Consider the following 57,671-nt stretch of genomic DNA (forward strand, 5'->3'; position numbering starts at 1 on the left):
GACGCTGCCACGCTTGATTTCACGAATGATCGTCGCGTGATGACAACCTAGAAGGCGAGCAATCTCAGCGGTTTTCTTCCCCATCTTGAGATAGGCAATAATTTCTCCTCGTTCAGAGGCTGATAAGTGAGAATAACGAGATTTTTTGGTAGAATAGTTAGTGGACATGTTCATCTGCTTTCTATACTGAGTTGGGGAATTCTAGTATATCAGAAGAACATGTCTTTTCTGTTGCACTTCATTTTACAACGCGGGGGGAATTTCTCATCTGAAAAAAGTAGAGAAATACCTTGCGCTGAGTGATGAAGTGTGATAGAATATTTAAGTATGTGGTGCTAGCACATCCGAACATATTCTACCTAGGAGGAAAAACGAAATGGCTAAAGTATGTTACTTCACAGGACGTAAAACTGTTTCTGGTAACAATCGTTCACACGCAATGAACCAAACAAAACGTGCAGTTAAACCAAATCTTCAAAAAGTTACAGTTCTTATCGACGGTAAACCTAAAAAAGTTTGGGCTTCAGCTCGTGCCCTTAAATCTGGTAAAGTTGAACGCGTTTAAACAAAAAATCGACCAATATGGTCGTTTTTTTGTGCTTTAAAAACAGAAAAACTTCTATTTTTTTACAAGTTTTAGCAAATATGGTAAAATAAAGCGATAAAAACTTTTGAGATAGAAAGGACCTAAACCGTTCAAAAGGTATTGGGGTGAGACGACCGTTGTGTCGTTTTAGTAAAATAACTTAGTGTCATTAAAACGATGAAGATGCTAAAGGTATAGAACTCCTGAATTTCTTTGTCCTTTTGGGTGGACGTGGTATCTTATTATGACTGTAAAAATTAATACAAAAGATGGTCAAATTGAACTCGCTGATGATGTTATTGCTACTGTTGTTGGCGGTGCGACAACAGAGATTTTCGGTGTAGTTGGTATGGCAAGCAAGAGTGCGATCAAAGATAATTTTCAAGCACTTCTCCGTAAAGAAAATTATGCCAAAGGTGTTGTTGTGAAATCAACAGAAGAAGGCATTGCTGTTGATGTTTACACTGTGATGAGCTATGGTGTTAAAATTAGCGAAGTGTCAAAAAATATTCAAGAACGTGTCAAATTCAATTTGGAGAGTCAGTTGGGTATTACTGCGAATGCTGTTAATGTCTACATCCAAAGTGTGAAGGTTGAGGGAGAATAATTGTGTCTATAATTACAACAAGTTTATTACAAGAAATGGTACAGGCGGCAGCGAGTCGTCTTGGTAGCCAAGCAGAGTATGTTAACTCATTGAATGTTTTCCCTGTACCAGATGGCGATACTGGGACGAACATGAGTATGACTATGGATAATGGTGCAAAGGAAGTTGCTGATAAGCCTGCTAATACTGTTGGTGAAGTTGGTCAAATCCTTTCAAAAGGGCTTTTGATGGGTGCTCGTGGTAACTCTGGTGTTATCACATCTCAACTTTTCCGTGGTTTTGGAAATGCTATTAAAGGCAAAGAGGAGCTTACAGGCAAAGATTTAGCAGTTGCTTTTCAATCTGGCGTTGAAGTAGCCTATAAGGCTGTTATGAAGCCAGTTGAGGGGACTATTCTTACGGTTTCACGTGGTGGGGCGACAGGAGCGCTAAAAAAAGCTGAAGAAACAGATGATGCTATTGAAGTAATGCGCGCAGCTCTTGAAGGAGCAAAACGTGCCTTGGCTAAGACACCTGAAATGCTCCCAGTTCTTAAAGAGGTTGGTGTTGTTGACTCTGGTGGTCAAGGTCTTGTCTACATCTACGAAGGCTTCTTATCAGCTTTGACAGGTGAGTACATTGCATCAGAAAATTTTAAAGCAACTCCAGCCGTTATGTCTGAAATGATCAATGCTGAGCATCACAAATCAGTAGCTGGACATGTGGCAACAGAAGATATTACCTTTGGTTACTGTACAGAAATTATGGTGGCTCTTGGACAAGGACCAACCTATGTCAAAGAATTTAATTATGAAGAATTCCAAGGTTACCTATCAGGACTAGGAGACTCACTTCTCGTTGTCAATGACGATGAAATCGTTAAGGTACACGTCCACACTGAAGATCCAGGTCTTGTTATGCAAGAAGGTCTCAAATACGGTGCGCTGGTTAAGGTTAAAGTAGATAACATGCGTGGTCAGCACGAAGCACAACTTGAAAAAGCAGCTGCGCCTGCTAAACAAGAGGCAAAAGAGTATGGTTTGATTGCTGTTGTAGCCGGTGACGGTTTGGCGGACATCTTCACGTCACAAGGCGTTGACTATATCATCTCTGGTGGTCAAACAATGAACCCGTCAACAGAAGATATTGTTACAGCTATTGAAGCAGTTAATGCTAAGAATGTTATTATCTTGCCAAACAATAAAAACATCTTTATGGCTGCACAGTCAGCGGCAGAAGTGGCAGAAGTTAACGCTGCTGTTGTTGAGACTCGAACAGTATCGCAAGGTTTCACCAGTCTTTTGGCTTTTGATGAAAGCAGAGCCTTGGATGAAAACGTAGCAGCTATGACGGCAAGTCTTTCAGAGGTTGTGAGTGGTAGCGTGACTCTTGCAGTGCGTGACACAACAATTGACGGCCTTGAAATCCATGAAAATGATATCCTTGGTATGGTTGATGGCAAGATTCTTGTCTCAACACCAAATATGGTTGAAGCCTTGAAAGAAACCTTTGCTAAGATGATTGACGAAGATAGTGAAATTGTTACAATCTACGTTGGTGAAGAAGGTTCTCAAGAAGTTGCTAGTGAAATTGCAGAATACCTTGAAGACACTTACGAAGATGTCGAAGTAGAAATTCACCAAGGAGATCAACCGGTATATCCGTACTTGATGAGTGTGGAATAAAGACAAGTCGTTGCGGGATTTCCTGTAACGTGACTTATAGCTAAGTGCGAGAGGAGACGAGATTCGTCTTCTCTTTTTTGATGTTCAAAGCGATTAAGATACGTTTCTTGAAATTATCAAAGTTTTTGTAACCAAAGGCATTGCGTTTGATATCTTTGATGAGTTTGTTAGTGGCCTCAAGTTTAGCGTTAGAATAAGGCAATTCAATGGCGTTAGTGATGTAGTTTTTATAGCGAATAAATGTTCTCAAAGCGGTTTTAAAGGTGCGATTAAGATGAGGTAACGTGTCTTGAATTAATCCCCAAAACTGGTCAGTATTCTTCTCTTGTAGATGCAATAGGAGCAGTTGGTACAGGTCGTAGTAATCTTTAAGTTCAGGTACTAGAGTAAAGATTTTATTCAGACATTCCCTAGGAGTTAAGGTTTCTCTAAATGTTCGATCATAGAACGCCTTAAGAGAGAGTTTCCGACTATAAATTTCCAGTAGTATTTAAGAGCTCTGTATTCCAGAGATTTATCATCAAATTGCTTCATGATTTTGATTCTAGTCTGATTAAGAGCCCGGCTCATGTGCTAGAGTAAAATAGTCCAGTGGACTATTTTAGCCTCGAGCTAAGAAATTCGGAAGCGAGGGGGGGAAACGATCAAGAACAATTTTAGCTTGAGGAAATAGAACTTTGATGAGAGGAATATAACTTCCAGACATATTGACAATGACCACTTTAACCTTGTTTCGAGCTTCTTTCGAGTACTTAAAGAAATGATTTCGGATGGTAGTTTGTCTTCTGTCATCAAGGATGATCATGATTTTCTTGGTGTTGAAATCCTGAGCAATGAAAGCCAATTTCCCCTTCTGGTAGGAGAACTCATCCCAGGAGAGGATATTAGGCAAAGTGGTGTCATCCTCTTGGAAATGAAATGGCTTGAGCTTACGATAGACGGTAGAGGTAGAGATGGCTAACTTAGAAGCGATATGTGTAAGAGCCTCTCTGTTGAGTAGGAGTTGGGCAATTTTCTGTCTAACCATTTCCGAGATTTGGCAATTTTTCTTAACGAGAGATGTTTCAGAAACAGTGACTTTCCGACAGGACATGCATTGAAATCGTCTCTTTTTCAAGCGAATGAGGCTAGGAAAACCAGCAATCTCAATAAAAGGAATTTTAGAAGGGTTTGGGAAGTCGTATTTGATTTGTTTTCTCACGACAAACTCTAAGCAGGATTGAGATTTTTGTATAGTTCAACTAATATGAATAAAAAACATTGACAAAACCGGTTTACTAGACTAAAATAATTTTGTAAACGTTTTACAAGTTTAATGACAAAGGAGTTGAAAGGTATGAATCAAACATTTTCAATGGATCAGTTTTCGCTAAAAGGGAAGATTGCCCTGATAACCGGAGGATCTTATGGTATTGGTTTTGCCATTGCTTTGGCCTATGCTAAGGCAGGAGCGACCATTGTTTTTAATGATATTACTCAGGAGCTGGTAGACAAAGGTTTGTCAGCCTATCGTTCTGAGGGGATTGAAGCACATGGTTATGTTTGCGATGTAACGGATGAAGAAGGCATCCAAGCTATGGTGGCTCAAATCGAAGAAGAAGTTGGAGTCGTTGATATTTTAGTCAATAATGCAGGAATTATTCGCCGTGTGCCGATGATTGAGATGACGGCAGCTCAGTTCCGTCAGGTCATTGATATTGATTTGAATGCTCCTTTCATTGTTTCCAAGGCTGTGATTCCATCAATGATTAAAAAGGGACATGGTAAGATTATCAATATCTGTTCCATGATGAGTGAATTAGGGCGTGAAACAGTTTCTGCCTATGCAGCAGCTAAGGGCGGTTTGAAGATGTTGACGAAAAATATCGCATCAGAATACGGAGAATCCAATATCCAATGTAATGGAATTGGTCCTGGCTATATTGCGACTCCTCAGACGGCTCCTTTACGAGAATTACAGGAAGATGGAACGCGCCATCCGTTTGATCAATTTATCATTGCCAAAACACCTGCAGCTCGTTGGGGAGAACCAGAGGATTTGATGGGACCGGCAGTGTTTTTGGCTAGTGATGCTAGTAATTTTGTCAATGGTCACATTCTTTATGTGGATGGAGGAATCTTGGCCTACATCGGAAAGCAACCGGTGGAATAAATAACAAGTAGTACGAAAAACGAAAGGATTATATATGAAAATTGCACTTATCAATGAAAATAGTCAGGCAGCTAAAAACAGTCTTATCTTTGAAACCTTGAAGGAAGTTACAGACGCAAAAGGTTATCAAGTTTTTAACTATGGTATGTATGGAAAAGAGGGAGAAAGCCAGTTAACCTATGTCCAAAATGGTTTATTAGCTTCTATCCTACTTGTCAGCAAGGCAGCGGATTTTGTCATTACAGGATGTGGGACAGGTGTTGGTGCTATGCTTGCAGCCAATAGTTTTCCAGGTGTGACATGTGGTTTTGCGGTAGATCCGACAGATGCTTATCTGTTTTCACAAATCAATGGGGGGAATGCCCTATCGTTACCGTTTGCAAAAGGATTTGGCTGGGGAGCTGAGTTAAATCTTAAACTCTTGTTTGAACGGCTTTTCGCTGAGGAAATGGGAGGAGGATATCCGAAGGAACGAGTTGTTCCAGAGCAACGCAATGCCCGCATTTTAAATGAGATGAAGGCAATTACTTACAAGGATTTGCTGACAGTTCTCAAGGAAATAGACCAAGAATTTCTCAAAGAAACGATTTCAGGAGAGAAGTTTCAAGAGTACTTCTTTGCAAATTGTCAAGATGAAGCGATTGCGGCTTATTTGAAAACAGTACTTGAATAATAAAGGGAAGGTATGGCTATGAAGAAGGTGCTGCTGATTGGTGAACCCTTAATTCGCATAATGCCAACAAACTATCAGGAAATAGAAGATGGTGTGGAGAGCCGAATGTTTTTCGGTGGCTCGGAAATGAATATTGCTTGCAATCTTCAAGGGTTTGGTTATCCGACCAAAGTTTTGACAGCACTGCCGGAGGGACCGTTAGGTGATCGCTTTATGGCTTTCTTAGTTGGGCATGGAATTGATGTGAGTGCGATTCAACGAGTCGGTGAGCGGATTGGGCTTTATTATATGGAGTCTGGTTTTGGTTGTCGACCAAGTCAAGTCTACTATGATCGCAGTCACTCTAGCCTAGCAGCCATGCGTATAGAACAGTTGGATATGGAGCAGCTATTTGAGGATGTTGCTCTGATCCACTTTAGTGGTATTACTCTGGCTATAGATCCGACTGTTACCCTTTGGATGAAAACGATACTGGAGGAAGCTAAAAAAAGGAATCTTCCAATTTCCATTGATCTTAACTGGCGATCCAAGATGATTGGAAAAAGGGAAGCAAAAAAACTCTTCTCAGAATTTGCAGTTTATGCGGATTATTGTTTCGGTATTGAGCCCATTATGAAGGAAGCAGGTGATTGGGATTTGTTTGATAGGGATCAGGCTGGTCTCTATGACATTGAAGAACGAATGTTGGCACTAAAGGAAGCTTATGATTTCCAAACCATTTTTCATACAGTGCGTCAGATGGATGATATGGGGAGAAATCACTATAGAGCTTACGGTCTGGCAGAGGAGTTTATCTGTTCTGTAGAGCTGAAAACTCAGGTTTTACAACGGGTTGGAAGTGGGGATGCTTTTGTTTCAGGAGCTATTTATCAGCTATTGAAAGAGGCTTCACTTGAAGAAACCGTTAATTTTGCTGTTGCTAGTGGGACCTATAAATGTAGTCTGGAAGGGGATCAAATGGTGCAGTCTGTTGAGCGCATCAAGTCCCTACTAGACGGAAAAAATGAAATAATAAGGTAAAGGAGTTAAGATGAGTCGAACACAAACTCTTTCTCAGTTAAGAAAGCAAGTCCTAGTTGTTGTCATTCGAGGCGATGCACGCAAAGAGGGCCTTCAGGCTTCAAAAGCTTGTATTTCAGGTGGAATTTCGGCAGTTGAGGTAGCCTACACTAATCCAGATGCAGGTTTGATTATTTCTGATTTATGCACTGAATACAAGGAAAATCCTGAGGTATTGATCGGTGCTGGAACGGTACTGGATTCTGTAACTGCTCGTCAGGCGATTATGGCTGGGGCGACCTACATTGTCTCACCATCCTTTAACGACGAAGTGGCAAAAATTTGTAACCTCTATGCAGTACCTTATATTCCAGGTTGTATGACTTTGACAGAGATTACCAGAGCCTTAGAAGCAGGCTGTGAGATGATAAAGCTCTTTCCTGGTAGTGTATTTGGACCAAAATATATATCAGCTATTAAAGCTCCCTTGCCTCAAGTTTCTATTATGGTGACTGGTGGAGTGAATGCGAAGACCATTTCTGATTGGTTGGTAGCAGGCGCCGATGCAGTTGGTATAGGTGGTGAGTTTAATCAACTGGCTGCTCAGGGACATTTTGATCGTATTCAGGATATGGCTAAAATTTATGTGTCCTTAGCTGGCTCTTGTAAAAAATAAGTTTAATTACAGGATGTGAAAAAACGCTTACATTTTTTAAAAAAAACTATTGACAAGTTCAAATCAATAGTATAAAATACGAGGTGTAGGTAAACCGGTAAAGTTAAAAGGAGGGGTTTTGTGATTCAATTAGTCATCGTGGCTCATGGAAAGTTTGCGAGCGGTATTCTCACTTCTCTGGAATTGATTGCAGGGAAAGTGGAAAAAATTCAGGCGGTTGACTTCACCGATGGCATGTCTGATCAGGAAGTCAAAGAGCGTATAAAATCTGTTATATCAAGCGAAGAGAAGGTGTTGGTTCTAACGGATTTACTAGGTGGAACTCCTTTTAAAGTCAGTGTAGAGTTGGTAACAGAACATTCAGAAAAAAGTATTGCGGTCTTGTCAGGTCTCAACTTGTCTATGTTGCTAGAAGCTAATTTTTCTCGTTTGACAGACGATCTTGAGCTATTGGTAAGTAAACTGGTTAATGTTGCCAGAGAGGGAGTGGCAGATTCTATTACCCTTCTGAAACAGGATAATGGGACAGAAGAGGAGTTATTTGAGGATGGTATCTAAAGAAAATAAGATGATAAAAGAAGTATTGATTGAGCCGATTCGGTTGGGAGAGGAGTTCAGAACAACTCCACTGTTAACCAAAGAGGAGGTGGAAGCGGCACTTAATCTCGCCCTTCAGCAGTTAGAGTTGAATCTGGATTACTTTGGGGAAGATTTTCCAACTCCAGCAACTTTCGATAATATTTATCCAAAGATGGATAATACGGAATGGACCAATGGCTTTTGGACGGGTGCTCTCTGGTTAGGATATGAGTATTCTGCGAGCGCAAAAATGAAAGCGCTAGCAACTTCTAATACCGCTTCTTTTTTTAAGCGTGTTACTGAGCGAGTTGAGCTAGATCATCACGACTTAGGCTTTCTCTATTCTCCTTCCTGCGTAGCAGATTATAAGCTGACAGGAAACCCTATGGCACTTGAAGCTTCCATAAAGGCTGCTGATAAATTGATTGAACGTTATCAAGAAAAAGGCGGATTTATTCAAGCTTGGGGGGAACTTGGGAAGGCAGAGGATTATCGCTTAATCATTGATTGCTTGTTGAATTTGCAGTTGCTTTTCTTTGCTTATGAACAAACAGGCGATCGGAAATATTATGATATAGCCGGCAACCATTTCTACGCTTCCGTCAATACGGTCATTCGTGATGATGCTTCAACTTTCCATACTTTCTACTTTGATCCTGCGACTGGAGAGCCAGTCAAAGGGGTAACGCGTCAGGGCTACAATGATGCTTCTTCGTGGGCAAGGGGGCAGGCATGGGGTGTATATGGTATTCCATTGACCTACCGTATGATAAAAGATTCAGCTTGTTTGGATTTATTTAAAGGTGTGACGAATCACTTCCTTAATCGTTTGCCGGAGGATAAGGTTTCCTACTGGGATTTGATTTTTAACGATGGCAGTGGTCAGTCCCGAGATTCTTCTGCGACAGCGGTAGCGGTTTGCGGTATCCATGAAATGTTGAAATACTTGCCGGAAGTAGATTCGGATAAGGAAACTTACAAATATGCAATGCATGCCATGTTGCGCTCATTGATGGACAATTATGCAAATCGAACCTTACAGCCAGGTCGTCCTCTGCTTTTACACGGTGTCTATTCTTGGCATTCTGGTAAAGGAGTGGATGAAGGAAATATCTGGGGAGATTATTATTACTTAGAAGCCTTGCTTCGTTTCTATAAAGATTGGCAATTATATTGGTAGGAGGAACTGATGGCTACACCAAATATTGTAATGACTCGCGTCGATGAACGATTGGTTCATGGGCAAGGGCAACTATGGATTAAATCTTTGGGTTGCAATACAGTTATTGTTGCAAATGATAAAGTTAGTGAGGATAAGATTCAGCAAACCTTGATGAAAACGGTTGTTCCAGATTCCGTTGCTATGCGCTTCTTTTCCTTGCAAAAGGTTATTGATGTGATTTATAAGGCAAATCCAGCTCAGACGATTTTTTTAATCGTTAAGGATTTATCTGATGCTTTGATTCTGGTGAAGGGTGGTGTTCCGATTACAGAACTAAACATCGGAAATATCCACAATGCTCCTGGCAAAATGCAGGTCACTCGCTCGATTTTCTTCGGTTCTGAGGATAAGGCTGCGGTGAAAGAGCTGAGCGATGTTTACAAAGTTCGTTTCAATACTAAGACTACACCTTCTGGCAATGATGGTGCGATTGAAGTGAATGTATTGGATTATATTTAGGATAAATTTTGGATTAAATTTTAAAAAATAAAAGAGGAGAATTATCATGACGATCAGTCTCATTCAAGCTGCTCTCATTGGTTTATGGACAGCATTCTGTTTTAGTGGACTTTTGTTAGGTCTCTATACAAATAGATGTATCGTTCTATCATTTGGTGTCGGAATTATCTTAGGAGATCTTCCAACTGCTCTAGCTATGGGGGCCATTAGTGAATTGGCCTATATGGGCTTTGGTGTTGGTGCTGGCGGTACGGTACCACCAAATCCAATTGGTCCCGGTATCTTTGGAACATTGATGGCGATTACAAGTGCTGGTAAAGTTACACCAGAAGCTGCACTTGCGCTATCAACTCCGATTGCAGTAGGGATCCAGTTCCTACAAACATCTGCTTATACTTTGCATGCAGGAGCACCTGCATCTGCGGTTAAACACCTTCGTGCAGGCGATCTTTCTAAATTTAAACGCGCTGCTAATGGTACGATCATTACTTTTGCTATTCTCGGCTTTGCCCTTGGTTTCCTCGGCGCTTATTCAATGGATACCTTGTTGAAATTGGTTGAAATGATTCCACCAGTATTGTTGAATGGTTTGAGTGTTGCAGGTAAAATGCTTCCAGCTATCGGTTTTGCGATGATTTTATCTGTGATGGCTAAGAAAGAACTCATTCCGTTTGTATTACTTGGTTATGTTTGTGCAGCCTATCTTAAACTCCCAATTATCGGTATTGCGATTGTCGGAAGTATCTTTGCGCTGAGAGAATTATTTAACAAACCAGAACAAGTGGCAGTAAAACAGGAGGAAGCACACGATGACTGGATCTAAATTAACTAAAAAGGACTATATCAATACTTCTTTACGGGCCTTTTTCCTACAGAATGGTTTTAACTATAGTAACTATCAGGGAATTGGTTATGCCAATGTCATGTATCCGGCTTTTAAAAAGCACTTCGGAGATGACAAGGAAGGCTTAGCCAAGGCTTTAGAAGAAAACTGTGAATTTTATAATACCAATCCGCATTTCCTGCCTTTTATTACCAGTCTTCATTTGGTAATGCTGGAAAATAATTTGCCTGAGGAAGATACGCGTGGGATTAAGATGGCTCTCATGGGACCATTAGCGGGTATCGGTGACTCACTTTCACAATTCGTTTTGGCTCCTCTCCTATCTACCATTGCAGCTTCTTTGGCAGGTCAAGGACTTGTTGTAGGACCAATCCTATTCTTCCTTGGTATGAATATTATCTTGACTTCTATCAAACTTTTGACTGGTTTGTATGGTTATAAATTCGGTACCAGTGTGATTGATAAGCTGAGTGAACAGATGGCAACTATCTCTAAAGTGGCAAATATCATTGGGGTAACAGTTATTTCTGGTCTAGCGGTGACCTTCGTGAAAATCTCTGTACCGATTACATTTGCAGCGGGTGAGGTGAAAGAAGGGGCAGATCAAAAGATTGTGACCATTCAAGGAATGTTGGACAAGATTGCGCCAGCCTTGCTTCCAGCTTTGTTTACTATTTTGGTGTACTACCTCATCAAGAATAAGAAATGGACAACCTACAAGTTGGTTATCTTGACAGTTATTATCGGTATCTTGGGTAGCTGGTTGGGAATACTTGCGTAGGTATCTATGGAACAACAAACGCTTTATTATATCATCATTATTTTAGTAGCTCTATCAACTATACTTCCCATAGAGACTTCCTATGTCAATCGTAAGCGGCAACAAAAAGAGTTTGAAGAACAGATGGATAAGCGCCAACAGTATTTATCAACTCTGAAGGTTGGGGATGAGATTATCCTCTTATCTGGACTGCATGGCAAAATTATCAAACTAACAGGTAGTTTGGTAGAATTGCAGATTGCAGAAAATGTTCACGTTTACGTTGAGAAAGAGTCAATTATGGGAAAATCTAAAGGACTACTTTTTACCAAGTAGTTCTTCTTTCTTGTGTTGCAAAGAAAGCGTTTGCAATAAGGTGGTTGTAATGAGTATGTGCGTATGGTATATTCGTGTTTAAATAAAGTATTTATGTAAAATGTTAGGGAGGTATCATTTGATCCTCCTACAGAAGGGAAAGGAAGGACCAATGAAATTTTTTAAAGGTCAAACCGAACAATATTATAGTATTCGTAAATATAGAGTGGGTGTTTGCTCAGCTCTGATTGCATTGTCCATGATAGGTACACGGGTTGCAGCTAATCAGTTGCCAGAAACAAAACCAACAAGTTCTCAACCGAATCAAGTAGTAGAAGCAAGTCTAAAGACAACGGAAACAACAGATACAAGTCTTAAAACGACAGAAGTAGGCGATGAAGTCAAAAATACAGCAAGTCCTGAAGGGAATCCAATGGCTGCGACCAAAGATTCTTCCAGCTCAGCTTCAAAAGTTGATGATAGTCCAAAGGCGGTCAAAGAGGCAGTTGAAGAGACTACGACCAATTTGGTAAAACATGGGGATTTTACAACCACAACAAAGACTTCAGAGGTCTGGTCAGGACAGGCAGCTAAAGACTGGGAAACTTGGGTGCCGGGTAATGTGAAAAAGGAAAATGGAAAGGTAACCGTTGATAACGGGCGGCTCCATATCTCTTCAACCGATACATACCGAGTAGCGGTTCACCAAACTGTGGATGTTGATCCTAGTAAAAAATATCTCTTAGGCTATGATGTGGAAACTAAGGATCTGGAAGGTAGCGGAGTGCGCGTTCGGTTACACGGTTTGACAGCAGAAGGGAAGGATTTGGATCCTAAAGAATTTATCCATACCCCTTTTAAAAATGGCAGCAAGAAAGAGCGTGTAGAGCAAGTCTTAACCATCTCGCCACAAACTCGCAAACTGAAGGTCGAACTATTTTTTGAAAATAGTATCGGTCATGCTTGGCTTGACAACGTTTCGTTGGTTGAACATATTGAAAAAGTGCCAGAAACACCGGAACAAAAAACAGGACCTGATCAGCCAGAATTGGGACAGATTACCCTTGCTAGCAATAAGGTTTACCTGCCTACTCGTCCAGATTTGACTTATAAGATTGCAAATTCAGCGATTGCTACATTAGAAAAAGGCATACTCCGTCCTCTTACAGAAGGTAAGACACAGGTAGAAGTTTATGATAAGGATACGAAAGTATCTAGTTTTGAGTTGATTGTTAAAAAACATCAGGCAACTGTTTTTGATCAGTTGCGGGACAATTGGGAAGATATTTCCCTAGCTAATAAGCGTTATCAGCCTAGCGATGCGCAAATGAAAGCCTTTCTGGGACGTCTAGATGCAGGTATCGATTCCTCTCTTAAAAATTGGGTGGAGCCAACTGAGCAGGCAAAGACAATTTTTAAGGATATTGACTTTAGTAAGTCCAGCCATCTCACAACAGTTTACCGTCGTTTAGAACAGATGGCTCAGGTGATTGAAAACTCTGATTCTAAATACTATCATGACCGTTCTCTCATTGATGTAGTTAAAGCGGGGATGAAGTGGCTATATGGTAATGTATATAATGAACAAAAAGAAATCACTGATAACTGGTGGGACTATGAAATCGGTACTCCTCGTGCAGTTGTCAATACCTTGATTTACATGTTCCCTTACTTTAGTCAAGAAGAGATTTTGACCTATACCAAGCCGATTTCAAAATTTGTTCCAGATCCGACCATTATTCGTAAGACAATCAATAAAGCGACCCCAGCAGTCGGTGGTAACCAGACTGACCTTAGTAAGGTAGCTATTTTGGAAGGAGCGCTACGCGAAGATGCTGATCGTGTAAGGGCAGGTGCGCAAGGTTTGACAACTATTATGAAATTTGTGGATAAAGGTGAAGGTTTTTATAAGGATGGCTCCTTTATCGACCATACAAATGTTGCCTATACAGGTGCTTATGGTAATGTTTTGATTGAAGGTTTCTCACAATTGCTGCCAGTTATCCAGTCAACAGACTTTGCCCTCAAAGACGAACAAACGAACATTCTTTACGAATGGATTGAAAAAGCCTTTATGCCTATTTTAGTTCGTGGTGAATTGATGGATATGACTCGTGGTCGCTCCATCAGTCGTGCAACTGGTGAATCACATGTTCAGGCTATGGAGATTTTGCGGTCTCTTGTGCGTATTGCAGAGTCTGCTCAGCCGGTACAAAAGGCTAAGTTATTATCTTTTGTCAAAGCGCAGCTAACATCTGATACTTTCTATGATAACTATAAAGGACTTAAATCCTATAAGGATATTGATCTGGTGAATAAACTTTTGGCAGATAATCAGATTGCTGCTGAAGTGGCTAAGGACTCTATCGCAGCTTTCAATAATATGGACAAATTTGTCTATCGAAATGCTCAAGAAGGCTTCACCTTTGCCTTATCCATGCATTCTTCTAGGACACAGAACTATGAAGATATGAACAATGAAAACCGTAAGGGTTGGTACACCGCAGATGGGATGTCCTATCTTTACAACGGTGATTTGAGTCACTATAGTAATAACTATTGGCCAACTGTTGATCCTTACCGTTTATCAGGTACAACAACGACCAAGGACAAACGAGAAGATGGTAGTGGCGAGGTCACTTTGGCAAGTGATTTTGTTGGGGCAAGCCAGTTGGGGAATCGTTTAGCAACCATTGCTATGGATTTTAACAACTGGAATAAGAGCCTAACAGCTCGTAAAGCTTGGATTGTCTTGGGCAATAAGATTGTTTTTCTGGGGACAGATATTAAACACCAATCAGCTCAAGGGGCAGTGACAACGATTGAAAATCGTAAGTTATTGACTGGGGAAAATTATAAATATTATATAAACGGTCAGCAGGTTGATCTATCTAAGGAAGTAGCAACGGATCAGACCAAATCCTTCTATATGACGAATGGGAAGGATAATCAGTCTATTGGTTATGTCTTCTTGAACCAATTATCAACTCGTGCCAAACTAGATCATCGCACTGGTAAATGGAGTGATATCAACTATAATCAGTCCAAGGAAACGGTGAAAAATTCCTTTGTTACCCTATGGCATGAGCAGCCTCAGACAACCAGCAATTATGCCTATGTACTTGTTCCAAACCAATCTATGGAAAAAGTAAACCAAGCTGCGGCTAGTGTAAAATTACTACACCAAGACAGAGACCTCCAAGTGGTCTATGATCAAGAGCAAGAGGTATGGGGTGTTGTAAAATATACAGATGCTGCTTATAAATTGACGGACGGTATCACTTTGACAGACGCTGGTTTGTATACAATCCAGAAAGTGGATGGCAGCTACCGCATTGCTTTTTATAATCCATCTACCCGTACAGTGAAGAATGGCATCCAGTTGACAGGAGAAGGTGCTCGTATAACTGTGGAGTCAGAAGCAACTCCAGCTAATCCTTCTATTGTTTGGAAAGTTTCGCCTTCAGAAACTTCTGGAAAAGGGGAGGCGAGAAGAGTAGTCCCAGATAAAGCAGAAAATCATCTACCTAAGACCAATCAAATGAGCCAAAACACCCAGCCACTAAGTGTACGAACAACCATGAAACCACCAATGGTATCAAAGGAAAAGCAAGAAAAAACACAGTTGCCTGATACAGGAGATACAACAAGTCTTAACTTTGGTATTTTTGGTTTGGCAACTGTAGGAGTAGCAACTTTCAAACGTTCTAAATCACATTCCTGATTGATGGTAAGTATCGTAGGGGTGAAGAAAGAACTCGACAAATAGAAAAAGTTTCGTCAACAAGTCTATATTTTAGTGGTTGAGCTAAAACGGTCTCTTCCCAGACCATAACTTATGTAAACTGACTCCTGTCAGTCCTAATCTCCTGTTTAAAAAGGTCTAGAAGGCTTTTTAACCTCTCCACCACTTTGAGATGGAGATGGGCCGAACAAAGTCCGCAACATTCGTAGGGGTCAGATTTGAAGTAGAAGGCATAACGTGCTAGTATTTGCTTCGCACAATCTTTTCATAGTCCTCTGGACTGTAAAAAACGATTAACCACTGGACTTAGATGTTGAAACGAACTCTGAAAGTGAGGTTGGACTTTTTTCCAACCTCATTTTTTAGAGAGTAAACAAAGAAAGGAGCAACCATGCAAATGGAATCTGAAAAATCAACAGATGACAAATCCGTAGAAGTACTGAGAAATTATGTCTTTCATCAGCAGGCTCAAGCCTATAAACAATTACATCGTTCTTGTCAGAATTTACTAGACGATATTTTTTTCTTTGAGGATAATTGGGATATGGAGCACTGTGCTATTGGCTACCATCTTTCTCCCCTGGACTGGAGAGCCGATTGCCACGGGGATGAGGAATGGACCTTTATGCTCAATCGTCAGGAATATCTGTGGAAGCTGGTCTTTGCCTATCTGGTTGAAAAAGACCCTCGCTACATGAAGCAGGTCAAACGCTTGGTATTCAGTTGGATAGAACAGGTAACAGATTGGCATCCAAAAAAAACCAGTAGCCGAACTCTGGATACTGCTATTCGCTGCCTTAGTTGGTTGAGAATCCTTCCATTTTTAACAAGCTGGCTAGCAGAAGAAGAATACAAACGACTATTGGAATCAATCCAGCAACAGCTAGCCTATCTGCGTTGCCATTATCGCCCAAAAGATAGACTGAGCAACTGGGGAATTTTTCAAACAGGAGCCATGCTCTTGGCACATGCCTATATTGGAGATAAGGTCAATTTGGAGGAAGAGTACCGCTTCGCCTGTCAGGAAATCGAGGTACAGATTCAAACACAGGTATTAGAAGATGGAACTCAATTTGAACAATCCTTTCTGTATCATGTCGAAGTGTATAAACTACTTCTGGAAATTGCCCTTCACCTACCAGCTTATCGTAAAAGTTGGACTACTGTCTTAAAAAAGATGGCAAACTATGTAGTACAATTAACAGGACCAGATGGAAAGAGTTTGCCTATAGGAGATAGTGATGTGCACAGGACTACTGACATCTTACAATTGACAGCCATTTTCTTTGGAGACAACTCTTATCTGATAGATGATTCTAAATTAGACCTAAGTATTCTGTTTCTGGTTGGAGAAGCTGGCTTGCGACAGTTTGAAAACTTGACAGTACCATTAAGGACAACAGGAGCTTGCCATTTTCCTGAGTCCGGACACAGTATCATCAAAGAAAAGGATAGTTATCTATTTTTTAAAGCAGGTCCCATGGGAAGTGCTCACAGTCATTCCGATCAAAATAGCTTCTGTTTTTACCACAGGGGACAACCTATTCTGATTGATAGCGGTCGCTTTAGCTACCGAGAATGCGAAGAGCGTTACCTACTCAAAAGTGCTTGGGCTCACAACAGTTGCATTCTTGATGGTAACCCACCAGAGCAGGTGAGTGGCTCTTGGGAATACAAATCCTATCCCCAGTTTATCAGCCATACTAGCAAGAGCGTTGAACACTATCACTGGCTGCAAGGAATATATCAGGCGCAGACTAGAAAAGGAATTCCTTATTGGCACAAGAGACAACTTCTTATGGTTGGACAAGACTTACTACTGATAGTAGATAGTGTAGATTGCTCAGGACAACACCAATTAACCACCCAGTTTATCTTAGATGAAGCCGTGAAGATTAGCCATCAGCAAGTCAATGACATCCGCTTATACAGTGCAAATGATTTTGAAATACAAGAAACTGTGCGTTCTCACCGCTACAATCAGCTAACAGCTACTAAGAAATTGGTAAAACAAGAATGTTTTAAGGACCGACTAGTTACCTTCACCTTGCTGGCAGAGCAGAATATTCAAATTGAACGAGTGCCGGTTCATCAAACCGATGGTCGCTTGGTAGAAGCTGGTCTAGCTTTTACCTGCAAGGGAGAAGCTCTAGACATTCTTATATCGCTTATCGATCAGGATATTTACAAGGGAGAAAAATTACTCCAAGTTGATGGAATTCCTCTGAGGGGTAAGTGCCTTGTTGTAGATAAGAATACGCAAAAGGTTATTCGACTCAGAAATTAAAAAAGATGCCTAAATTGCGATTGATTTTAGTCGAAATCCCTGCTAAACTACGGATAGTATGATACAATAAACATAGCATAAGGAGGTATTGGTAAGATGTCAGGGAAGCTTACTATCAAGGATATTGCAGAGTTGGCTCAGACTTCAAAGACAACCATTTCCTTTTATTTGAATGGTAAATATGAGAAAATGTCTAAAGAGACAAGAAAGAAGATAGAAAAAGTGATTCGTGAGACGGATTACCGACCTAGCATTGTTGCGCGAAGTCTCAATTCAAAAAGCACGAAATTGATAGGTGTGCTAATCGGTGATATTACGAATACTTTTTCCAATCAGATTGTCAAGGGGATTGAAGAAGAAGCCCACAAGAGCGGTTACCAAGTGATGATTGGAAATAGCAATTATGATCAAGCCAGCGAGGATAAGTACATTGAGAGTATGCTAATGCTTGGTGTAGATGGTTTTATCATCCAACCCACCTCGCATTTTAGAAAGTACTCACGCATTATTGAAGAAAAGAAGAAACAGATGATTTTCTTTGACAGTCAACTCTATGAACACCGCACGAGTTGGATTAAGACTAATAATTACGATGCTGTCTACGACACAATTCAAGTCTGTGTTGAAAAGGGGTATCAAAAATTCATCCTTATCACAGCAGATACCAGTCGCCTCAGTACGCGCATTGAGCGTGCGACTGGCTTTATGGATGCCCTATCAGATTGCAAGCGGGATTATGTAACTCTGACAATTGCAGATGAACATGTTGATGTAGAAGAAATGAAAAACTTTCTTGCCAAAGAGGTTTCCATCCAGGAAAAAACATTGGTATTTGTTCCCAACTGCTGGGCGCTACCTTTGGTATTCAATATTATGAAAGAACTAAATTTCACCTTCCCACAGATTGGTCTCCTAGGTTTTGATAATACTGAGTGGACAAACTTTTCGTCCCCTACTATCTCTACCATTGTTCAGCCTGCTTTTGAAGAAGGACGCCAAGCGACCAAGATGTTGATTGATCAGATTGAAGGGACCAATCAAGTTGAACGCCAACAGGTCTTGGATTGTACGGTTCATTGGAAAGAATCGACATTTTAATCAAACCAATAACCTTAGTTTATTTTCTGAAAGATAAAAATGTTGTTATAAATGAAATAAAGACAAGTCGTTACGGGATTTCCTGTAACGTTTTTTTTTGCTAGAAAAGGAGATAAAATGACAGAGCATATTTTAAATTGGGTTAACATCTGTGTAAAAGATGGAGACCGTATTTTATTACTAGACAGGCAACATGACCACTTCAAGGGATGGATATAGCCTGGGGATAGACTGTTGAAAGTGAGAAATAGGGAAGTGGGGCTTTTTCCTTAGTATAGAATTTTCTGAACCATTTTTTGAAGCAGCCAAACGTGAATTACAAGAAAAAACTGGGCTGATTGCACTTAATTTACAACCAAAAGGTATTTCTGGTTTTTCCAATCCTGATAAGGTTGAGCGATATGTTTACTATGACTTCTTATGCACAGAATTTGAGGGCGAATTGCTTTCCGATTCTCGTGAAGGGTAATTGAAATGGTGGCCGATTGAAGAATTGGAAAATTTACCGATGTAAGATGATATCCGAGGACATTGGCCATTGTATTGGCGGGAGGACTCTTTTGAGCGAATTCATTATTGGGATGAAGGACACTATTGCATAAGAGAGACAAGGACAATTTTGTACAATTAATGAAAGTATTTAAAAATTTTATCTTGCAATCTTTACCAAAAATGGTATCATAGTATAAAAGTTTTGAATTTTTAGACAATTCAAAAACAAATCTAACAGGTTAGGGATGATTAGACTACTGTCATTGATAAATGCTTTTTTAGAGATTGTCGTTAGAGTGGTTCGAATAGTTGATATTGTATTTATCCAATCTGTGGAGTAATTAAAGAAGGGAGATCTTGTGGAAAAAGTAAATTTGAATGAGCCCAAATCGGGTTCAGAGTTGGTTTTAGATACCCTTTTAAGTCTAGGCATTAATAGGATATTTGGCTATCCAGGTGGTGCAGTTTTACCACTTTATGACACCCTTTATCAGTATCAAGATAAAATATTCCATGTTCTGGCTCGCCACGAGCAAGGAGCTATTCACGAAGCAGAAGGTTTTGCAAAATCAACTGGACAGATTGGTGTGGCTCTAGTAACTTCTGGTCCGGGAGCGACAAATGCCATTACAGGTATCGCAGATGCCATGGGAGATAGTGTTCCTTTACTTGTTTTTACTGGGCAGGTGGCGACAGCAGGCATCGGCAAGGATGCCTTCCAAGAAGCTGATGTGATTGGAATGACGATGCCAATTACCAAGTATAATTATCAGGTCCGTCACACAGAGGATATTCCTCGTATTATTGCAGAGGCCATTCATATCGCAACAACAGGTCGTCCAGGTCCAGTAGTCATTGATTTACCAAAAGATATATCAGCAAATGAAGTGGATTTCTACTATGAAACAGTTGTGGATTTACCATCTTATCAACCTACGATAGTTCCTAACGGTCTTCAGATGAAAAAAGTGCTGGCGCAACTTAGTAAGTCTCGTCGCCCAGTGATATTGACAGGTGGGGGTGTAGCTTATGCAGAAGCTAGTGCGGAACTCATTCAGTTTGCAGAACGTTATCAAATTCCTGTAGTATCCACGCTATTAGGACTTGGAACAATGCCGATTTCTCACGATTTGTCGCTTGGTATGGGAGGCATGCACGGATCCTACGCATCAAATATGGCGTTGACTGATGCTGATTTTATTATCAATATTGGTGCACGTTTTGATGACCGTTTGACTGGTAATGTAGCAGAATTTGCTAAAAATGCTGTTGTAGCTCATATTGACGTGGATCCGGCAGAGATTGGTAAAGTCGTTAAAACGGATATTCCTGTTGTTGGAGATGCTAAGAAGGCTCTTGAAATGCTATTAAGTTTTGATAGTGTGGCAACAGACCATGCTGACTGGACAGCGCAAGCTTTGTCCAATAAAAAACGAGCACCATTTAGTTATGATAAATCGGATGATTTTATTAAACCACAACAGGTTATTGAGTTGGTTGGGAAATTAACGGATGGTGAAGCGATTATCGTGACTGATGTTGGGCAACACCAAATGTGGGCGGCACAGTTTTACCCTTATCGTCACGGACGGCAGTTGGTAACTTCTGGTGGTATGGGAACCATGGGATTTGGTATTCCAGCGGCTATTGGGGCTAAATTAGCTAATCCAGATAAAGAAGTCATTTTATTTGTTGGTGATGGTGGTTTCCAAATGACTAACCAAGAGTTAGCTATTTTGAATGGCTACGGGGTACCGATAAAGGTAGTGCTCATCAATAACCATTCCTTGGGGATGGTTCGCCAGTGGCAAGAATCCTTCTACGAAGAACGTCGTAGCCAATCTACCTTTGACGATGAACCGAATTTTCAACTATTGGCTCAAGCCTATGGAATCGCAAGTTATCGTCTGACAGATCCATCTCGTCTGGAAGAAGAGTTGACAGTTATTACTGAAAATAAACCAATGCTAATTGAGGTGTGTATTTCTGATAAAGAGCATGTTCTTCCGATGGTACCAGCAGGTAAGGCAAATCATGAGATGTTGGGGGTGACCTTCAATGCGTAGAATGTTAACAGCAAAACTTCAAAATTCAACGGGCGTTCTTAACCGTTTCACAGGTGTTCTTTCTCGTCGTCAGGTCAATATTGAATCTATTTCAGTTGGTCCAACAGATGATCCTAAAATCTCTCGTATTACCATTATCATTGACGTGGAAAGCTTGGACGAGGCAGAGCAAATTATTAAGCAACTTAATCGTCTCATTGATGTGGTGCGTGTTCGAGACATTACTGATCTTCCTCATTTGGAGCGAGAGGTTCTTTTGGTCAAAATCGCTGCGCCGGCAGCCAAGCGTGCAGAGATTCTATCCATTATTCAACCCTTTAGAGCGAGTGTTGTGGATGTGGCAACAAAATCCATTACTATTCAGATGACAGGTGACGCAGATAAAATTGAAGCCCTTCTTCGCGTGATTACACCCTATGGCATTAAAAATATTGCTCGTACAGGTGCAACGGGCTTCACTAGAGATTTATCCTAGTTTAGGAAATAAAATATAGAAAAGAGAAAATTTATGGCAGTAACAATGGAATATGAAAATGATGTAAAAGTACCAGCACTTGATAGTAAAAAAATTGCTGTAATTGGTTATGGCTCACAAGGTCATGCTCATGCGCAAAACTTACGTGATTCAGGTCACGATGTGATTATCGGTGTTCGTCCAGGGAAATCATTTGATAAGGCTGTTGAAGATGGCTTTGGAACATTTGAAGTAGCAGAAGCGGCCAAACAAGCTGATGTCATTATGATTTTGGCTCCAGATGAAATCCAAGCTGACCTGTACAATGACGAGATTGCACCGCATTTGACAGCAGGTAAGGCCCTTGGATTTGCTCATGGATTTAATATCCATTTCGGATTTATCAAAGTGCCAGCAGACGTGGATGTCTTTATGTGTGCTCCTAAAGGGCCAGGACACCTTGTTCGTCGCACTTACACAGAAGGCTTTGGTGTACCAGCGCTTTATGCCGTTTACCAAGATGCGACTGGAAACGCTAAAGACATTGCCATGTCATGGTCTAAAGGTGTAGGGGCTGCTCGTGTAGGTCTGCTTGAGACAACCTTTAAAGAAGAAACCGAAGAAGATCTTTTTGGTGAACAAGCGGTGCTTTGTGGTGGTTTGACAGCACTGATTGAAGCAGGTTTTGAAGTTCTAACTGAAGCAGGTTATGCTCCAGAATTGGCTTATTTTGAAACTCTACATGAAATGAAATTGATTGTTGACCTTATTTACGAAGGTGGCTTCAAAAAAATGCGTCAATCTATTTCAAACACTGCTGAGTTTGGTGACTATGTATCAGGGACACGTGTCATTACAAACCAAGTGAAAGAAAATATGAAAGCAGTTCTAGCAGATATTCAATCAGGTAAATTTGCTAACGACTTCGTTAATGATTACAAGGCTGGACGTCCAAAAATGGAAGCCTATCGCCAAGAAGCTGCAAACCTTGAAATTGAAAAAGTCGGGGCAGAACTTCGTAAAGCAATGCCATTCGTTGGTCAAAACGATGACGATGCCTTTAAAATTTATAATTAATGGATGATAGGGGAGTTTAGGCTCTCCTTTTATTCCATTATGGAAGAATTGCAATGCAAAAAATTGATATTTTTGACCAAGTTGTTTTGATTGTTCAAAATGATTCATCGGCGAAGAAAGATAAAATAGGTGCAAGTCCATTATCTTTTAGAAAGCAAATTTTGGAAGCAATGCCAGATGATAATTTTGTTTTTCTAGTTAACAATTATCTGGCTTCGTCTGGGGGACTCAGTCATCTCACTTTTTATAAGTCTTCTGATAATCGACCGGTAGGTTTTTGCTTGCGCTATCAGAATAAAAAAACTCTATGTGATTGCAGCAAGAGAGGAGACAGGTCTTGAAAAGGGAGATATTATCATTGCTTTAGATAAGGTGGAGACCAGTCAGTTTTACCAAGATAATGTCTCTAAAACGCCGGAATGTCAGTACATGGATTGGGCGAAATTTTTGGTAAGAACACGGTCTGTTACTGTTTTTCGGGCTGGTAAGTAGTAAAGACAGAATCATTTGTTTGGAAAATGCTTGATAATGAGACGGTTTATCTCAAAATGGAGAATTTTTCAGATGAAGGAGCCATTAGCGCGCTTTATCAGGAAAGTAAACAAGCTATTGAGAACAGTATCAATCTTATTATTGATGTTAGAACTAATCATGGTGGCTCAGATAGTCTTTATTGGCCTCTTTTTAACTACACTCTAGGATTAGGGGAAAAGGTGAGTGATTTACCAGAAGATGATGTTCAGCAAGGGCTCCTTTATACTGAACGAAATGTTGCTTTACGCTTAGAACAGTTTGAGAAGAATCTCGATTCACCAGATATTACTGAGGAAACAAAAAGATTAATTGACGAGTTTGCCTCTCTTTTAAGAGCTAATCGTGGTAAGGAATATGTGACTTATGACTCTAATGAAGATAACGACGCTGATTTTTACGATTCGTATATCGGTCAAGAATTTCCTAAGAGAGTAGTAGTTTTGGCAGATGTGTACTGTGGCTCATCAGGTGATAGTTTTGTTGCTATGATGAAACGGATGCCTAAGGTCACGGCCATGGGGCGACCGAAAATGGGAATCAATGATTATTCTAATTGTTGTGTCTTACCTTTGGATGATTATCGCTTCATTTTTCCGACGTCTAGGTTGCTGACGATTGATAAGGGACAAACAGATAAAGGTATTGAGCCAGATATTTTGATATCTTGGACAGAAGAACATCTTTCTAGGGATGTTGATTTGGAAAAAGCTCTGCTATTTCTGAAAGAGCATTAAAAACTTATCTTGATAAAATTTGAAAAGGGGAATGAGAGATGCTTACAGCTAAGGATGTGACGGCAGCTTATGCCGTTTTGAATGGTGTTGTGGAACGAACACCGTTAGAATTTGACCGCTATTTGTCTGAAAAATATGGGGCAACGATTTATCTCAAACGTGAGAATATGCAAAAGGTTCGCTCTTTTAAAATTCGTGGTGCCTACTATGCTATTCATCAATTATCAGATGAGAAAAAAGCGCGTGGAGTGGTTTGTGCTTCAGCGGGAAATCATGCCCAAGGTGTTGCCTATACCTGTAATGAAATGAAGATTCCTGCAACGATTTTTATGCCGGTGACAACGCCACAGCAGAAAATTGGGCAAGTGCGTTTTTTTGGTGGCCGGTATGTAACGATTAAGTTGGTCGGAGACACCTTTGATGCGTCAGCAAAAGCAGCGCAGGACTTTACCAAGTCAGAAGGGATGACATTTATTGACCCCTTTGATGATGCTAATGTTCAAGCGGGGCAAGGAACAGTTGCGTATGAAATTTATGAGCAAGCTCAAGAGGAGGGGATTCATTTTGACCAAATTCTTGTCCCAGTTGGAGGCGGGGGATTGATTTCAGGAGTGGCGACTTACTTGAAAAATGTGTCACCGGAAATTAAGGTTGTCGGTATTGAGGCTTCTGGTGCACGCTCCATGAGAGCTGCTTTTGATAAGGGGCAGCCAGTAGTCTTGCCGGAGATTGATAAATTCGCAGACGGTATTGCCGTTGCAAAAGTTGGAAACAGTACCTATGAAGTGGCTAGAAAATATGTTGACCACCTTGTTGGTGTTGATGAAGGTCTGATTTCAGAAACTTTGATTGATATGTACTCGAAGCAGGGAATTATTGCGGAGCCAGCAGGTGCTGCGACAATTGCTGCGCTTGAAGTCATGAAAGAGGAGATTGCTGGTAAAACTCTTGTGTGTATCATTTCAGGTGGTAATAATGACATTAACCGCATGCAAGAGATGGAAGAACGTGCGCTTATTTACGCCGGTTTGAAACACTATTTTGTGGTGAATTTCCCACAACGTCCAGGTGCGCTGCGTGAATTTGTAAATAATATCTTGGGGCCAAATGATGATATTACCCGATTTGAATACATCAAGCGAGCTAATAAAGGTAAAGGTCCTGTTTTGATTGGGATTACCCTTGCAGAGAAAGAAGGTTATCAAGCCTTTCTTGAACGTTTATCTGGATTTGACCCTTCTTTTATCAATCTTCACGGAAACGAAAGTCTTTACAATATGCTTGTCTGATTTGGTCAAACATGGTCAAGAAATCAGAAAATACTCTATAATTTCTCTTGACTGCTCATGGAAAATGAGTATAATGGTTTTATAAATATTGATTTAGAGGAGTTTGTCGCTGTAGGCGCAGACTCTTTTGTCATATTTAGAGTTTTTGACGTCGAAAATTAACTTTTTTATTGGATTTTATCAATTTTATTCGTAAAATTATATTAAATCAACTACGCAAAGAGGTGGAATTATGAAGACAATTTGGTTAGTCTTGTTGTGTGCAGGGGTCGCTATTTTTGGTGCCCTGTGGGGAAATAAAAAGAAATAATTTTAAGGAGGTCTCCTATGAACCCAGTTGTTATTTTATTGTTAGTTTTGCTACTTGTAGCTATTCTTGTCTTTATTAGCACCCTCTATGTGGTGCGTCAGCAATCTGTTGCAATCATCGAGCGCTTTGGTAAATATCAAAAAACGGCTAGCTCAGGTATCCATGTACGTTTGCCATTTGGAATTGACCGTATTGCTGCGCGAGTGCAACTGCGTTTGCTCCAAAGTGAGATTGTCGTTGAGACAAAAACGAAAGATAATGTATTTGTAACCTTGAATGTTGCCACTCAATACCGTGTTAACGAGCAAAATGTTACCGATGCTTACTACAAATTAATGAAGCCTGAATCTCAAATAAAGTCTTACATCGAAGACGCTTTGCGTTCATCAGTGCCCAAATTGACCTTGGATGAATTGTTTGAGAAAAAAGATGAAATCGCGCTTGAAGTGCAACACCAAGTGGCGGAAGAAATGTCAACCTATGGTTACATCATCGTGAAAACCTTGATTACCAAAGTTGAGCCAGATGCCGAAGTGAAGCAATCTATGAATGAAATCAATGCTGCGCAACGTAAACGCGTGGCAGCCCAGGAATTAGCTAACGCTGATAAAATCAAAATCGTTACAGCAGCAGAAGCCGAAGCTGAAAAAGATCGTCTACACGGTGTCGGTATTGCCCAGCAACGTAAGGCTATTGTAGATGGATTGGCAGATTCCATCGCTGAATTGAAAGAAGCCAATGTCGGTATGACTGAAGAACAAATCATGTCAATCCTTTTGACCAACCAATACCTTGATACCCTCAATACCTTTGCTTCTAAAGGAAATCAAACGATTTTCTTGCCAAATACACCAAATGGTATTGACGATATTCGTACACAAGTCCTGTCCGCGTTGAAAGCGAAATAAATAATCAGTTCTAGTGTTACTAAACTGCTATGAGTGATGGTGTCGCCTTTTTCTATATGGCTGTGTGATTATTTCCATTGAAAAAGGGAGTTAATGATGAATATGAAAAACTTAGTTTGTACCTACTGTGGTGGAACAGAGATGGTTCGTGGTGTTCAAACGGGTTATGCCAGTATTACCAAGATTAAAGGCTGGCGAGGGCAATCACTCTACTATGATATCTGTGCTAATTGTGGAACGGTTGTGAGAAGTTTTGTGGAAAATCCTGAGAAGTTGAGGTAAGAGAGGATGGAACGATCATTTACTTTTTCAAGGGTATTAAGTTTAATGTGTCTTGTAGCTTATTTCGTTAGTGGTTATGCTATAAAAGGAGACCACTGGCTGGATTTAGTTTTCTTAGTCATGGTAGTACTTTCTAGTATTTTTCACCAAAAACTGGATGAGCTTTGGGAAGAGTGGAGAAGTAAACACTAGATGTTAATAATGCAAAAACCGGCAGGTCCAAAAACTTGCTGGTTTTGTCGTTAGTTTAAGAATTTCCTGAATATAGTTTTGAATGAGGTAGAACATTTGAAATGTTTCTCTGATAAGTGATGATCCTTGTATTTTTAAATGATTCATTAAGATATAGATGGTATATTTGTTGTTTAAAAAGTATATGTGTATTTTAAAAATATATAGAATATTTAGAATTTTTGATTTTTAGGGATATATACGATATGATAGAAGAGAAGTTATTATTTTATTAGGAGGAAAAATGTTTAAAAAAATATCAAAACCAACTGTCTATGGTTTGGCAATTGGACTCAGCTTTCTGTTAGTGATGTTAGGGCTTATCGTTCCTCAAGGATTTCAGGAATTTACAGAAATAATAAAAAATAGTATTACGACAAATTTTGGTTGGTTTTATTTATTGATGGTAACCACAATATTGTCACTTTGTCTATTCTTCATTATTAGTCCTATAGGTCAGATTAAATTAGGCGATCCTGGTTCTGAACCTGAACATTCTACAATTTCTTGGATTGCGATGATGTTTTCAGCTGGTATGGGGATTGGGTTGGTATTCTATGGTGCGGCGGAACCTCTAAGTCATTATGCTATTTCAGCCCCATACGGAGATCAGGGTACCCAAACAGCCTTGTCAAATGCCTTTAGGTATACTTTTTTCCATTGGGGTCTACATGCTTGGGCGGTTTATGCAATTGTTGCTTTAGCTTTAGCTTATTTTGGTTTTCGTAAGAAAGAGAAATATCTATTATCTGTTACTTTGAAGCCACTTTTTGGGAGTAAAACAGATGGGATTATTGGAAAAATTGTAGATACTATCACTGTTATTGCAACTGTCATAGGGGTAGCGACAACTTTAGGTTTTGGAGCAGCACAAATTAATGGAGGTCTTTCTTATGTGTTTGGAATTCCTAATAATGCACTTATTCAAATTGTAATTATTATTATTGCGACGGTTCTCTTTTTATTATCGGCCTTGTCTGGTCTAGGTAAAGGTGTTAAAATTTTATCGAATACCAATCTTATTTTGGCGGTAGGGTTATTGTTTATGGCAATTATCCTAGGACCAACGGTGAAAATATTTGATACCATGACCAATTCTCTTGGAAATTATTTGCAAAACTTACCACAAATGAGTTTATCAACATCAGCTTTTAATGATATGAAGCGTCTTTGGACGAATAATTGGACAATTTTTTACTGGGCTTGGTGGATTGCTTGGTCACCTTTTGTTGGAGTGTTCATTGCTCGTATTTCTAAAGGACGTAGTATTCGAGAATTTCTGACAGTGGTTTTAGTTGTACCAACCTTACTTAGTGTAATTTGGTTTTCAGCTTTTGGGACATTATCAACTTCTGTACAAGCAACTGGAGCAGACTTAACGAAGTTTGCCACAGAAGAAATTTTATTTGCAACATTTAATCATATTCCTATAGGGATGATATTATCCATTGTCGCTATTATTTTAGTTTTGACTTTCTTTGTGACATCTGCGGATTCTGCAACATATGTGTTGGCAATGTTAACGGAAGATGGCAATTTGGCACCTTCTAATAAACGTAAAGTTGTTTGGGGAGTAGTATTAGCAGTGATTGCAATTGTTTTACTATTATCAGGTGGTTTAACTGCTCTACAGAATATTTTGATTATTGTTGCTTTGCCATTTTCAGTAATCTTATTGCTGATATTAATTGCTCTGTTTAAAGAACTTTATCATGAGAAAAATGAAATGGGATTACAGTTGACACCGGAACGCTACCCTACTAAGGATGAACCTTTTAAATCTTATGAAGATTAGGTGGCGTATAAAAAATAAACCAGCAGGTATTAACTTGCTGGTTTTGTCGTTATTTCAAGAAACGTTTTAAGAATTCTTTAGTACGGTCTTGAGTAGGTTTCTCAAAGATTTGTTCAGGTGTGCCTTGGTCGGCAATGAGACCCTTATCCATGAAGATGACGCGGTCTGACACCTCTTTGGCAAACTCCATCTCGTGAGTCACGATAATCATGGTAAGACCTGATTTGGCAAGGTCTTGTATGGTCTTTAGCACTTCACCGACCATCTCAGGGTCAAGGGCAGATGTTGGTTCATCAAAGAGAATGGCTTCTGGGTCAACAGAAAGGGCGCGTGCGATGGCTACACGTTGTTTTTGGCCACCTGAGAGTTGTTTTGGTTTGGCCGCCCAATACTGCTCGCCAAGGCCTACTTTTTCAAGATTAGCTTTAGCGATTTTTTCAGCTTCTGAGCGGTCACGCTTAAGGACAGTTGTCTGAGCAACGATGGCATTTTCCAAAACATTGAGGTTTTCAAAAAGGTTGAAAGACTGGAAAACCATTCCTAGTTTTTCACGATAAGTGGTTAAATCATAGCCCTTTTCAAGGACGTTTTGCCCGTGGTAAAGGATTTCACCACCAGTTGGTTCTTCCAGTAAATTGATAGAACGTAAAAAGGTTGATTTTCCTGATCCTGACGAACCGATGATGGAGATAACTTCTCCTTTATCAACGGTTAGAGAGATATCTTTGAGGACTTCGTTTTGCCCATAAGATTTTTTGAGGTGTTTGATTTCTAAAATCGTGTTAGACATAGGGAACCTCCTCGATTTGCATTTGGTTAGCACCAGTAGTATAGGTATCTGTATCCATACGTTTCTCAATATAACGGAGGATGCGAGTAATAGTGAAGGTTAAGATGAAATAAATCACTGCAATGATGGTAAAGGTTTGGAAATATTGATATGTTTGTGTTGCTACGGTTTTCCCTGAGAAGTAAAGTTCAACAACTGAGATAACGTTTAGGACGGAAGTATCTTTAATGTTGATGACAAACTCATTACCAGTTGCAGGGAGAATGTTACGGACAACCTGTGGTAAGATAATCTTGCGCATGGTTTGTCCGTGAGTAAAACCAAGGGCTGTTGCGGCTTCAAATTGTCCTTTATCAACGGCAAAAATACCACCTCGGACGATTTCACTCATGTAGGCACCGGTATTGATTGAGACAATAATCATAGCTGCCCATAGACGTGGGATATCAACACCAAAGGCTTGAGCTGTTCCATAGTAGATAACCATTGACTGTACAATCATTGGTGTGCCACGGAAAATTTCAATATAGACATTAAGGAACCAGCCAAAGAGTTTTTGAAGGATGGCTAGGCTTTTGTGTGTCGCTTTCGGTGCTGTGCGGAAAATACCGATTAACAAACCGATAATCAATCCAAAGCAAGTACCAGTAATGGAAATGAGAAGGGTTGTTCCTGTACCGATAAGAAATTCTTTCCAGTTATTTTTGAGGATAGTAGCTACTTGTTGGAAGAAGCTGGATTCAGCAGAGGCATCAGTTGGTTCTTCAACGGGTTGTTTCGCAATCATATCGTCCATGAGAGCGATACGGCCATCCGATGATAAGGTTGAAAGAATTTGATTGACTTGAGCTATTCGTGTGTCGTCTTTACGCATTCCAACAGCGATAGCGGCATCGGATTCAGCAACTTCAAAGCCTTTTTCCAATGTGACCATTTTGAAGTGGTTGTTAGCGTTCTCAGCTGTTGTTCCTTCAGGTCTTTCAGAAATATAAGCGTCAATGACGCTTGCTTCAAGGGCTTGACGCATTTGGGCAAAGTCTCCCATTGGAGTTTGAGCATCGATGCCAGTCATCTGGTTAAGTAAGTTGACGTGCCAAACACCTTGCTGAGCAGTGATTTTCGCACCAGCAAAATCTTCAATTGAAGTAGCTTTGGCATACTGGCTATCAGAACGGACGACCAAGACAGGTTCACTAGTGTAGTAGCTGTCTGAAAAAGCGATTTCTTTTTTACGCTCTTCAGTAGGGCTCATACCAGCGACAATCATATCAATTTTTCCTGAAGTGAGCGCAGGAACCAGACCATCCCATTCAGTTTTGACAATGAGAAGTTCTTTCCCAAGTTTTTCAGCAATTTTTTTAGCAACCTGAACGTCATAGCCGTTGGCAAATTGTCCAGTGCCTTCTATCTTGGCAGCGCCATTACTGTCATCGTTTTGAGTCCAGTTAAAAGGGGCATAGGCTGCCTCCATTCCGACACGGAGATAGTTATCATCTTCGGTAGCTTGAGTTGTAGATGTCCCTAGTAAAAGCATTCCGAAGAAGGCTAAAAGGGTTAAAAAGATTTTTTTCATGTCAATATGTTCAATATGTCGAGACAGTTTGAATTTTCAAAAAATTATAAAAACGAAAAAAATAAAAGCTTGTGAATAATTAAAAATGTCTCGTTATCAGTTAAATATAATTAACCGACGACTCCTCTCTTTAAAAGTTTGGTAAAAATGTATTTATAAAATAAAAACTATACTGGTCTATTTTACAAGAAAAAATGATGTATTTCAATAGAAATGTCTAAAGAATCATTCCGTTGTTCTTTCTCCCAGTCCTATCAAGCGATTGGAAGACTATAAAAATAAAAATCACCACATGATATTAACGTTTTAGCTTATCAACTTATAGAAGAACATCCATTTTTCAACATTATCGCCACAAAGTTTTGACGTTTTCAGATATAAAGGTAATTGAAATTGTTGGTGTAAGGACAGTTGGATCGTGCATAATATGGGTTATTTGATTGTTTTGTCAAAAAATTGACTTTTCTATCCTGAAACCACTCATTGAAATTAGCAACTACGGGAATGATTCCTAAACTTTCAAAAGATATGTTAAAATAGTAGAAATGGAGGTAGTTATGGTGAAAAATCATTTAAAATGGTCGATAATTGTGATAGTTCTGCTATTTTCCCAAAGCGCCAAGGCAGATGATGAAATTGACTATAGCATTATATCGTATGAGGGAGCATTGCAAATTCATGAGGACAACACAGCTACTTTTGAGCAAGTGGTTACTTATGACTATGATTCGAGTTTTAATGGCCAGTATGTGAGTTTGGGATTAGCAGGAAACGTTCCAGAACATTTTGACATCGCTAGTAAACCTCTTGTCCATGTTGAGAAAAATAATCAGGTGATAGCTGATGCAGAGACGATTTTGGAACCCTTATCAGATGGCTATCGACTGAAAATCTATAACGCTGGTATCAGTGGTGATTTGGTTGAGATTTCTGTGACTTGGAAGCTGGTCAACATAATCTTTCCTTACCAAGATGTTGCAGAGTTAAATTGGAAGCCTATTAGTGATTGGGATGAAACTATTGATCGTGTAACCTTTACTGTTACGACAGATAAGCCAACTAAGATCAGTAACATTTGGGGGCATCGTGGATATTTTAAAACCCCTCCTAAAAAGTATTGGGATGGTAATGGTCGTTATACTTTGGAAGCTCACGATGTTGATGATGTATTAGAACTCCACGGCTATTGGGATAGCAATATTTTGAATTTATCGGTTCCTCGTCTTTCGGAGAAAGCCCTGCCTCGTATTGAAAAAACGGAACAAAAGATAGAAAAGAAATCGCAACTGTTGTTAGTTATCTTTGGTAGAGTGGTTCCAATTGCGATAGCGTGTCTCACCGGAATATCGTTGTGGCGCTTCGCCAAAGTCAAAAAAGGACTGGATCGTTACCGATCAAAAATAGGAAAAACAAGACTATACGAGGTACCAGAAGACTTATCCCCCCTACTTTTAGCCAATGATGTTTATCAGGTAACGTTCAAGGATATCGTAAAAAGTCCTGAAGAGGGTGAATTTCATTTTGAACACGTCGTTCAAGCCATGATTTTAGATTTAATTGATAGAGGAATTGTGAGCGTTGATAAGGAAACTTCTGTACCGACTTTGAGCATCGTAAACCTTGATCATTGTACTTCTTCTGATGTTGCCTTTTTAGACATGGCCTTTGGGAATCGTCTGTCTGTAACGTTAGACAAATTATTTGATGATTTTCAATATGATTCTACTATCATGAAGCGACTGAAAAAGCAATATTCAGGAAGTCAACTTGAGACAGAGGTCCGTAAAAGTTCCCAAAAAATGGCACATCGAATCAGAGCGATGTCTTCTGCTATTGATAAAGCCGTGACCAAGGAATTGGCGACACTACACCTCCCTAAAATTTACAGACCGATGACTTCACAAGAAAGCAAAAAACTTCATGAAGCGAGTGGTTTGGGATGTTTTTTTAGCCTAATTACTTTTGGGTTGACTATTTATTTTGTGATGAAAGTCCACATGCTAGCTTTGCTTTATTTACTGATAACCGTCGTTAGTTTTGGACTAATCTTTTTATTGGGACGCTTAACAAAGCCCTATACGACCTTAGGCGTCATTACTGAAGAAGGTATGGTTCGCTTGGAAAAATGGCAGAGCTTTGAACGTATGATTAAAGAGTTTAATACTTTTAATGCAGTGGAACTTGAAGGGTTAGTGCTTTGGAATCGCCTATTAGTTTATGCCACGCTGTTTGGTTATGCCAGTAAGATTGAACATTACCTAAACGTCAATCATATCGCTTTGCCTGAACAATTTGGAAATATAGACATCGGTCTTATACGTCATCAGATGATATTATCTACCAATCATTTTGTTTCAACCTCGAATCATGTGACAACTGCTTCAAACTTTTCCGTATCGTCTGGGGGAAGAAGTGGAGGCGGAGGCGGTTCCTTCTAAAATTTAGAAAATCTGTTATAATAGGATAAAGCAAGTAAGGAGTATCTATGTTTTTTGAAATATTAAAGGCAATCTTTTTTGGTATTGTCGAAGGGATTACAGAATGGTTGCCAATTTCTAGTACCGGTCATTTGATTTTAGTGCAGGAATTTATCAACTTTAGCAATCAAAATAAAGACTTTATGGACATGTTTAACATTGTTATTCAGTTAGGGGCGATTTTAGCAGTCATTGTCATTTATTTTAATCGCTTGAATCCTTTTCAGCCTGGAAAAACTGCTAAAGAGGTTCAAAAGACTTGGCAGCTGTGGCTTAAAGTTGCGATTGCCTGTATTCCTTCTATTTTAATTGCTTTGCCTTTTGATGATTGGTTTGAAAGACATTTTCAAAATATGTCAACAGTAGCGCTGATGTTGATTGTTTACGGGGTTGCTTTTATCCTCTTAGAAGACCGCCAACGAATGGAGCCCAAAGTTAAGACCTTATCAAGAATGTCTTATCGCAACGCTTTTTATATTGGAATGTTCCAAGTCCTTAGTATTGTTCCAGGGACTAGTCGCTCAGGAGCAACGATACTTGGAGGTATTCTTTTAGGGACAAGTAGGAGTGTCGCAGCTGATTTCACCTTTTTCCTTGCCATACCGACTATGTTTGGGTATAGTGGGCTTAAGGCAGTAAAATTCTTTGTTGATGGCAATGCGTTAGCCTTTTCTCAAATCGTCCTTCTACTGTTGGCAAGTATCACAGCTTTCGTGGTTAGTTATTACGCGATTCGCTTCCTGACAGACTACGTGAAGAGTCATACCTTTAAAATATTTGGTAAATACCGTATTATACTAGGAATAATTCTTCTTACCTATGCAGGTCTGAGTTATATTTTTTAAAAAATGATGGGAGAGTGGGACAGAAGTCATGACTTCTGTCCCACTCTCCTAGAAACTTCGGTGTTGCTATTGACAGTAGTTGAAGTTACACAAACACTTCTAGGCTTTGCTAGCTTAACATTCCTTTGTGATAGGTTTGCGATAAAATCTTCAAAAAGAAAGAGCCGTCAAACTTTGGAGTGTTACGGTTATTTCTAACTAACGAAAACAGACTACTATCTTAAATGGTTCTATAGCGATTTGAATTAAGAGTAGGACATAGATGAATCATTTTTATAGACGCTAATAATATTAGTTATTCTATGCTTTGTCCTAATCTATTTTGAGTTCGCTGTACATAGAGTAGTTGCAAATGGTAAGATGGTCTGAGTAAACACTAGTGCAAACATTTTTGATTGATTTGATTAAAAATGTGCCGGAAGGTTGGAAATGAGGCAGTTATATTGTTTGTCTCAACAGAATGCTGCTATATTTAAGGGTTTCATGTGTGGTTTATAGCTCTTAATAGGTTAGAAAATTGCTATTTTAACCTCATTCTAGTATAATGAAATGACTAGTTTCGTGCGAGGTAATTAAATGGAAATGAAACAAATCAACGAAACAACGTTGAAAATTACGATCAGTATGGAGGATTTGGAAGAGCGTGGCATGGAATTGCATGACTTCTTAATTCCTCAAGAAAAAACGGAAGAATTTTTCTATTCTGTCATGGATGAGTTGGAATTGCCTGATAATTTCAAACAAAGTGGCATGCTTAGTTTTCGTGTGACGCCTCGAAAAGATCGCCTAGATGTTTTTGTGACAAAATCAGAAATCAATCAAGATTTGAATTTTGAAGATTTGGCTGATTTGGGAGATGTTTCCCAAATGTCTCCGGAAGATTTTTTCAAAACGTTGGAACAAAAGATGTTTGAAAAAGGTGATGTGGCGGCTCATAAACAATTGGCTGATATTGAGGAGCAGGAAGAACATAGTGCAACTGAGGAGGTTGAAGAGACTCAGGACTATGTTCATTATGTTTTGGATTTTCCAACTTTTGAAGACGTAGTGACCTTCTGCCAATCAATTGATTTTCCGACAGAGGCGTCAGAACTTTATAAGGTTGATGGACGTTACTACATGACCGTCTTAGTCTCTCTTGAAAATCAACCGGCGTACTATTCTAATATCGTTTTTGCACGTTTGATTGAGCATGCTCATAAGGCAGATAGAACGCGAGCTTATTTACAAGAGCATGGTATTCAACTAATGATGGATGATGCTCTGCCTTTGCTTAGGAGTATCGAGGTGGCTTGATGACTAGTTTTTCACTAGAATATATCTTGGTTTTAATTGGTGCTTTTCTGCTCTCACTTTTTGCGACGCCAATCGTTCGTTGGTTAGCTTTTAAAATCGGAGCTGTTGACCAACCAAATGCTCGCCGGATTAACAAGATACCGATGCCAAGTAGCGGTGGTTTGGCGGTAGTGGTTTCGTTTACCATTGCGACTCTGTTTTTCATGCCAATGGTAGTGACTGGATTAGTGCACGGACAAACTTATTTCACTTATATACTCCCTGTAGTGATTGGTGGTATTATTGTGGCGATAACTGGGCTGATTGATGATATCTATGAGTTATCTGCCAAGAAAAAATTAATTGGGATTATCATTGCTGCGGTTTTGGTCTGGTATTTTACGGATTTTCAGTTTGATTCCTTTAAGATTCCGTTTGGAGGGCCGTTATTACGGTTTAATTCACTTTTGACATTCGTTGCAACTATTTTATGGATTGTTGGCGTGACTAATGCAGTCAATCTGATGGATGGTTTGGATGGTTTAGTTAGTGGTGTCTCAATGATTAGTCTTTTAACGATGGGGATTGTTTCTAATTTCTTTTTGGCAGATTCTGATATTTTTTTAACCCTAACGATTTTTGTTCTTGTAGCCTCTATTGCAGGATTTTTTCCTTATAATTATAATCCTGCCTGGATTTATGGTGGTGACACGGGCGCTCTATTTATAGGGTTTATGATTTCTGTTTTGTCCCTACAAGGGTTAAAAAATGCAACGGCGGTTGCTGTGGTGACGCCAGTGATTATTCTGGGGGTTCCGATTGTGGATACCTTTGTAGCGATTATCCGTCGTACCTTATCTGGTAAGAAATTTTATGAACCGGACAAGATGCACCTTCATCATAGATTGTTAGCAATGGGTTTTTCTCATAAAGGGGCTGTGTTGGTCGTTTATGGTATTGCTCTGCTATTTTCCTTAATCTCCTTATTGTTAAATGTCTCAACACGTCTAGGTGGGGTTCTACTGATGGTAGGTGTGCTGTTTGGGCTTGAGGTATTGATTGAGGGGTTGGAAATTTGGGGAGAAGGTCGAACACCGCTTTTCCACCTGTTGAAATTGGTTGGCAATTCTGCTTATCGAAAGGAATTTTTTGAGCAGAAGTCAAAGAAGTAAGCACGATAAAAGCCTTTCGGGGGCTTTTTTGTTATAATAAAGACCGTTATAAAAAAGAATCGGGAGATTGTCATGTCTGTACTTGAAATTAAAAACTTACATGTTTCTATTGAAGACAAGGAAATTTTAAAAGGGGTAAATTTGACCCTCAAAACAGGAGAAATTGCTGCGATCATGGGTCCAAACGGAACAGGTAAATCAACGCTTTCTGCTGCGATTATGGGACATCCAAACTATGAAGTCACTGAGGGCGAAATCCTTTTTGATGGCGAAAATATTTTAGAGATGGAAGTGGATGAGCGTGCACGTCTAGGGCTCTTCCTAGCCATGCAGTACCCTTCAGAAATTCCAGGAATTACCAATGCCGAATTTATCCGTGCAGCGATGAATGCTGGTAAAGAAGATGAGGATAAAATTTCAGTACGTGATTTCATCACAAAACTTGATGAGAAAATGGAATTGCTTGGCATGAAAGAGGAAATGGCAGAGCGTTACTTGAATGAAGGGTTCTCAGGCGGTGAGAAAAAACGTAATGAGATTCTTCAGTTGCTCATGCTTGAACCTAAATTTGCCCTTCTTGATGAGATTGACTCAGGTCTTGACATTGATGCACTTAAAGTGGTTTCAAAAGGGGTTAACGAAATGCGTGGCGAAGGCTTCGGTGCTATGATTATAACCCACTACCAACGTCTTTTGAACTATATCACTCCAGATGTGGTTCATGTGATGATGGAAGGTCGTGTGGTGATGTCAGGTGGTGCTGAATTGGCTGCCCGTCTTGAAAAAGAAGGCTATGTGAAAATCGCTGAAGAGCTTGGTATTGATTACCATGAAGAATTGGAGTAAGGAGAGGCTATGAGTAAACAAGCTATTCAAAACTTCTCACAATTAAAGGCAGAGCCGTCTTGGTTAGCAGAACTTCGCTTATCAGCTTTTGATAAGCTGGAAACTTTGGCTTTACCTAAAATTGAGCGTGTGAAGTTTCATCGTTGGAATCTTGGTGATGGGACCTTGACAGAAGATGAGGGTGTTGGCAATGTTCCAGATTTTACAGAACTAGGCGATAACCCTAAACTTGTTCAAGTAGGAACACAAACTATTCTGGAACAATTACCGATGTCATTGATTGAACAGGGGGTTGTTTTTACAGATCTCTATTCTGCCTTGGAAGAGATTCCAGAGGTGGTTGAAAAGCACTTTGCTTCTGCGGTGAAAAGTGATGAGGACAAATTAGCTGCTTACAACTACGCGTATTTTAACAGCGCAGCGGTTCTCTATGTTCCTGACAATGTGGAAATTGCGGAGCCTATCGAAGGCATTTTCTTGCAGGATAGTGATAGTGCTGTGCCATTTAACAAGCACATCTTAATTATTGCTGGGAAAAATAGTAAATTTAGCTACCTAGAACGCTTTGAATCCATTGGTTCAGGTTCTCAGGATGTTTCTGCGAATATTTCTGTTGAAATAATTGCAGGTGCAGGAAGCCGGATTAAATTTGCGGCAATTGACCGTCTTGGAGAGCATGTCACAGCCTATTTAAGCCGCCGTGCTCGTCATGCCGCTGATGCAACGGTTGATTGGGCACTTGGTGTGATGAATGAAGGTAATCTGATTGCCGATTTTGATAGTGATTTGATTGGTAACGGTAGCCATGCTAACCTGAAAGTTGTTGCTGCTTCAAGTGGTCGTCAGGTACAAGGCATTGATACGCGAGTGACCAATTATGGGAATCATTCTGTTGGCCATATCCTTCAACATGGGGTTATTTTAGAGCGTGGAACCTTAACCTTTAATGGAATTGGTCATATTGTCAAAGGGGCTAAAGGGGCGGATGCTCAACAAGAGAGCCGTGTCTTGATGTTATCAGACCAAGCTCGCTCAGATGCCAACCCAATTCTCTTGATTGATGAAAATGAAGTCACAGCAGGTCATGCGGCGTCAATCGGTCAGGTTGACCCAGAGGATATGTACTACCTTATGAGTCGTGGGATTGACCAAGCAACTGCAGAGCGCCTTGTGATCTTAGGTTTCCTAGGAGCTGTTATTACAGAAATCCCAGTCAAAGAAGTCCGTGATGAGATGATTGCGGTACTGGATAGCAAGCTAGACAAACGCTAAGATGTGCTTGATTTGTGACAGAGTAACTGGTATTCAAAATGGGACCAATCCCTATTTTGTCAAAGAACTAGAAACAGGCTATGTCGTGATTGGGGATCACCAGTATTTCCGAGGGTACACGCTGTTTCTAGCGAAAAAACATGTCAGAGAATTGCATGATTTGCCGATAGCTATCCGTCAGAAGCACTTGGCTGAAATGGCGATAGTATCTGAGGCAGTAGCGTAGGCTTTTTCCGCAGAGAAGATGAACATTGAGAGTCTTGGAAATGGAGACGCTCATTTGCATTGGCACTTATTTCCAAGATATGCGGGTGACTTAGGGCATCATGGGCAGAATGGAAAAGGACCTGTTTGGTGGCTACCCTTTGAGGAGATGTATGCCGACCATCAAAAAGTGACCCCTGAAGAACTGGAACGACTCAAGTCGCGTTTACTAGAAGTGCTGACTGACCTTGAAACGGAGTTAGCCCAAAGTTAAAATTAACACTAAAGGAGTGACGTCATTGCTAGATGTTCAGACTATTCGCCGAGATTTTCCGATTTTAGACCAGATTGTCAATGATGAACCTCTGGTTTATTTAGACAGTGCGGCGACCACTCAGAAGCCAAAAGCTGTGCTAGATGCCATAAATCAGTACTATTTGGAAGATAATGCCAATGTTCACCGTGGGGTGCATACCCTAGCAGAGCGAGCGACAGCTAAGTATGAAGCCAGTCGTGAGAAGGTTAGCTCCTTTATCAACGCGAAATCAACTAAGGAAATTCTGTTTACCAGAGGAACGACTACGGGACTTAACTGGGTGGCTCAGTTTGCGGCGCAGATTCTCCAACCAGATGATGAAATCCTAATCTCAGTCATGGAACATCATTCCAATATTATCCCTTGGCAGCAAGCTTGCCAGAAAACAGGGGCAAAACTGGTCTATGTTTACCTAAAAGACGGGGAACTGGACATGGAGGATTTGAAAAGGAAGCTGACGGCAAAGACAAAATTTGTCAGTCTAGCGCATGTGTCCAACGTTCTTGGCTGTATCAATCCTGTTAAGAAAATCGCAGAGCTAGCTCACGAAGTTGGTGCATATATGGTTGTTGACGGTGCTCAATCTGCTCCTCACATGGCGATTGATGTGCAGGATTTGGATTGTGATTTCTTTACCTTATCTGGTCATAAAATGTTGGCATCAACAGGTATTGGAGTTCTTTATGGTAAGGAAGAAATTCTAAACATGATGTCCCCTATCGAATTTGGTGGTGAAATGATTGATTTTGTTTATGAGCAAGAAGCCACTTGGAAGGAATTACCTTGGAAATTTGAAGCAGGGACGCCAAATATTTCAGGAGCGATTGCTTTGGGAGTAGCTGTTGACTACTTGACTGAGTTGGGAATGGATACTGTTCATTCTCATGAGCAAGACCTGGTTAGCTATCTTTTGCCTCAGTTACATGCCATTCCAGGAGTGACGGTCTATGGACCGAAAGATCCTGAAAAACATGCAGGGGTTCTTGCCTTTAATATTGAGGGCTTGCACCCGCATGATGTAGCAACAGCCTTGGACTATGAAGGTGTTGCTGTTCGGGCAGGGCACCATTGTGCGCAACCTCTAATTAACCATCTAGGGATTTCAGCAACAGTTCGCGCCAGTCTTTACTTATACAATACCAAAGCGGATTGTGACAAATTGATTGAAGCGATTCATAAGACGAAGGAGTTTTTCAATGGCACTTTCTAGATTAGATAGCCTTTACATGGCGGTCGTGGCAGATCATTCTAAAAGTCCACATCATCACGGAGTTTTAGAGGGTGTTGAAGCCATTCAACTCAATAACCCAACCTGTGGAGATGTGATTGCCTTAACGGTCAAATTTGATGGAGACGTGATTGAAGATATAGCCTTTGCAGGCGAAGGCTGCACGATTTCAACAGCTTCATCAAGCATGATGACTGATGCGGTGATTGGTAAAACCAAGGCAGAAGCCTTGGACATGGCAGAGCTCTTCTCTCAAATGGTACAGGGGCAGACAGATGACCGTCAAAAAGACTTGGGAGATGCAGCTTTTATGGCAGGTGTTTCGAAATTTCCTCAGCGCATCAAGTGTGCAACCCTAGCTTGGAATGCTTTGAGAAAATCAATAGAGAGAAGTTAGATATGTTTGGTATTTTAGAAGAAGTTGACGTTAGAAAACTTTGGCAACATGAACAATATGATTTTTCAAATTGGTTGGCGCAAGATGAAAATATTAATCAGTTAGGAAATGAAATTGGTTTAACTCTAGTTGATGTTAATAAGGAAGTTTTCGTTGGTTCTTATCGTTGTGATTTAGTTGCGACAGATGAGACAACAGGGATGAAGGTAATTCTTGAAAATCAACTGGAAGCAACTAATCACGACCATCTGGGAAAACTAATTACTTATGCTTCAGGTTTAGGGGCAGATGTTGTTGTTTGGATTGTTAAAGAAGCCAGAGAGGAACATCGTAGTGCTATCGAATGGTTGAATAGCAAGACAACACAAGATATTTCGTTTTTTCTCATTGAAATTCATGCTTATCAAATTGGCAATTCATTACCAGCTCCTAAGTTTGTGATTGTGGAAAAACCAAATGATTTTATCAAAGCAACTAGGGCTATGTCTGGAGATAAAGAATTGAGTCGTTCACAAGCAGAGCGGTTGAATTTTTGGAACCAAATGAATGAGTGCTTAGAGGAAAAAAATTATCCTTTTAACGTTCGAAAAGCAACAACGGATCATTGGTATGATGTGGCAATTGGGACAAGCAAAGCACATATCTCAATAACACTTGTCAATCAGACTAATGCTATTGGTATCGAGTATTATATAAACAACGACAAGGATCTTTTTGATAAACTTCAATTGTCTGCACAAAAACTAGAAGAAGAGCTAGGATTTGTTCTGGAATGGCGTAGATTAGATAATCAGAAAGCTTCTCGCATTATACACTATATAAGTGGATTAGATTTTAATAATCAGACCAATTATCCTCAACTTATTGAAGAGGTGATTGATAAAGTTGTAAGGATGAAAGAAATTATTAAAGAGTACTTGTAAAAATTAAAATTTAGAAAGAAGAACTATGTCAGAAGAAATTGTAGAACCAAAGCCGATTGACCTTGGGGAATACCAATTTGGTTTTCACGACGATGTGGAGCCGATTTATTCGACAGGTAAGGGGCTTAGTGAAGCTGTTGTCCGTCAGTTGTCAGCAGCTAAAAATGAACCAGAATGGATGTTAGAATTTCGTCTCAAATCCCTCGAGGCTTTTAACAAGATGCCGATGCAGGAGTGGGGAGCAGACCTTTCTGAGATTGATTTTGATGATATTATTTATTACCAAAAACCATCTGATAAGCCAGCACGTTCATGGGATGATGTCCCTGAGAAAATTAAGGAAACTTTTGAACGTATTGGCATTCCAGAGGCAGAGCGTGCTTATCTAGCTGGGGCATCTGCCCAGTATGAATCAGAAGTGGTTTACCACAATATGAAAGAAGAATTTGAGAAGCTGGGGATTATCTTTACGGATACAGATTCAGCCTTGAAAGAATATCCAGAGCTTTTCAAACAATACTTTGCAAAATTGGTTCCTCCTACGGATAATAAATTAGCTGCGCTAAACTCAGCAGTTTGGTCAGGCGGAACCTTCATCTATGTGCCAAAAGGTGTCAAGGTAGATGTGCCACTACAAACCTACTTCCGTATAAATAACGAAAATACAGGACAGTTTGAGCGTACCATTATTATCGTTGATGAAGGAGCAAGTGTTCACTACGTTGAAGGTTGTACAGCGCCTACTTACTCAACCAACAGTTTGCACGCTGCAGTTGTTGAAATCTTTGCCCTTGATGGCGCGTATTGCCGTTACACGACTATCCAAAACTGGTCAGACAATGTGTACAATTTGGTGACAAAACGTGCGCGTGCTCTTAAAGATGCGACGGTAGAATGGATTGATGGGAACCTTGGTGCTAAAACAACCATGAAATATCCAGCGGTATATTTGGATGGTCCAGGAGCGCGTGGTACCATGTTGACAATCGCTTTTGCGAATACTGGTCAAAACCAAGATACAGGAGCGAAAATGATTCACAATGCACCGCATACCTCATCGTCAATTGTTTCTAAATCCATTGCCAAAGGTGGCGGGGCGGTAAACTATCGTGGACAGGTAACTTTTGGAAAAGACTCAGCAAAATCAGTCAGCCACATCGAATGTGATACCATTTTGATGGACGATTTATCAAAATCAGATACCATCCCATTCAATGAAATTCACAATTCCCAAGTCGCTTTAGAACACGAAGCCAAAGTCTCAAAAATTTCAGAAGAACAACTCTACTATCTCATGAGCCGTGGCCTTTCAGAAAGCGAGGCAACAGAAATGATCGTCATGGGATTTGTTGAACCATTCACCAAGGAACTACCAATGGAATACGCCGTTGAATTGAACAGACTCATAGCGTATGAAATGGAGGGTTCAGTAGGCTGATGGCATTAGTAATTGAGTAGCTATGAAGCTACTCAATACAATGCCATCACCTACTGAAGTGGGAAATAAAGAGGTTGGGACAAACCAGCACGATGTCGGAGCCCGCACCCACAAAACAATGAAAACCAATAGGCAAAGCCCTCGCTAAGTGTTATACTCTTAGTGAGGGCTTTTTGAAGTTTTCGTATAAAAAATATCTCAACCTTCTTTTTTTGATAGTAATAACAGATAGACGCAGTTGGTGGATTAGAAGTCTACAATTGGATACTTCTTCATTTTTAAGGGTCCACCTAAAGACTATTTTTAGTACAACGCAATCGTTAGCGGCCATCCTATACGAATGTGATGAACGTCGTTCATCTTATTTCCAACCTCCAAAGCTCTCCCAGACCTTTGGAGCTGTGCGGAGGTGGGAGTGAAAGTATCCAGTGGATAGTTTCATCTTGAGCTTAGAAATCAGAGAGCGAAGGGAAGTCAAGACTTCAACATCATGACTTCTGTCCCACTCTATTCCTTTTCAAATTGCCAATCTTCATTAGTAAAAATTTCAGAAAACCATAGTTAAGTAGAGTCATTGATATCCCTTTTACGGTTAAAGCTAGATAATCATTCAGATTTCTATTTTTAGACAATGTCTAGCGCAGTGGCGAATTTTGATTGACTGATGTACCGGACAATGTAGCCTAAAAAAGATGTTTTTGAAATACCGGTTTCTATCTCTCTCAATGATTTTGTGATGCTTTTATTTTAATGGAATAATGCTAAATTTTTATATCTAACTAATGATGATTTTTGTAATGATTTCTTGGGATTTTTTTGCTATAATGTAAGCACTTTAGAAATTAGAGAAGGAGACCTAGATGGTACGTTTACAAGATGATTTTTTTGATGCTGTAAATGGCGAGTGGGAAAAAAATGCTGTTATTCCGGATGATAAACCACAAACAGGCGGCTTTTCAGACCTTGCTGATGAGATTGAGGACTTAATGCTTGAAACCACCGACCAGTGGTTGGCAGGTGAGAATTTACCAGAAGATGCTGTTCTTCAAAATTTTGTGAAATTCCATAAGCAAGTAGCTGATTTTGAAACGCGTGAACGCTTAGGCATTGAGCCTGTAAAACCGTTGATTGAAGAGTATCAAAACTTTGATAGTTTTGCTTCTTTTGCTGAAAAAATGGCAGAGCTGGAAATGGCTGGAAAACCTAATATTTTATGGTTTGGTGTATCACCAGACTTTATGGATGCCCGAACTAATGTTTTATGGGCATCTGCTCCACCAACTATCTTGCCAGATACTAGTTACTATACCGAGCCGGAAAAAAATGGAGAAGAATTGCTTGCTACTTGGCGTAAATGTGAAGAAGAGCTATTGGATCAATTTGGTTTTTCAACAGAAGAAATCAAAGACATGCTTGATAAGTTTATCGCGTTAGATGCTAAAGTGGCACAATACGTTCTCTCAAGCGAAGAAAGTTCAGAGTATGCTAAGCTTTACCATCCATACGAATGGGCTGACTTTACAGCATTAGTACCAGAATTGCCACTTGATAAGATTTTCACAGACATTCTTGGCCAGTTGCCTGATAAAGTCATTGTTCCTGAAGAGAGATTTTGGACAGAGTTTGCAGCAGAATACTATTCAGAAAAGAACTGGAATCTGTTAAAGGCTGTACTTTTAAATGGTGCAGTGTCAGCTTATACGCCTTATTTGACAGAAGATATTCGTGTCTTGTCAGGGGCTTATAACCGTGCTCTCTCAGGAACCCCTCAAGCAATGGCTAAGAAAAAAGCTGCTTACTACTTGGCGCAAGGACCATTCAATCAAGCGCTTGGCTTGTGGTATGCGGGTGAAAAATTCTCTCCAGAAGCCAAAGCTGATGTGGAACAAAAAGTAGCTAACATGATTGCGGTTTACAAGGACCGTTTGGCACAAAATAATTGGCTCAAACCTGAAACACGTGATAAAGCAATCACCAAGCTGAATGTGATTACACCGCATATTGGTTACCCAGAAAAATTGCCAGAGACTTATGCTAAAAAAGTTATTGATGAGAACTTGTCATTGGTTGAAAATGCACAGGCTTTGGCTAAAATTTCTATCGCTCATAGCTGGAGCAAGTGGAATAAATCAGTTGACCGTAGCGAATGGCACATGCCTGCCCACATGGTCAATGCTTATTATGACCCGCAACAAAACCAAATCGTCTTCCCAGCCGCGATTCTACAAGCGCCATTTTATAGTTTAGACCAATCATCATCAGCCAACTACGGCGGTATCGGTGCGGTTATTGCCCATGAAATTTCGCATGCTTTTGATACCAATGGCGCATCGTTTGATGAGCATGGTAGTTTGAATAACTGGTGGACAGAAGATGATTATGCTGCTTTCCAAGAGCGTACAGACAAAGTCGTTGCTCAATTCGATGGCATTGATTTTGCAGGTGGTAAGGTCAACGGTAAGTTGACGGTATCAGAAAATGTTGCAGACTTAGGTGGTTTAGCAGCTGCTCTTGAAGCGGCTAAGAAGGAAGATGACTTCTCAGCAGAAGACTACTTCACAAATTTTGCAACAATTTGGCGGATGAAAGCCCGTGAAGAATATATGAAACTCTTGATTTCTGTAGATGTTCACGCGCCAGGAAAATTACGGACCAATGTGCAATTGCCAAACTTTGACGATTTCCACGACACCTTTGATGTTAAAGATGGAGACGGGATGTGGCGCGAGCCAAGTGACCGTGTGATTATTTGGTAATCAGTACGAATTATTGTTGAAAGTGTGAGAAATTTAACCCAAGGAATAAAGATATGACAACATGTAAAAGCACCCAGGGATTTGCTCTAGGTGCTTTTTAGATTTATTTTTCTGATTTACCGTCAAGTTTTTTACCGAGTTCGATAATGTAGTCTTTCAAATCATCTTTGACTTGTGGGTGTTGGAGAGCGTAGTCAATTGATGTTTTCATGAAGCCGAATTTATCTCCGACATCATAGCGACTTCCTTTGAATTCACGGGCAAAAACACGTTGCGTTTTATTCAAAGTATCAATAGCATCTGTTAATTGAATTTCTCCTCCAGCTCCAGGTTTTTGATTTTCTAAAATATCAAAAATTTCAGGAGTTAAAAGATAGCGGCCGATGATGGCTAAATCACTCGGTGCTTCTTCAGGAGCAGGTTTTTCAACAAAGGTATCAACGCTATAGAGTCCACTAACGCCTTCTCCTTGTGGTGCAATCACACCATAGGAAGAAACGTCTCCGTGCGGAACAGGCATAACAGCAATGGTTGAGGCGTGTGTTGCATCGAAATCATTTATTAATTGCTTGGTAAGTGGTAGGGCTTTATCGTTGGTGATATCCATAAGGTCATCACCAAGCATTACTACAAAAGGTTCATTTCCGACAAAAGCTTTGGCTTGTAAAACAGCATCACCGAGACCACGTGGGTGACTTTGACGGATAAAATGAAGTGTAATATCAGTGGTTTCATCAACTAACTTCAGCAAATCTTTTTTACCTTTTTGTTGAAGGTTGTATTCCAATTCAAAATTTGAGTCAAAGTGGTCTTCGATTGAACGTTTGGCACGACCTGTAACCACTAAGATTTCTTCAATACCAGATTTTAAGGCTTCTTCAACGATAAACTGAATTGTTGGTTTATCAACGATAGGAAGCATTTCTTTGGCAAGAGCTTTTGTAGCTGGTAAAAAACGAGTACCTAAACCTGCGGCAGGAATGACGGCTTTTCTAACTTTTTTCATAAGTCCTCCGTATTTATAGAAATTATTATTTTAGAATTCATTTTCTGATTTGAATTCATTTTTCATCATACCAAGGACGGCTTCTTTGATGTCGGCTCCCTCGTAGATGGTTTTATAAATAGCTGTTGTGATCGGCATGTAGACACCTAATTCTTGAGCAATTTCATAGGCAACTTTCGTCGTAGAAATCCCTTCAATAACCATGCCCATGTTACGTTCGATGTCTTCTAATTTCTCCCCTTGTCCAAGAGCGTTACCAGCTCTCCAGTTGCGAGAGTGAACAGAAGTACCAGTGACAATAAGGTCACCTACTCCAGATAAACCACTATAGGTGAGTGGATCAGCGCCCATTTTAACGCCTAAGCGTGTAATTTCAGCTAAACCACGTGTGATGACCGCGGCTTTTGCGTTATCACCGTAACCAAGTCCATGTAGAGCACCTGCTCCAACAGCGATAATATTTTTTAAAGCGCCAGCTGTTTCAACTCCGATGACATCTGTATTGGTATAAAGGCGGAAATAATCATTGCTAAAAAGAGTTTGAACATATTTGGCAGCCAAGAGGTCTTTAGAGGCAGCTGTAATCAAGGTGATATCACGAACAATCGTTTCTTCGGCATGACTCGGTCCTGAAACAACAACGATATCTGAACGGTATTCTGCTGGAATCTCTTCTTCTAAAATAGTTGATAAGCGTTCGTGAGTGCCGGGCTCAAGGCCTTTTGAAGCGTGCATAATTACAACATTGTGTTTTAAGAGGTCTGCAACTTGTTTGGCCACTAAACGTGTCACTTTGGTTGGGACTACAAAGAGGATACCATCAACACCGTCAATAGCTTCTGAGAGGTTTTTATAGCCCTTGATACCTTCATCTAAGACAATGTCCTTGAAGTAATGCGTATTCGTGTGCTTGGTGTTAATTTCATCAATTTGCTCGGGAATATTTCCCCAGAGGCGCACCTCATGACCGTTATCGTTGAGCACTTGTGCCAGAGCAGTTCCCCATGAACCAGGCCCTAAAACAGCAATTTTCTGCTTTTCCATAGTTTTTCCTTTACTAGTCATAATATCAATTCTCATTATACCATAAGATTGTTATTTTCGCTGTTTTAAAGCAAAGGCTTTCAGCAGTATTTAGCATTATTTTAGTGGTATTTTATCGGTTGTTTTCTGAAAATGGCAGAGCTTTTTCTTGACAATGGTTTCTATGGGAACTATAATAGTTCTCATGGGAATTATATCTTAAAAGAAAGGAGCATATAAGAGCATGTCTGACTTTACAAAGGGTCGGATAGGGTATTGTAATTATGGGACACTTTATTTCTGATATTCGTAATGTCCTTAATCAACTGGAACAGGTTTGTGAAGACATTGCGAAGGAAAAGGGGATAGAACATTTGGCGGGTCCACAAGGATGGGCCTTGATGTATTTGTACCGTCGTGATCAACAAGAAATATTTGTTAAAGACATTGAAAAAGAATTGAAAATTTCAAAATCGGTTGCCAGTAATTTGGTTAAGAGAATGGGAAAAAATGGATTTATTGACATTATTCCCTCCAAATCAGATAAGCGCTATAAACAGGTTGTCTTGACGGAGCTTGGCAGAGATAAGGTAGGGCATTTAGAGGAGTTTCATCAGGAATTGCACAGCTTTTTATTTCAAAATATTGAAAAAGAAGATTTTAAAAATGTTTTACAGTGGGCAGAACAATTAAAGGCTAATATTGAGAATTATAAAAGCCAAAAATAAAACTAACTGATAGAAAAAATAATTACTTAATAAAAATTGCAAATAGGAGAGATTAAATGGTAAAAGAAGCACTTTTACGCTACAAATGGTATGCTCTAGCATCGATTTTATTAGTAGCAACAGTCGTTATGACAACACTTTTACAGCCAAGTTACCTAAAAGAGGTGTTGACGGCTGTCTTGATGAATGACCAAGATGAAATTTTTCGTGTTGGGAAATGGCTCTTAGTCATAGCAGGTATCGGTCTAATTGCGGGTATGCTCAATACGATTGTGGCTTCGAAAATTGCTCAAGGTGTTTCTGCTGATATTCGTGAGAAGACCTTCCGAAAAATTCAAAGCTTTTCATATGCCAATATTGAAGAGTTTAATGCCGGTAATTTAGTTGTTCGTATGACCAATGACGTTACACAAATCCAAAACTTAGTGATGATGAGTTTTACGGTGCTTTTGCGTGTGCCGTTATTGTTCATCGGTGCCTTTATCATGGCGGTGAGAACCTTGCCGGAACTATGGTGGATGATTATTGTCATGGTTATCGTCATTGCTAGCATTATGGCGGTTGTGATGAAACATATGGGGCCTCGTTTTGGAAAATTCCAAGTCTTTATGGACAAAATGAATGGGATTGCCAAGGAAAACCTTCGAGGTATCCGTGTGGTAAAATCGTTTGTTCAAGAAAAAAATCAATATGTTAAGTTTAAAGAAACCTCAAATGATTTGCTGAACTTAAACTTATTCATCGGTTACGGTTTTTCAATTCTGCAACCCATTATGATGTTTGTGTCATTTATGGCTATTTTTGCCTCTCTTTACCTAGTATCGGGTATGGTTAAAGATAACCTTGAGGTGGTCGGTAGCTTCACTTCTTTCATGAGCTACCTAATGCAAATTATGTTCTCCATTATTATGGTAAGTTTCATGGGAATGAATGCAGCCCGCGCTGCAATTTCTATTAAGCGGATTAATGAAATCCTTGAAACAGAGCCTGCCATGACTTTTGTGGACAATCCTAATGAGGACTTGGTTGGGAGCATTGTGTTTGATAATGTTAGCTTTACCTACCCACATGATGCTGAGCCAACATTGAAAAACATCTCATTTGAAATAAAATCTGGTCAGATGGTCGGTGTAGTCGGTGCAACAGGTGCTGGTAAATCAACTTTAGCACAGCTGATTCCGCGTTTGTTTGATCCTCAAGAAGGTACAGTTTCAATTGGCGGACGTGACTTGAAAGAAGTGAATCAAAAAACACTTCGTCAGACCGTATCCATTGTGCTTCAAAAAGCCATTCTGTTCTCTGGAACTATTGCGGATAATTTGCGTCAGGGAGCTGCTGGGGCAAACCTTGATCAGATAGAACGAGCAGCAGGTATTGCACAAGCCAAGGAATTTATTGACCGTTTAGATAAAGCTTATGAAAGTCAAGTGGAAGAACGTGGGAATAACTTCTCTGGTGGGCAAAAACAACGAATGTCTATTGCACGTGGGGTGATTGGAAATCCTAAAGTGTTGGTTCTTGATGATTCAACCTCAGCTCTTGATGCCAAGTCTGAAAAATTAGTCCAAGATGCTCTGAACCATGACTTAAAAGGAACAACCACGGTTATTATTGCGCAGAAAATTTCATCCGTCGTTAAAGCAGACAAGATTTTAGTATTGGATGAAGGCCGTTTGATTGGGGAAGGGACCCATGCGGAACTGGTTGCTAACAATGACGTTTACCGTGAAATTTATGAAACGCAAAAAGGAAAAGAGGAGGAATAAATGAAAACAGCACGATTTTTCTGGTTTTATTTTAAACGGTACAAATTATCCTTTGTGGTTATTTTTGCTGCGATTATCTTAGCAACCTATTTACAAGTAAAAACGCCTGTCTTGATGGGGGATGCGATTGCTGAGCTAGGGAAAATTGGTCAGCAATACTTTGCGGCAACGCAAATGGGGCAAAAAGGTTTTGAAGCGGATATGGCTGATTTTAATGGAGTCATGCTTAAACTGTTTATGGCCTATGTTGCGACGGTGGTTGCTAACCTTATTTATAGTTTATTGTTGACTCGTATTGTGGCGCATTCGACCAACCGCATGCGCAAAGGGCTTTTTGGAAAATTAGAGCGATTGACCATTGCTTTCTTTGACCGCCACAAGGACGGGGATATCCTATCTCGCTTTACTAGTGACCTAGATAATATCCAAAATGCCTTTAACCAATCAATGGTTCAAATTCTCTCAAATGGTGCGCTCTACATTGGGATGGTGTGGATGATGTTCCGTCAAGATACCAGACTAGCGCTTGTCACAATTGCGTCAACGCCTGTTGCTTTACTAGCTTTGGTCATCATTATTCGTTTAGCTCGTAAATACACTAACTTGCAACAAGCTGCGGTGTCAAAACTCAATGCCTATATGGACGAGAAGATTTCGGGTCAAAAAGCCATTATCGTTCAAGGAGTTCAAGAAGATACGATTGCTGGTTTCGTGGAACTCAACGAAGAAGTGCGTCGTACAACCTTCAAGGGACGTCTTTTTGGTGGAATTATGTTCCCATTTATGAACGGAATGAGCCTTGTCAATACCGCTATTGTCATTTTTGCGGGATCTAATATTGTTTTAAACGATAGCTCCATGGATACAGCGGTAGCACTTGGTCTTGTTGTAACCTTTGTGCAATACTCACAGCAATATTACCAACCGATGATGCAGATTGCTTCTAGCTGGGCTGAGCTTCAGCTTGCCTTCACAGGTGCACATCGCATTCAGGAAATGTTTGATGAGCCAGAGGAAGTCCGTCCAGAAAATGCTCCGCTATTTACTGAATTAAAAGAAGGGGTGGAAATCAAGAACATTGACTTTGGTTACTTACCAGGTCAAAAAGTGTTGAGTGACGTCACTATCTCGGCACCAAAAGGTAAAATGATTGCCGTTGTAGGGCCGACTGGTTCTGGGAAGACGACCATTATGAACTTGATTAACCGTTTCTATGATGTGAATGGTGGTTCTATTGCTTTTGATGGTCGTGATATTCGTGAATATGATTTAGATAGCCTTCGTGAAAAAGTTGGTATTGTCTTGCAGGAATCGGTGCTCTTTTCTGGCACGATTGCGGATAATATTCGTTTTGGCAATGACGAGATTTCGCAAGAAATGGTAGAAACAGCGGCGCGTGCGACCCACATTCATGACTTTATCGTGAGCTTACCAGAAGGTTATGAGACCTATGTGACCGATGATGAAAATATCTTCTCAACAGGTCAGAAACAATTGATTTCAATTGCGCGTACCTTGTTGACGGATCCGCAAGTGTTAATTTTAGACGAGGCGACCTCAAACGTTGATACGGTGACAGAAGCGAAAATTCAAAAAGCTATGGAAGCGATCATTGCAGGGCGTACAAGCTTTGTGATTGCTCACCGTTTGAAAACTATTTTGAATGCGGATGAAATTATTGTCTTAAAAGATGGCAAGGTGCTTGAACAAGGAAACCACCATGAATTGCTCAAACAAAAAGGATTTTATTCAGAACTCTATCACAATCAATTTGTATTTGAATAAGAAAGTGTGTCGAGATGTCTTATACTTTTAAAGAATTACTCTTTTTTAAAAAGAAATACCTCTTGGTCGAAAGTCTGGTTATTCTTATGATTTTCATGGTCATGTTTCTCTCAGGTTTGACTAATGGTCTTCGTCGTTTTGTCAGTGCAGGAATTGAAAACATGCCAGCAAGTCATTTCATCTTGAGTGAAGAGGCAGAAGGGATTATTCCCTTTTCTCATCTTTCAGAGGAAACGGTAACAGCTATCAAAGGTGAAAGTTTCAAAGGAATGGAAGAATTGGCTATTCAGCGTAGCCAAGTAACAACAGATGATGAGAAGGTGGACGTTACTTATTTTATCCTTGAAGATAGCAGTGATTTTGCTTCTGAAATAAGTGACGGCAATGCTGTTGCTAAGGAGAATGAAATTATTTTGGACCAACGTTTCCAAGCTGATGATGTAAAAATTGGAGACGTTGTGCTGGATAAGAATGGCAAAACAGAGTTGACAGTTGTTGGTTTTACGAAGGGAGCCATGTACGGTCATACAGGAATTGGTTACATTAGCCGAAAAACTTATGAAAATTTGATGACTGTTGATAATTCTAAATTTACTTGGAGTTCCCAGGCTTTTGTAACAAGTGATGAAGCAGTAGCTGATTTAGACTTGGATAAGGTTGAGGTCTGGTCAAAAGCAGATTTAATTGAAAAAATTCCAGGCTATGCGGCAGAGCAAGGAACACTTAGGATGATTACGTGGGTCTTGGTGGTAGCATCAGCAGCTGTTTTGGCAGTATTCTTCTACATCATCAGTCTTGATAAGCGTCAGCAATTCGGTGTCCTTAAAGCACTCGGTATGGGGATGGGAAGTTTAGCAGCTCAACAGTTATTCCAAGTTTTTATCCTAGCTTTGGTTGGTGTCCTTGTTGGAGATGCGCTAACGCTTGGTTTGGCTAGTGTTTTACCGGTAAAAATGCCATTTTATCTCAATTTATCAGATATGGGAATCTTGTCAGTAACCTTTATTACTGTCACAGTAGTAGCGAGTCTTTTATCAGTCAGTCGTATTGCTAAGATTGATCCAATTGATATTATCAATGGAGGTGAAGCCTAATGACCAAACCACTTGTTTTAAAAAATATTACTAAAGCTTACCAAGATGGCAAGGAAAAGCGTATTATCTTAGACGATGTTAATTTGGAGTTAGATAAGGGAGAAATTATTGCGATTCTAGGTCCTTCTGGTTCTGGGAAAAGTACCTTGCTTTCTATTATCGGATGTCTCTTGTCGGCAGATGGCGGTGAGCTTCATTTAGATGGCGATCTAGTAACAGTTAAAAATGCCAAAGAGTGGACTAAACGCCGTCGTGATTACCTTGGTTTTATTTTCCAAAACCATCATCTCTTGCCATATTTGACTATTATTGATCAACTTAAGATGGTTGCCAAGATGACAAAATCATCTGTTAGTCAGGCGGATTTATTAGCCTTACTGACAGAACTGGGAATTCCAGATTGTGCCAATAGCTATCCCAAAGATATGTCTGGTGGTCAAAAACAGAGGGCGGCAATTGCAAGAGCCTTTGTGGGTAATCCATCACTTATCCTAGCGGATGAACCAACAGCTAGTCTGGATGAAGCGCGTGGTCGTCAAATTGCAGAGCTTCTCAGAAAAGAAGTCAAGGCCAAACAAACCGCAGCTATCCTCGTTACCCATGATGAACGTATTCTTGATGTGGTAGATAAGATTTATCGTTTAAAAGATGGTAAATTGGTACTAGAATAATAAGAAAAACGTCACATAAGTGGCGTTTTTGCTTTTCAAAGACGAATATTTTATAATAGAAAGGCATTAACAAGAGAAAAGAGAAAGTTTGAAAAAAATAAACGTTAGTTAGTTTCTTGTTTACCCTAATTTTGAGCACACTGAAAAGAGGTCTTGATACCTGATTTTTAATCTTAAACAACATTGAATCCGTGTTGTTGTGCAAAACGAACAGCGTCTTGTATAGACATGGTTTTATCTGGATTTCTGATTTCGGTTAAGCCTTATAAAACAGGATTATAAGTTTCTTGTTTGAGGAGAACTTGGTAGATAGCTACGAGTAGCCTGCGACAGATAGCGATAATCGCCTTTCGATGTCCACGACGTTTCTTGAGTTTCAGGTATTTATGTCGCAACTCAGGATGCTTCTCTGACTTGACAACAGCGTTAGCGATTTGGACGAGAAATGGTTTGAGGTACCTACCCCCTTTGGAAATTCGGGTTGAGTATTTTTTGCCAGCACTTTCATCGTTAGTAGGGACAAGTCTCGCCCAAGAACAGAGTTTTCCAGCGATATCAAAGACTGTCATATCTGCACCGATTTCAGAAATGATTCTGAGGGCAGAGAGGTCGTCTTTGAAACTAGGGACGGTTTGTATTAACTTGACTTGTTCTTGGTATTCTTGTCCCACTTCTCGGATCATTTGTTCTAAATCTTCTTTACAAATAGTTCAAGCGTCTAATGGGCTTTGATCACTCTAATTTTTTCAGCTTGTTCAGGTGTCACATCACCTTCAACAGCGATCTCTAAGGCCATCACTTTATCCTTCATTCTCTTGTGAACCAGCTGTTCAATGTTTGGTTTTTTCTCAGGATGATTAAGGATACTCTGAATAATCTTCTGAGCACTTTTTCCGAAGACATCGGAAACAACACTTGCGATTTGGAGGTTTGACCAGGTCAGGCAGTTTTGATAACGGTTCTTCTCGCTGACTTGAAGCTGAGTGAGCTTCATACGATAGCGAAAGAGGTCACGCAGTTGTCTGATTTTAAGCGGTGGGATGAAGCTGGAAGCAACGAGATCGTTCTTGAAAAGGTCGGCAATCCATTGTGCATCTTTCTCGTCGTTCTTCTTTCCTGGAATAGCTTTCACATACTCGGGGTGAGCCAAGCAGATGTTACAAGACTCTTCAAGAATATTGAAGACAGGAATCCAGTATTTACCGGTAGATTCCATACAGACATCAAAGCAGGAATAGTATTCCAACCAATTTCTTAGCTGCATGAGACCATTTGTAAAGGTTGAGAAACGCTTACGGTGGTAGCTAGTGATTCCATGATTGTCGGTGATGGCAATAACCGCTACGATAAAGGTTTTATGCACATCAATGCCATAACAATTGGGATAACCAATTTTTAACATGAGGGGTCTCCCTTCGCCAAAATTTGAGAAGCGCCTATCCCTTGACTGCTCTCCCCTTTCACAAACGAGTCGCTTATCCAATTATAAATTTACGTGCTCATAGTCACAGTTAGTTGTGCTTGATAGGAAGAGCTACACCTATAAATATTCGAGGTAATGGCTAGACCACTCACTTATTCACCTCCCCGTGATTTGTAGTTGTGATAGGCCTACTCACTTTAATTATAAACTAAAACAAAGAGCACAATACCTTTTCATTCAGTGTTGTGCCTTGAGTGAAACGAAAGGAATGAATTATAAATATGAAAATCCGTGGATTTGAATTGATTTCAACAGAAACTAACCAAGATTTGTTGCCAAAGCGTGAGACAGCTCATGCGGCTGGCTATGATTTGAAAGCATCTGTTCGTACAGAAATTGCACCGGGAGAGATTGTCCTTGTGCCGACAGGGGTCAAGGCCTACATGCAGTCAACAGAGGTGCTGTACCTCTATGACCGTTCGTCGAATCCTCGTAAAAAAGGGCTTGTCTTGATTAACTCAGTAGGTGTTATTGATGGGGATTATTATGGCAATGAGGCCAATGAGGGGCATATTTTTGCTCAGATGAAAAACATTACTGATGAGACAGTGGTTGTTGAAGTAGGTGAACGCATTGTCCAAGGGGTCTTTGCTCCGTTTTTATTAGTAGATGGTGATGAAGCTATTGGTCAGCGTACTGGTGGCTTTGGAAGTACTGGGAAGTAAGTATGGCTAAGAAAAAATCAAATTTTATCTGTCAGGAGTGTGGCTACCATTCTCCTAAATATTTAGGGCGCTGCCCAAATTGTTCCGCTTGGACCTCCTTTGTCGAAGAAGTAGAAGTCGCTGAGGTTAAAAATGCCCGCGTCAGCTTGACTGGTGAAAAAACCAAACCGACAAAGCTAAAAGATGTCAGCTCCATCAACTATGCTCGTACCAAGACTGATATGGATGAATTTAACCGTGTCCTTGGGGGCGGTGTCGTTCCTGGAAGCCTTGTCCTTATTGGTGGTGACCCGGGTATCGGAAAATCGACCTTGCTCTTGCAGGTTTCAACTCAGCTAGCTAACAAAGGGACGGTTCTATACGTTTCTGGGGAAGAATCAGCAGAGCAGATTAAGCTGCGAAGTGAACGCTTAGGGGATATCGATAATGAATTTTATCTCTATGCAGAGACCAATATGCAGAGCATCCGAGCTGAGATTGAAAAGATTCAGCCTGATTTTCTGATTATTGATTCTATTCAGACCATTATGAGCCCAGAGGTGACAAGTGTGCAAGGTTCTGTATCACAGGTTCGTGAGGTAACTGCAGAACTTATGCAGTTGGCTAAGACCAATAACATTGCCACTTTTATTGTGGGGCATGTCACCAAGGAAGGAACTCTTGCGGGACCTCGTATGCTTGAGCATATGGTGGATACGGTTCTTTATTTTGAAGGGGAACGTCACCATACTTTTCGTATCCTAAGAGCAGTAAAAAATCGTTTTGGCTCAACCAATGAAATCGGTATTTTTGAAATGCAATCTGGTGGGCTTGTCGAAGTGTTAAATCCTAGCCAAGTTTTCCTAGAAGAACGTTTGGATGGCGCAACAGGATCTGCGATTGTCGTGACGATGGAGGGGACTCGTCCAATCCTAGCAGAGGTTCAGGCTTTAGTAACACCCACCGTTTTTGGTAATGCTAAGAGAACGACAACGGGTCTTGATTTTAACCGTGTCAGTCTCATTATGGCTGTTTTGGAAAAAAGAGCAGGGCTGTTATTACAAAACCAAGATGCCTACCTCAAGTCTGCTGGTGGAGTAAAACTGGATGAACCAGCTATT

General features: G+C 40.1%; 49 protein-coding genes and 4 pseudogenes (1 of these 53 running past the window's edge). 46 read left to right on the forward strand and 7 right to left on the reverse strand.

The genetic code is table 11. From position 1 onward, the window contains the following. The coding region (locus tag ACFPQ3_RS08985; RefSeq protein WP_380434399.1) for a helix-turn-helix domain-containing protein at positions 1-168 on the reverse strand (168 nt) is incomplete at its 3' end. Between the two features lie 208 nt (positions 169-376). Between ACFPQ3_RS08985 and rpmB the strand changes: the two genes are divergently transcribed. From rpmB to ACFPQ3_RS09000, 3 genes are all read left to right on the forward strand, one after another. Continuing rightward, positions 377-565: a 50S ribosomal protein L28 gene (gene rpmB, locus ACFPQ3_RS08990; protein ID WP_001140948.1), complete on the forward strand. Its 189-nt coding sequence runs from the start codon at positions 377-379 to the stop codon at positions 563-565. A 265-nt stretch (positions 566-830) separates the two neighbouring features. Continuing rightward, positions 831-1,193, forward strand: coding sequence for an Asp23/Gls24 family envelope stress response protein (locus tag ACFPQ3_RS08995; RefSeq protein ID WP_156806276.1), 363 nt, complete (start codon positions 831-833; stop codon positions 1,191-1,193). A 2-nt stretch (positions 1,194-1,195) separates the two neighbouring features. Continuing rightward, the gene (locus ACFPQ3_RS09000; protein ID WP_156806275.1) at positions 1,196-2,857 is read left to right on the forward strand and encodes a DAK2 domain-containing protein; all 1,662 of its coding nucleotides are present in this window, start codon (positions 1,196-1,198) and stop codon (positions 2,855-2,857) included. A gap of 40 nt (positions 2,858-2,897) precedes the next feature. Here the strand turns inward: ACFPQ3_RS09000 and ACFPQ3_RS09005 are convergent. Further along, positions 2,898-4,052 (reverse strand): annotated as a pseudogene (locus ACFPQ3_RS09005) (ISL3 family transposase); the annotation flags it as partial. A 141-nt stretch (positions 4,053-4,193) separates the two neighbouring features. On the opposite strand from ACFPQ3_RS09005, the gene ACFPQ3_RS09010 reads away from it, so the two are divergent. The 24 genes and pseudogenes from ACFPQ3_RS09010 (at position 4,194) to ACFPQ3_RS09125 (ending at position 28,838) form a co-directional block, all read left to right on the forward strand. Further along, the gene (locus tag ACFPQ3_RS09010) at positions 4,194-5,009 is read left to right on the forward strand and encodes a gluconate 5-dehydrogenase (protein ID WP_156806274.1); all 816 of its coding nucleotides are present in this window, start codon (positions 4,194-4,196) and stop codon (positions 5,007-5,009) included. A gap of 34 nt (positions 5,010-5,043) precedes the next feature. Next, complete coding sequence (locus ACFPQ3_RS09015) at positions 5,044-5,682, forward strand: RpiB/LacA/LacB family sugar-phosphate isomerase (RefSeq protein ID WP_156806273.1); 639 nt, start codon at positions 5,044-5,046, stop codon at positions 5,680-5,682. 18 nt (positions 5,683-5,700) lie between these two features. Next, complete coding sequence (locus tag ACFPQ3_RS09020) at positions 5,701-6,702, forward strand: sugar kinase (protein ID WP_156806280.1); 1,002 nt, start codon at positions 5,701-5,703, stop codon at positions 6,700-6,702. Between the two features lie 10 nt (positions 6,703-6,712). Then, entirely contained in the window at positions 6,713-7,357 is a 645-nt protein-coding gene (locus tag ACFPQ3_RS09025) for a bifunctional 4-hydroxy-2-oxoglutarate aldolase/2-dehydro-3-deoxy-phosphogluconate aldolase (RefSeq protein ID WP_156806272.1), read from the forward strand. A 123-nt stretch (positions 7,358-7,480) separates the two neighbouring features. After that, positions 7,481-7,915, forward strand: coding sequence for a PTS sugar transporter subunit IIA (locus ACFPQ3_RS09030; RefSeq protein WP_380434401.1), 435 nt, complete (start codon positions 7,481-7,483; stop codon positions 7,913-7,915). Positions 7,916-7,925: 10 nt separating this feature from the next. Then, complete coding sequence (locus ACFPQ3_RS09035; protein ID WP_156806279.1) at positions 7,926-9,116, forward strand: glycoside hydrolase family 88 protein; 1,191 nt, start codon at positions 7,926-7,928, stop codon at positions 9,114-9,116. 9 nt (positions 9,117-9,125) lie between these two features. After that, positions 9,126-9,617, forward strand: a complete 492-nt coding sequence (locus ACFPQ3_RS09040; protein WP_156806270.1) for a PTS sugar transporter subunit IIB — start codon at positions 9,126-9,128, stop codon at positions 9,615-9,617. Positions 9,618-9,663: 46 nt separating this feature from the next. Next, the gene (locus ACFPQ3_RS09045; RefSeq protein WP_156806269.1) at positions 9,664-10,440 is read left to right on the forward strand and encodes a PTS mannose/fructose/sorbose/N-acetylgalactosamine transporter subunit IIC; all 777 of its coding nucleotides are present in this window, start codon (positions 9,664-9,666) and stop codon (positions 10,438-10,440) included. Next, positions 10,427-11,242, forward strand: a complete 816-nt coding sequence (locus ACFPQ3_RS09050) for a PTS system mannose/fructose/sorbose family transporter subunit IID (protein ID WP_156806268.1) — start codon at positions 10,427-10,429, stop codon at positions 11,240-11,242. The genes ACFPQ3_RS09045 and ACFPQ3_RS09050 overlap by 14 nt, the downstream gene beginning before the upstream one ends. 6 nt (positions 11,243-11,248) lie before the next feature. Further along, positions 11,249-11,557 (forward strand): preprotein translocase subunit YajC, encoded by a 309-nt coding sequence (locus ACFPQ3_RS09055; RefSeq protein WP_156806267.1) that lies wholly within the window; start codon positions 11,249-11,251, stop codon positions 11,555-11,557. Between the two features lie 151 nt (positions 11,558-11,708). Next, complete coding sequence (gene hylA / locus ACFPQ3_RS09060) at positions 11,709-15,260, forward strand: hyaluronate lyase (protein ID WP_156806266.1); 3,552 nt, start codon at positions 11,709-11,711, stop codon at positions 15,258-15,260. A gap of 412 nt (positions 15,261-15,672) precedes the next feature. Further along, the gene (locus tag ACFPQ3_RS09065; RefSeq protein WP_156806265.1) at positions 15,673-17,568 is read left to right on the forward strand and encodes an alginate lyase family protein; all 1,896 of its coding nucleotides are present in this window, start codon (positions 15,673-15,675) and stop codon (positions 17,566-17,568) included. A 96-nt stretch (positions 17,569-17,664) separates the two neighbouring features. Further along, positions 17,665-18,666: a LacI family DNA-binding transcriptional regulator gene (locus ACFPQ3_RS09070; RefSeq protein ID WP_156806264.1), complete on the forward strand. Its 1,002-nt coding sequence runs from the start codon at positions 17,665-17,667 to the stop codon at positions 18,664-18,666. 117 nt (positions 18,667-18,783) lie between these two features. Continuing rightward, a pseudogene (locus ACFPQ3_RS09075) lies at positions 18,784-19,297 on the forward strand (NUDIX domain-containing protein). A 220-nt stretch (positions 19,298-19,517) separates the two neighbouring features. Continuing rightward, entirely contained in the window at positions 19,518-21,224 is a 1,707-nt protein-coding gene (locus tag ACFPQ3_RS09080; protein ID WP_156806263.1) for an acetolactate synthase large subunit, read from the forward strand. Then, the gene (gene ilvN / locus ACFPQ3_RS09085; RefSeq protein WP_156806262.1) at positions 21,217-21,699 is read left to right on the forward strand and encodes an acetolactate synthase small subunit; all 483 of its coding nucleotides are present in this window, start codon (positions 21,217-21,219) and stop codon (positions 21,697-21,699) included. The genes ACFPQ3_RS09080 and ilvN overlap by 8 nt, the downstream gene beginning before the upstream one ends. 33 nt (positions 21,700-21,732) lie before the next feature. Then, positions 21,733-22,755 carry a ketol-acid reductoisomerase gene (ilvC, locus tag ACFPQ3_RS09090; protein ID WP_156806261.1) on the forward strand — a complete coding sequence of 341 codons (1,023 nt, stop codon included), beginning with the start codon at positions 21,733-21,735 and terminating at the stop codon, positions 22,753-22,755. A 53-nt stretch (positions 22,756-22,808) separates the two neighbouring features. Next, on the forward strand, positions 22,809-23,096 hold the full coding sequence (locus ACFPQ3_RS09095) for a hypothetical protein (RefSeq protein ID WP_232323221.1): 288 nt from the start codon (positions 22,809-22,811) through the stop codon (positions 23,094-23,096). After that, positions 23,065-23,247 carry a hypothetical protein gene (locus ACFPQ3_RS09100; protein WP_232323220.1) on the forward strand — a complete coding sequence of 61 codons (183 nt, stop codon included), beginning with the start codon at positions 23,065-23,067 and terminating at the stop codon, positions 23,245-23,247. The genes ACFPQ3_RS09095 and ACFPQ3_RS09100 overlap by 32 nt, the downstream gene beginning before the upstream one ends. 26 nt (positions 23,248-23,273) lie before the next feature. Further along, the gene (locus ACFPQ3_RS09105; RefSeq protein ID WP_232323219.1) at positions 23,274-24,023 is read left to right on the forward strand and encodes a S41 family peptidase; all 750 of its coding nucleotides are present in this window, start codon (positions 23,274-23,276) and stop codon (positions 24,021-24,023) included. A gap of 38 nt (positions 24,024-24,061) precedes the next feature. Beyond that, positions 24,062-25,312: a threonine ammonia-lyase IlvA gene (gene ilvA, locus ACFPQ3_RS09110; protein WP_156806260.1), complete on the forward strand. Its 1,251-nt coding sequence runs from the start codon at positions 24,062-24,064 to the stop codon at positions 25,310-25,312. Between the two features lie 327 nt (positions 25,313-25,639). Continuing rightward, positions 25,640-26,530, forward strand: a complete 891-nt coding sequence (locus tag ACFPQ3_RS09115; protein ID WP_156806259.1) for an SPFH domain-containing protein — start codon at positions 25,640-25,642, stop codon at positions 26,528-26,530. A gap of 102 nt (positions 26,531-26,632) precedes the next feature. Continuing rightward, positions 26,633-26,812, forward strand: a complete 180-nt coding sequence (locus ACFPQ3_RS09120; RefSeq protein ID WP_156806258.1) for a hypothetical protein — start codon at positions 26,633-26,635, stop codon at positions 26,810-26,812. A 475-nt stretch (positions 26,813-27,287) separates the two neighbouring features. Beyond that, the gene (locus tag ACFPQ3_RS09125) at positions 27,288-28,838 is read left to right on the forward strand and encodes a BCCT family transporter (RefSeq protein WP_156806257.1); all 1,551 of its coding nucleotides are present in this window, start codon (positions 27,288-27,290) and stop codon (positions 28,836-28,838) included. 49 nt (positions 28,839-28,887) lie between these two features. Here the strand turns inward: ACFPQ3_RS09125 and ACFPQ3_RS09130 are convergent, their stop codons facing one another. Both ACFPQ3_RS09130 and ACFPQ3_RS09135 read right to left on the reverse strand, forming a co-directional pair. Further along, complete coding sequence (locus ACFPQ3_RS09130) at positions 28,888-29,628, reverse strand: amino acid ABC transporter ATP-binding protein (protein WP_156806256.1); 741 nt, start codon at positions 29,626-29,628, stop codon at positions 28,888-28,890. Beyond that, positions 29,621-31,201, reverse strand: coding sequence for an ABC transporter substrate-binding protein/permease (locus ACFPQ3_RS09135; protein ID WP_156806255.1), 1,581 nt, complete (start codon positions 31,199-31,201; stop codon positions 29,621-29,623). The genes ACFPQ3_RS09130 and ACFPQ3_RS09135 overlap by 8 nt, the downstream gene beginning before the upstream one ends. A 557-nt stretch (positions 31,202-31,758) precedes the next feature. Here ACFPQ3_RS09135 and ACFPQ3_RS09140 point away from each other — a divergent pair. From ACFPQ3_RS09140 to ACFPQ3_RS09195, 12 genes and pseudogenes are all read left to right on the forward strand, one after another. Continuing rightward, positions 31,759-33,639, forward strand: a complete 1,881-nt coding sequence (locus ACFPQ3_RS09140; protein ID WP_198039905.1) for a DUF2207 domain-containing protein — start codon at positions 31,759-31,761, stop codon at positions 33,637-33,639. A 47-nt stretch (positions 33,640-33,686) separates the two neighbouring features. Beyond that, positions 33,687-34,523: an undecaprenyl-diphosphate phosphatase gene (locus ACFPQ3_RS09145; RefSeq protein WP_156806253.1), complete on the forward strand. Its 837-nt coding sequence runs from the start codon at positions 33,687-33,689 to the stop codon at positions 34,521-34,523. Positions 34,524-35,099: 576 nt separating this feature from the next. Next, positions 35,100-35,819, forward strand: coding sequence for an adaptor protein MecA (mecA, locus tag ACFPQ3_RS09150; RefSeq protein WP_156806252.1), 720 nt, complete (start codon positions 35,100-35,102; stop codon positions 35,817-35,819). Beyond that, the gene (locus ACFPQ3_RS09155; RefSeq protein ID WP_198039904.1) at positions 35,819-36,970 is read left to right on the forward strand and encodes a glycosyltransferase family 4 protein; all 1,152 of its coding nucleotides are present in this window, start codon (positions 35,819-35,821) and stop codon (positions 36,968-36,970) included. Before mecA ends, ACFPQ3_RS09155 begins: the two co-directional genes overlap by 1 nt. A 72-nt stretch (positions 36,971-37,042) precedes the next feature. Beyond that, entirely contained in the window at positions 37,043-37,816 is a 774-nt protein-coding gene (gene sufC / locus ACFPQ3_RS09160; protein ID WP_156806250.1) for a Fe-S cluster assembly ATPase SufC, read from the forward strand. Positions 37,817-37,825: 9 nt separating this feature from the next. Continuing rightward, positions 37,826-39,088 (forward strand): Fe-S cluster assembly protein SufD, encoded by a 1,263-nt coding sequence (sufD, locus tag ACFPQ3_RS09165; protein WP_156806249.1) that lies wholly within the window; start codon positions 37,826-37,828, stop codon positions 39,086-39,088. 1 nt (position 39,089) lies between these two features. Then, positions 39,090-39,566 (forward strand): annotated as a pseudogene (locus ACFPQ3_RS09170) (HIT family protein). A gap of 25 nt (positions 39,567-39,591) precedes the next feature. Then, complete coding sequence (locus ACFPQ3_RS09175) at positions 39,592-40,818, forward strand: cysteine desulfurase (protein ID WP_156806248.1); 1,227 nt, start codon at positions 39,592-39,594, stop codon at positions 40,816-40,818. Further along, entirely contained in the window at positions 40,805-41,233 is a 429-nt protein-coding gene (gene sufU, locus ACFPQ3_RS09180; RefSeq protein WP_156806247.1) for a Fe-S cluster assembly sulfur transfer protein SufU, read from the forward strand. Before ACFPQ3_RS09175 ends, sufU begins: the two co-directional genes overlap by 14 nt. Positions 41,234-41,235: 2 nt before the next feature. Continuing rightward, positions 41,236-42,156 carry a DUF4268 domain-containing protein gene (locus ACFPQ3_RS09185; RefSeq protein WP_198039903.1) on the forward strand — a complete coding sequence of 307 codons (921 nt, stop codon included), beginning with the start codon at positions 41,236-41,238 and terminating at the stop codon, positions 42,154-42,156. A gap of 25 nt (positions 42,157-42,181) precedes the next feature. Further along, positions 42,182-43,594 (forward strand): Fe-S cluster assembly protein SufB, encoded by a 1,413-nt coding sequence (gene sufB / locus ACFPQ3_RS09190; protein ID WP_156806246.1) that lies wholly within the window; start codon positions 42,182-42,184, stop codon positions 43,592-43,594. Positions 43,595-44,454: 860 nt separating this feature from the next. Further along, entirely contained in the window at positions 44,455-46,350 is a 1,896-nt protein-coding gene (locus ACFPQ3_RS09195) for a M13 family metallopeptidase (protein WP_156806245.1), read from the forward strand. 103 nt (positions 46,351-46,453) lie between these two features. On the opposite strand, the gene galU is transcribed toward ACFPQ3_RS09195, so the two are convergent. Together galU and ACFPQ3_RS09205 are read right to left on the reverse strand one after the other, a co-directional pair. Further along, entirely contained in the window at positions 46,454-47,356 is a 903-nt protein-coding gene (gene galU / locus ACFPQ3_RS09200; RefSeq protein WP_156806244.1) for a UTP--glucose-1-phosphate uridylyltransferase GalU, read from the reverse strand. 30 nt (positions 47,357-47,386) lie between these two features. Further along, positions 47,387-48,400 (reverse strand): NAD(P)H-dependent glycerol-3-phosphate dehydrogenase, encoded by a 1,014-nt coding sequence (locus ACFPQ3_RS09205; RefSeq protein ID WP_156806243.1) that lies wholly within the window; start codon positions 48,398-48,400, stop codon positions 47,387-47,389. A gap of 263 nt (positions 48,401-48,663) precedes the next feature. Between ACFPQ3_RS09205 and ACFPQ3_RS09210 the strand changes: the two genes are divergently transcribed. From ACFPQ3_RS09210 to ACFPQ3_RS09230, 5 genes are read left to right on the forward strand one after another with little or no spacing between them, the layout of a single operon-like run. Continuing rightward, the gene (locus ACFPQ3_RS09210; RefSeq protein ID WP_156806242.1) at positions 48,664-49,107 is read left to right on the forward strand and encodes a MarR family winged helix-turn-helix transcriptional regulator; all 444 of its coding nucleotides are present in this window, start codon (positions 48,664-48,666) and stop codon (positions 49,105-49,107) included. Between the two features lie 56 nt (positions 49,108-49,163). Continuing rightward, complete coding sequence (locus ACFPQ3_RS09215) at positions 49,164-50,873, forward strand: ABC transporter ATP-binding protein (protein ID WP_156806241.1); 1,710 nt, start codon at positions 49,164-49,166, stop codon at positions 50,871-50,873. Next, positions 50,874-52,658 (forward strand): ABC transporter ATP-binding protein, encoded by a 1,785-nt coding sequence (locus ACFPQ3_RS09220; RefSeq protein ID WP_156806240.1) that lies wholly within the window; start codon positions 50,874-50,876, stop codon positions 52,656-52,658. It begins immediately after the preceding gene. Positions 52,659-52,672: 14 nt separating this feature from the next. Then, positions 52,673-53,752, forward strand: a complete 1,080-nt coding sequence (locus ACFPQ3_RS09225) for an ABC transporter permease (RefSeq protein WP_156806239.1) — start codon at positions 52,673-52,675, stop codon at positions 53,750-53,752. Then, a complete protein-coding gene (locus ACFPQ3_RS09230) occupies positions 53,752-54,423 on the forward strand; it encodes an ABC transporter ATP-binding protein (protein WP_156806238.1) in 672 nt (223 codons plus the stop codon). Before ACFPQ3_RS09225 ends, ACFPQ3_RS09230 begins: the two co-directional genes overlap by 1 nt. Before the next feature lie 173 nt (positions 54,424-54,596). On the opposite strand, the pseudogene ACFPQ3_RS09235 reads toward ACFPQ3_RS09230, so the two are convergent. Then, positions 54,597-55,825 (reverse strand): annotated as a pseudogene (locus ACFPQ3_RS09235) (IS110 family RNA-guided transposase). Between the two features lie 302 nt (positions 55,826-56,127). Here ACFPQ3_RS09235 and ACFPQ3_RS09240 point away from each other — a divergent pair. Next, the gene (locus ACFPQ3_RS09240; protein ID WP_156806237.1) at positions 56,128-56,571 is read left to right on the forward strand and encodes a dUTP diphosphatase; all 444 of its coding nucleotides are present in this window, start codon (positions 56,128-56,130) and stop codon (positions 56,569-56,571) included. 2 nt (positions 56,572-56,573) lie between these two features. Then, a protein-coding gene (gene radA / locus ACFPQ3_RS09245) for a DNA repair protein RadA (protein WP_156806236.1) crosses the window boundary here: on the forward strand, positions 56,574-57,671 show its 5' portion. It continues 264 nt past the right edge of the window; 1,098 of the gene's 1,362 nt are visible here — the first part of the coding sequence; its start codon is at positions 56,574-56,576; its stop codon lies off the right edge, out of view.

Origin of the sequence: Streptococcus caledonicus (genome assembly GCF_042656225.1) — a bacterium.
GTDB classification, from domain to species: domain Bacteria; phylum Bacillota; class Bacilli; order Lactobacillales; family Streptococcaceae; genus Streptococcus; species Streptococcus caledonicus.

What these genes read in the sequence shown, in the direction of transcription:
- ACFPQ3_RS09135 (WP_156806255.1), bottom strand. Translation starts at nt 31,201, where the DNA reads ATGAAAAAAATCTTTTTAACCCTTTTAGCCTTCTTCGGAATGCTTTTA.
- ACFPQ3_RS09055 (WP_156806267.1), top strand. Translation starts at nt 11,249, where the DNA reads ATGGAACAACAAACGCTTTATTATATCATCATTATTTTAGTAGCTCTA.
- hylA (WP_156806266.1), top strand. Translation starts at nt 11,709, where the DNA reads ATGAAATTTTTTAAAGGTCAAACCGAACAATATTATAGTATTCGTAAA.
- ACFPQ3_RS09050 (WP_156806268.1), top strand. Translation starts at nt 10,427, where the DNA reads ATGACTGGATCTAAATTAACTAAAAAGGACTATATCAATACTTCTTTA.
- ACFPQ3_RS09015 (WP_156806273.1), top strand. Translation starts at nt 5,044, where the DNA reads ATGAAAATTGCACTTATCAATGAAAATAGTCAGGCAGCTAAAAACAGT.
- ACFPQ3_RS09185 (WP_198039903.1), top strand. Translation starts at nt 41,236, where the DNA reads ATGTTTGGTATTTTAGAAGAAGTTGACGTTAGAAAACTTTGGCAACAT.
- ACFPQ3_RS09195 (WP_156806245.1), top strand. Translation starts at nt 44,455, where the DNA reads ATGGTACGTTTACAAGATGATTTTTTTGATGCTGTAAATGGCGAGTGG.
- ACFPQ3_RS09205 (WP_156806243.1), bottom strand. Translation starts at nt 48,400, where the DNA reads ATGGAAAAGCAGAAAATTGCTGTTTTAGGGCCTGGTTCATGGGGAACT.
- sufD (WP_156806249.1), top strand. Translation starts at nt 37,826, where the DNA reads ATGAGTAAACAAGCTATTCAAAACTTCTCACAATTAAAGGCAGAGCCG.
- ACFPQ3_RS09035 (WP_156806279.1), top strand. Translation starts at nt 7,926, where the DNA reads ATGATAAAAGAAGTATTGATTGAGCCGATTCGGTTGGGAGAGGAGTTC.
- ACFPQ3_RS08995 (WP_156806276.1), top strand. Translation starts at nt 831, where the DNA reads ATGACTGTAAAAATTAATACAAAAGATGGTCAAATTGAACTCGCTGAT.
- sufB (WP_156806246.1), top strand. Translation starts at nt 42,182, where the DNA reads ATGTCAGAAGAAATTGTAGAACCAAAGCCGATTGACCTTGGGGAATAC.
- ACFPQ3_RS09095 (WP_232323221.1), top strand. Translation starts at nt 22,809, where the DNA reads ATGCAAAAAATTGATATTTTTGACCAAGTTGTTTTGATTGTTCAAAAT.
- sufC (WP_156806250.1), top strand. Translation starts at nt 37,043, where the DNA reads ATGTCTGTACTTGAAATTAAAAACTTACATGTTTCTATTGAAGACAAG.
- ACFPQ3_RS09120 (WP_156806258.1), top strand. Translation starts at nt 26,633, where the DNA reads ATGAAAAACTTAGTTTGTACCTACTGTGGTGGAACAGAGATGGTTCGT.
- sufU (WP_156806247.1), top strand. Translation starts at nt 40,805, where the DNA reads ATGGCACTTTCTAGATTAGATAGCCTTTACATGGCGGTCGTGGCAGAT.
- ACFPQ3_RS09045 (WP_156806269.1), top strand. Translation starts at nt 9,664, where the DNA reads ATGACGATCAGTCTCATTCAAGCTGCTCTCATTGGTTTATGGACAGCA.
- ACFPQ3_RS09105 (WP_232323219.1), top strand. Translation starts at nt 23,274, where the DNA reads ATGCTTGATAATGAGACGGTTTATCTCAAAATGGAGAATTTTTCAGAT.
- ACFPQ3_RS09025 (WP_156806272.1), top strand. Translation starts at nt 6,713, where the DNA reads ATGAGTCGAACACAAACTCTTTCTCAGTTAAGAAAGCAAGTCCTAGTT.
- ACFPQ3_RS09230 (WP_156806238.1), top strand. Translation starts at nt 53,752, where the DNA reads ATGACCAAACCACTTGTTTTAAAAAATATTACTAAAGCTTACCAAGAT.
- ACFPQ3_RS09040 (WP_156806270.1), top strand. Translation starts at nt 9,126, where the DNA reads ATGGCTACACCAAATATTGTAATGACTCGCGTCGATGAACGATTGGTT.
- ACFPQ3_RS09010 (WP_156806274.1), top strand. Translation starts at nt 4,194, where the DNA reads ATGAATCAAACATTTTCAATGGATCAGTTTTCGCTAAAAGGGAAGATT.
- ilvC (WP_156806261.1), top strand. Translation starts at nt 21,733, where the DNA reads ATGGCAGTAACAATGGAATATGAAAATGATGTAAAAGTACCAGCACTT.
- rpmB (WP_001140948.1), top strand. Translation starts at nt 377, where the DNA reads ATGGCTAAAGTATGTTACTTCACAGGACGTAAAACTGTTTCTGGTAAC.
- ACFPQ3_RS09240 (WP_156806237.1), top strand. Translation starts at nt 56,128, where the DNA reads ATGAAAATCCGTGGATTTGAATTGATTTCAACAGAAACTAACCAAGAT.
- ilvA (WP_156806260.1), top strand. Translation starts at nt 24,062, where the DNA reads ATGCTTACAGCTAAGGATGTGACGGCAGCTTATGCCGTTTTGAATGGT.
- ACFPQ3_RS09210 (WP_156806242.1), top strand. Translation starts at nt 48,664, where the DNA reads ATGGGACACTTTATTTCTGATATTCGTAATGTCCTTAATCAACTGGAA.
- ACFPQ3_RS09065 (WP_156806265.1), top strand. Translation starts at nt 15,673, where the DNA reads ATGCAAATGGAATCTGAAAAATCAACAGATGACAAATCCGTAGAAGTA.
- ACFPQ3_RS09145 (WP_156806253.1), top strand. Translation starts at nt 33,687, where the DNA reads ATGTTTTTTGAAATATTAAAGGCAATCTTTTTTGGTATTGTCGAAGGG.
- ACFPQ3_RS09225 (WP_156806239.1), top strand. Translation starts at nt 52,673, where the DNA reads ATGTCTTATACTTTTAAAGAATTACTCTTTTTTAAAAAGAAATACCTC.
- ACFPQ3_RS09215 (WP_156806241.1), top strand. Translation starts at nt 49,164, where the DNA reads ATGGTAAAAGAAGCACTTTTACGCTACAAATGGTATGCTCTAGCATCG.
- ACFPQ3_RS09020 (WP_156806280.1), top strand. Translation starts at nt 5,701, where the DNA reads ATGAAGAAGGTGCTGCTGATTGGTGAACCCTTAATTCGCATAATGCCA.
- ACFPQ3_RS09130 (WP_156806256.1), bottom strand. Translation starts at nt 29,628, where the DNA reads ATGTCTAACACGATTTTAGAAATCAAACACCTCAAAAAATCTTATGGG.
- ACFPQ3_RS09070 (WP_156806264.1), top strand. Translation starts at nt 17,665, where the DNA reads ATGTCAGGGAAGCTTACTATCAAGGATATTGCAGAGTTGGCTCAGACT.
- ACFPQ3_RS09140 (WP_198039905.1), top strand. Translation starts at nt 31,759, where the DNA reads ATGGTGAAAAATCATTTAAAATGGTCGATAATTGTGATAGTTCTGCTA.
- mecA (WP_156806252.1), top strand. Translation starts at nt 35,100, where the DNA reads ATGGAAATGAAACAAATCAACGAAACAACGTTGAAAATTACGATCAGT.
- ACFPQ3_RS09125 (WP_156806257.1), top strand. Translation starts at nt 27,288, where the DNA reads ATGTTTAAAAAAATATCAAAACCAACTGTCTATGGTTTGGCAATTGGA.
- galU (WP_156806244.1), bottom strand. Translation starts at nt 47,356, where the DNA reads ATGAAAAAAGTTAGAAAAGCCGTCATTCCTGCCGCAGGTTTAGGTACT.
- ACFPQ3_RS09220 (WP_156806240.1), top strand. Translation starts at nt 50,874, where the DNA reads ATGAAAACAGCACGATTTTTCTGGTTTTATTTTAAACGGTACAAATTA.
- ACFPQ3_RS09115 (WP_156806259.1), top strand. Translation starts at nt 25,640, where the DNA reads ATGAACCCAGTTGTTATTTTATTGTTAGTTTTGCTACTTGTAGCTATT.
- ACFPQ3_RS09155 (WP_198039904.1), top strand. Translation starts at nt 35,819, where the DNA reads ATGACTAGTTTTTCACTAGAATATATCTTGGTTTTAATTGGTGCTTTT.
- ilvN (WP_156806262.1), top strand. Translation starts at nt 21,217, where the DNA reads ATGCGTAGAATGTTAACAGCAAAACTTCAAAATTCAACGGGCGTTCTT.